This window comes from Streptomyces sp. NBC_01244 (genome assembly GCF_035987325.1).
Taxonomy (GTDB): Bacteria; Actinomycetota; Actinomycetes; order Streptomycetales; family Streptomycetaceae; genus Streptomyces.
The window spans coordinates 4,223,729-4,279,127 of the sequence record NZ_CP108488.1 but is presented as its reverse complement, the minus strand read 5'-3'; the positions used below and the strand labels follow the sequence as shown (position 1 = coordinate 4,279,127).

The window sequence follows — 55,399 nt, the reverse complement described above, 5'->3', positions numbered from 1 at the left end:
GGTCTCTTCTTCATGCGGGTCCACTTCGCGGCCGACGCTCCGGTGACCGTGGAGAAGCTGCGGGCCAGCTTCGCCGCGATCGGCGACTCCTTCCGGATGGACTGGCAGATCCACCGCTCCGACGAGCGCATGCGGATCGTGCTGATGGTGTCGAAGTTCGGGCACTGCCTCAACGACCTGCTCTTCCGCCACCGGATCGGTGCGCTGCCGGTGGAGATCGCGGCGGTGGTGTCGAACCACACCGACTTCGAGGAACTGGTCGGCTCCTACGGGGTCCCGTTCGTGCACATCCCGGTGACGAAGGACACGAAGGCGGCGGCGGAGGCGCGGCTGCTGGAACTGGTGCGGGCCGAGCAGGTCGACCTCGTGGTCCTCGCGCGGTACATGCAGGTGCTGTCGGACACCCTGTGCAAGGAGCTGAGCGGGCGGATCATCAACATCCACCACTCGTTCCTGCCGAGCTTCAAGGGCGCGAAGCCGTACCACCAGGCGCACGCGCGGGGCGTGAAGCTGATCGGTGCGACCGCGCACTACGTGACGGCGGACCTGGACGAGGGCCCGATCATCGAGCAGGAGGTCGAGCGGGTGGGGCACGAGGTCACCCCGGACCAGCTGGTGGCGATCGGGCGGGACGTGGAGTGCCAGGCGCTGGCACGGGCCGTGAAGTGGCACAGCGAGCACCGGGTCCTGCTGAACGGGACCCGGACGGTCGTCTTCACGTAACCGTCGGCAGGGCCCGGTCGGCAGGGCCCGGTCGGCAGGGCGGGCGCCCGGTAGCCGGGCGCCCTACATCCGGCTCAGCGAGGCGGCCGCGAAGAGGACGTCGCGGATGGCCTCGCGGTCGCCGTTCTGGCCGACCGCGGCCTCCTCCGGGGAGATGTGGCCCGCGGCGAGCTGGCAGAATTCGGCGCCGTCCAGGGCGATCCGGGCCACCGTGTGCTCCGGTGAGGGCTTCGCCGCGGGCGAGTCCAGGGCGATGTCCCAGCCGCCGCCTCCCGCACCCTCGATCTCCAGGTGCAGGGTCCGGCCCGGCGCCCCCGCCGCGACCAGCCCGCGCGGCGGCGCCGCCAGCCCCGCCCGCCGGCGCCCGGCCAGGGCAGCCGGCAGGAGCCGGGCCGCCAGGTCGATCATCCGGTTCAGGTGGGGCGCGGACGGCGGCTCGTACGGGTAGTCCACCGCCTCCGCGATGTCCACGGCGTGGACCCAGCACTCGAAGGCCCGCTCCAGGAAGGCGTCCCCGAGGGGCAGGGCGAAGGCGCCGTACTCCACGTCCAGTTCGGCCACGCCGCGGCCCGCGAAGGACACCGTGCGGACCAGGGTGTGGCCCTGCTCCCGCCACGGCTCGCGGACCCGGCGCGTGGTCGGGTACGGGGAGTCCTCCCAGAACCGTTCGGTGCGCTCGGCCGGGGTGCCCGGGGGCGCCTCCCGGCCCAGGGGGTCGTCCAGGCCCAGCGCGGCCGCCACGAGCCCGTCCACCGCCAGCAGGTGCCCGATGACCCCGGCCACCGTGGTCCGGCGCGTCTGGCGGCGCTCCTCCTCGAACCACTTCAGCCGGACCGGGGTGTGCCACTCGGAGTCCCCGAAGTCCCGCAGCAGCGCGTCCAGCCGGGCCGTCTCGGTGTCGTACGGGCTCGCCCACACCGGGACCGGGATGCGGGCCGGGCGCTTGCCGAGGCAGTCCTCGAGCACGCGCGAGCGCAGCAGCGGCTTGAGGTCGAGGCTCTCCTCCGGGTGCAGCAGCCCGACGGCGTCGCGCAGCCGCAGCGCCTCCTCGGCGCAGGGCGCGCACTCGGTGAGGTGGTCCTCGACGGCCTGGGTCTCCTCCGCTGAGCAGGCCGCCAGGGCCCATGCGCCGAGCAGGGACTTCAGTACGGCATGGGTGGGCGGCGGCGCGACCGGGACGGGCTCGGGGCCGGGCTCCGGGTCGGGCTGGGCGGGCGCCGGTACGGCGGGGTGACCGGTGATCTCCGTGTACTCCGGGTATTCCGATTCGTCGAGGGCGTCGAGGGCGTCGAGGGCGTCGAGGGCGTCGAGGTCGTCCGGATCGTCGGGGTCCGGGGCCTCGGGCGCGGCGTCGGTGTGATCCGTGTGATCCGTCGCGTCCGCGGAGCGCGAGTACCCCGGCCCCGTGAGGTCGAGGTCGTCGGCCGCTCCGCGCGGGCCCGGTATGCGCGCCGGGCCGCCGGGGTTCGGGGGTCGCTCGTACTCTTCGCCGTCGTCTTCGCCGAAGGGGTTCGGCGGCATCGTCATCGGTTCGTTCCAAATCCGGAGGGGCCGTACCCGGGCGGGACCGTGTCGTCGCGCGGGACGGCGTTGGCCGTGGAGAGGAGTTGCAGGCCAAGGCGCAGCCGGCGCCGGGCCTCGTCCTCGCTGATCTGCAGGTCGGCGGCGGCCTGCCGGTAGTCGCGGCGCTTGAAGTAGGCGAGTTCGAGCGCGGCCCGCAGGGGTGCGGGCATGGAGGTGACGATGAAGTCGGCGCGGGCCGCCGCGTTGGCGGTGCGCACCTTCTGTTCCAGTTCCTCGCGGGAGCCGTTGCCCAGTTCGGCCTGGCGCAGGCGGGCCACGGCCTGCCCCTGGGTGATGCGGGCGACCCAGGAGCGCATGGAGCCCTGTTTGGGGTCGTAGGCGTCCGGGTTCTCCCAGATGTAGCCGAAGACCTCGCGGGTGACCCGGTCGGCGGCCTTCTCGTCGCCCAGGACCCGGTGGGCGAGGCTGTGCACGAGTGAGGCGAAGCGGTCGTACAGCTCGCCGAGTGCGGCGGCCTCGCCGCGGGCCAGGCGTTGTTGCATGCGCCGGTCCCAGCGCGGTGGTGCGTCCTTCGGCATCGTGCCCCCAGCCGGCTTCCCGGTTTCGCAGCCGTGTGTCGACCACTCGAATGTAGTGGGCATGCAGCGGTTCGCGCCCGTTTTGCCAGAACCTCGCCTCGGAAGTGCGCCCTGCGTGATAGAGACGTCGCTCGGCGTGAACGGGGTGGTGCGGCCCGGCACATGGGTACAGGCGTACGCGCCCCGTCGCGCTCCTCGTGCGCTGGTTCGATGCGGCCACCTGCTTGCCCGCTTCGCTTAACGCGCAGGCCACGTAGGCCTTACGCTCCTGTCCTGTCTTGAACTGACCCCACTGCACACGTGAAGGCGGAACGCCGAACATGGACAGCGCAGAATACGAGCGCAAGATCGCCGCCCGATTCGCCACCTTCGACCAGGACGGGTCCGGGTACATCGACCGGGAGGACTTCAGTACGGCGGCCAAGGCGGTCCTGGCCGAATTCGCCGTGGCGGCCCGGTCCGACAAGGGTCAGGCCGTGTTCGCGGGCGCGGAGGCCTTCTGGCAGGGCATGGCCGGCATCGCGGACGTGGACGGGGACCAGCGGGTGTCCCGCGAGGAGTTCGTCACGGGCGCGGCGAAGCGGCTGCGGGACAACCCGCACCGGTTCGCGGAGATCGCGCGGCCGTTCCTGCGGGCGGTGATCGCGGCGGCGACCCCCGCCGACGACGTCGCCCGCGGCGCGACCCCGGCGGCGACGGCGCGCGTCCTGCGCGTGCTGGGCACCCCGGAGGAGCTGGCGGGTCCGGTCGCGGCGGCGCTGGACGCGGACGGCGACGGCCACATCACCGAGGACGAGATCCTGGCGGCCTTCGCCGGCTACTGCGGGGTGGCGGCGCCGGACGCGTAAGCCCTGGCCGGGCGGGAGCGGGGTGGCGGGGCCGGAGCCCCGCCGTGCCCGTGGGCGCCGCCGTGCCCGCTACGCGAAGCGTTCGCGCAGTTTGTACTTGAGGACCTTGCGCAGGGCGTCGTTGCGGGGCAGGGCCTCGACCAGTTCCAGTTGTTCCGGGAGCTTGTGGGTGGAGAGGCCCTCCGTGCGCAGGTGCGAGGTCACCTCGTCCAGGGTCAGGGGGGCCGCGCCCGGGGGCTGTTCGACGACCGCGCAGACGCGTTCGCCGCGCTCCGGGTCCGGCAGGCCTATGACGGCGACGTCGGCCACGCCGGGGAGCAGGTGGAGGAGGTCCTCGATCTCCTTCGCCGAGATGTTCTCGCCCTTGCGGATGATGACGTCCTTGCTGCGACCCGTCAGGACCAGGTAGCCGTCCTTCGTGAGGTGGCCGAGGTCGCCGGTGATCAGGTAGCCGTCGGAGTCGAAGACCGCCGCGTTCACGTCGTTCCGCTCGCCCCCGAGGTACCCCTGGCAGACCGCCTCCCCGCGCAGCCGGACCTCGCCGTCGGTGTCCGGCGGGAGGAGCGTGCCTTCCGGGGTGGTGATGCGGATGGACATGCCCTGCGGGGGCCGGCCTTCCGTGGTGGCGAGGTTCTCCGGGGTGTCGTCCGGGGCGCCCATCGTGATCATGGGGACCTCGGTCATGCCGTAGCCGTGCGTGAGCTGGCAGCCCAGCTCGCGGACGACCGCGTGGTAGATCTCCGGGGGCTTGGGGGCGCCGCCGCCCGCGAGGAGGCGGAGGGTGGGGATGAGTTGGGTGCCCGGGTCCTTGCGCTGCTCGGTGAGGAACATCGAGTAGAAGGCCGTGGAGCCGCCGGCGACCGTGACCCCGTGGCGGCGGTAGCCGTCCAGGGCGTCGGGCATCGCGAACTTCTCGAACAGGACCGCCGGGAAGCCGTAGAGCAGCAGCATCACCGTGTAGTCGGGGCCTGCGATGTGGGCGAACGGGAAGGCCATCGAGCCGACGTCGTCCGGTGACAGGTGCAGGGCGTGGGCGAGGCAGGAGCCGCCCGCGATGAGGGAGCGGTCCGTGTGCAGGACGCCCTTGGGGTCGGAGGTGGTGCCCGAGGTCCAGTAGATCCACCGGATCGCGACCCCCTCCTCGGGGGGCGGGGGGAGCACCGCCGGGTCGCCGGTGGGGAGGGACTCGTACGCCTCGAAGACGCCGTGCGCGCCGAGGCGGTGCGCCATCGCCGTGTGGTCGAAGCCGCGCCAGACGCCGGGGACGGCGAAGAACTCCGCCTTCGACTCGCGCAGGGCGAAGCCGACCTCGCGGTCCCGGTAGAAGGGGATGACGGGCGTCTGGACGGCGCCGATCCGGGCGAGGGCCATCGAGAGCAGCACGGTCTCGATGCGGGTGGGGAGCTGCCAGGCGACCACCGTGCCGGGGCGCACGCCCATGCCGTAGAGGCCGGCCGCGACCTGCTCGGAGCGGTCGCGCAGCTCCGCGAAGGTCAGCCGCCGGTCGTGGGTGGGGTCCTCGGCGGCTTCGATGAGCACGGGGGCGTCGGGGGTCATGGCGGCCCGGCGGGTGATCAGGTCCCAGAGCGTGCGGGACCGGCTGAGTTCGACTGCGGTGCTGTCCGTCATCCCGGACCGACCTCCCCTGGCCGACATGACCTGACGGATAGTCAGATCAAGGGCAGAGCGTAGGGCGCGGACGCTTGTCGGTCCAGGGGTGGGGGGTTAGCTTGGTTCCAGATTTCTGACGCTCCATCAGATTCGCATCAGGTTCGCATCGGATTCAGCGAGGGGACACCATGGAACTGCCTCGGATCATCAGCGTCGACGACCACGTCATCGAACCGGCCCACCTCTTCGACGTCTGGCTGCCCGCCAAGTACCGCGACCGCGGGCCCAAGGCGCTCACCGCCGGCATCGGCGAGCTCGCCTACACCGGCGGCAAGTACGTGATCACCATGGACCCCGACGGCCCGCCCACCGACTGGTGGATCTACGAGGACCTGAAGTTCCCGTACAAGCGCAACATCGCCGCCGTCGGCTTCGACCGGGACGACATGACCCTGGAGGGCATCACCCGCGAGGAGATGCGGCGCGGCTGCTGGGACCCCAAGGCGCGCCTCCTCGACATGGACCTCAACCACGTCGAGGCCTCCCTGTGCTTCCCGACCTTCCCGCGCTTCTGCGGGCAGACCTTCGCCGAGGCGAAGGACAAGGAAGTCGCCCTGGCCTGCGTGCGCGCCTACAACGACTGGATGGTCGAGGAATGGTGCGGGGACACTGGGGGCCGGCTCATCCCGCTCTGCATCATCCCGCTCTGGGACATCGACCTGGCCGTCGCCGAGATCCGCCGCAACGCCGCGCGCGGGGTGCGCGCCGTGACCTTCTCCGAGATCCCCACCCACCTCGGCCTGCCGTCCATCCACTCCGGCTACTGGGACCCCTTCTTCGCCGTCTGCCAGGAGACCGGCACCGTCGTCAACATGCACATCGGGTCCAGCTCCCAGATGCCCGCCGCCTCCCCCGACGCCCCGCCCGCCGTCCAGGCCGCGCTCAGCTTCAACAACGCCATGGCCTCGATGATGGACTTCCTGTTCAGCGGGGTGCTGGTCAAGTTCCCGACGCTGAAACTGGCGTACAGCGAAGGCCAGATGGGCTGGATCCCGTACGCCCTGGAACGCGCCGACGACGTGTGGCAGGAGCACCGCGCCTGGGGCGGGGTCAAGGACCTGATCCCCGAGCCGCCGTCCACGTACTACTACCGGCAGATGTTCTGCTGCTTCTTCCGCGACAAGCACGGAATCGCCTCGCTGGACGTCGTCGGCCGCGACAACGCCACCTTCGAAACCGACTACCCGCACGTGGACTCGACCTTCCCGCACACCAAGGAGGTCGCCCTCGACCACGTCAAGGGCCTCGACGAGGAGACCGTCTACAAGCTCATGCGCGGAAATGCCATCCGCATGCTCGGTCTCGACTTCGACAAGGACCGGCGGACGGGGCGGTAGGCGCAGTGGACCTCACCTACACGGAGGAGGAGCAGGAGTTCCGGGCCCGGCTACGGGCCTGGCTCGCCAAGGAGCTCCCCGGGCTGCCTCCCAAGCCCTCGCCCGACGACTGGCCGGGCCGCCGCGCCTACGACGCGGGGTGGCAGCGCAGGCTGTACGACGCCGGGTACGCCGGACTGCACTGGCCGGTGGACGCCGGCGGCCGCGGGGCCACCCCCACGCAGCACCTGATCTTCCTGGAGGAGACCGAGCGCGCGGGAGCCCCGTACGTCGGCGCGAACTTCGTCGGTCTGCTGCACGCCGGCCCGACCATCGCCGCCGAGGGCACCGCAGAGCAGCGCGCGCGCTGGCTGCCGCCCGTCCTGCGCGGCGACGAGGTGTGGTGCCAGGGCTTCAGCGAGCCGGACGCCGGCTCCGACCTGGCCTCGCTGCGCACCCGCGCCGTCCGCGACGGCGACGAGTACGTAATCACCGGCTCGAAGATATGGACCTCGCACGCGGAGGTCGCCGACTGGTGCGAGCTGCTCGTGCGGACCGATGGGGACGCCCCCAAGCACCGGGGGATCTCCTGGCTGGCCATGCCGATGGACGCCCGCGGGGTGACGATCCGGCCGCTGCGCACGCTGGCCGGGTCCACGGAGTTCGCGGAGATGTTCCTCGACGAGGTACGGGTACCGGTCGCCAACCGGGTCGGCGCCGAGAACGACGGCTGGCGGGTCACGATGGTGACCCTGTCCTTCGAGCGCGGCACCGCCTTCGTCGGCGAGGTCGTCGCCTGCCGGCGCACCCTGGGTGAGCTGGCGCGCACCGCGAAGGCGAACGGCCGCTGGGACGACCCGGTGCTGCGGCGCAGGCTGGGCCGGCTGTACGGGGAGTTCGGCGCCCTGTGGCGGCTCACCCAGTGGAACGTCAGCGAGTCCGAGCGCTCGGGCGGGGTCCCGGGCATCGGCGGCAGCGTCTTCAAGCTGGCGTACTCGCACGCGCGCCAGGAGCTGTACGACACGGCCGCCGAGGTGCTGGGGGCCGAGGCCCTCTCGCTGGACGAGGAGTGGACCCTGGACCGGCTCTCCTCGCTCTCGTACACGATCGCGGCGGGCACCTCGCAGATCCAGCAGAACATCGTGGCCGAGCGGATCCTCGGCCTTCCGAAGGGCAGGTGAGCGTTCCGTGGACTTCCAGCCGACGCAGGACCAGCGGGACCTGCGGGCAGGCGTACGGGACCTCCTGGCGGGCCGGTACGGACGCGAGGAGCTGCGGGCCTCGGTCGACCGGGCGGCCGCCACCGGCCGGTCCGTGGACCGGGAGCTGTGGCGGGAGCTCGGCGAGGCCGGGTTCTTCTCGCTGCGGCTCCCCGAGGACCAGGGCGGGGTCGGGCTCGGGCTGCCCGAGGCCGTGCTCGTCTTCGAGGAGGCAGGGCGGACGCTGCTGCCGGGACCGCTGGTCGCCACCCACCTGGCCGCCGGGCTGGTCGCGGGGGCCGCGGAGGGCGAGGCGGTGGTGACGGCCTTCGACCTCCAGGGCCCGCTGGTGGCCCACCTCGGCGAGGCGGACGCGGTGCTCGGCGCGGACGGGGAGCCGGTCGAGGTCCGTGCGGGGGACCCGGTGCGCTCCGCGGACCCGCTGACCCCGCTGGCGCGGGTGCTGCTGCCGGGGGAACCGGTGCCGGCCGGCGCGCACCGGGACGCGGGGGCGCTGCTGACGGCGGCGCTGCAGCTCGGCAGCGCGCTGCGCACGGTGGAACTGGCGGTGCGGTACGCGAAGGAGCGCGAGCAGTTCGGGCAGCCGATCGGGGCGTTCCAGGCGGTCAAGCATCTGTGCGCACAGATGCTGGTGCGGGCGGAGGTGGCCCGTACGGCGGTCTACGCGGCCGCCGTGACGGCCGATCCGGCGGAGGTGGCCGGGGCCAAGCTGCTGGCCGACGAGGCCGCCGTGCGCAATGCCCGGGACTGCCTGCAGGTGCACGGCGGGATGGGCTTCACCTGGGAGGCGGACGTACACCTGCACTTGAAGCGGGCGTGGGTGCGGGCGGAGCAGTGGCGGACGGCGGCGCAGGCGGAGGAGGTGCTGGCGGCGGAGCTGCTGGCGGCGGCGGAGTAGGAGGTGGTGCAGCAGACGGTGGTGCAGTAGGCCGGGCGTGTGCTCGCTCGCTGTGACGGAGGGGTGCGGGAGGGGTGCGGGAGGGACGGCGCGGGACGCATGTCCGATTACGTAGAGTTGATATCGGTTTGTGTCCTTCGCCCGACTCATTGCGGCCCGGAGGCGGGGGGCCGCTCCGGTACGCTCCCGGGAATGCGAGCGGTTGAGCGGCGCGAGCGCCGCACAGTATGCACCACGCCTACTCCTTCACGCTGGAATATGCCCGAAGCGCTTGTTGTGGTGACTGTATGTCAACCATGCTGCTCCGCAAGGGGGTCACACTCGGTGACCCCGTCCTGTCGCGAGGCGAAGTGTCCGCCGGTTCGGATGGTGTGAGCGGTGCAGGTGCTTCAGGTTCAGCTGGAGGTAGGAGCGGACCCCGCCGAGGTCGGCCGGGCCCGCCGATGGGCCCGCTCCCGGCTCGCGGGCTGCGGCATAGGGGATGACGAGCCGCTCGCCGAGACGCTGATCCTGCTGATCTCCGAGCTGGTCACCAACGCCGTCGTGCACACCGGCTGTCCGGCCGTGCTGCGCATGCTCTTCGGGGAGCCGGGGGTGCGCGTGGAGGTCGCGGACGCGAGCGACCGGGCGCCGTCCCCGCGGCAGGCCGCCGGCGACGATACGGGCGGCCGCGGACTGGAGCTGGTCGACGGGCTGGCGGACCGCTGGGGCTGGCAGCGCGAGGGCGCCGGGAAGCGGATCTGGTGCGAGATCGACCGCGCCGAGAAGGGCGCGGGGGCCGCTTCGGGCAGGCCGGAAACCCACGGCACGATCCGGGAACCGCACGTGTACCTCTAACGAGGTGTTGACGGTTCGTCAACTGGTGATCACTCTTGTGTTGAACGATTCGTCGCGAGGGGACGCCAAGGGTCAGTCCTGCCTTGACGAGTGCGGGTCGTGGGGTGGCGGCCGCCGTGCCGCGCTCGGGGCGTGCATGCGCGCCGCCGCCACCCGCAGAACCCCTCGTTCTTGACGCGCCGCTCGCGCGGCTCGGCCCTGGCGGGCCTCCCCGGCTTCGCGCCGCTGCGCCGGACTCCGTCCGCCGATAGCGCGGCCCTGGAGTCGGTGCCCCAGCGGTGCAATGCGATGGCACCCCCGGGTCGTCTTGAGGATGAGGGGGTGTTGCCGGGTGGATCCATCCGAGGAAACCTTTGCGGAGTTCGTCGCGATGCAGGGACTCCCGTTGCTCCGCACCGCGCGGCTGCTGACGGGCGACTGGCATCTGGGGCAGGACCTGGTGCAGGTGACCCTGGCCAAGGTGTACGACCGCTGGGCCCGCGCGGGCCGGTACGACGCGCCGGTCGGCTACGCGCACAAGGTCATGGTGACCACGTACTGCACCTGGCGCCGCAGGCGCTGGCACCACGAGCTGCCCCACGCGGCCCTGCCCGATGCCGCAGGCGGCTCCGGCTCCGGCTCCGCGGAGCCCACCGCCGAGGCGGTCGCCGCCTCGGACCTGCTCGAACGCGCCCTGCTCGGCCTGCCGCGGCGCCAGCGGGCCGTCTTGGTGCTGCGCTACTACCACGACCTGACCGTCGAGCAGACGGCGGAAATCCTGGGCTGCCCGAACGGCACGGTGACCAGCCTGACCGCGCGGGCGCTGACCCGTCTGCGGTCCCACCCCGACCTCTGGCCGGGCGACGGCATCGGCACGAGCGCGAGCGCGAGCACGAGTACCCGTACGGGCACGAACACGACGGAGGCGGAGGCGCGATGAACGGGTACCCCGAAGAAGAGCTGCGCCGCGCCCTGCACGCGCTGGCGGACCGGCCGCCGGTGCCGCTCGCGGCGCCCACGCCGCAGGCCGCCGTCCGGGCGGCCGCCCGGATCCGCGGGCGCCGCAGGGCGGCCGCGGCCGGACTGGTGGCCGCCGCAGCGGTACTGGCCGTCCTCGCCCCGCCGTGGTCGTCGGACGACGGGTCCCGGATGCCGGCTCCGCCGGCCGCGACCGCGGGACCGCCGAGCGAGCTGCCCGCGGCGACGGAGCCGGCCGTTCGGACCGACCCGGCGCCCGGGGTCCCGTACGCGCACGACCTGTACGTGCACTGCGGGATCCGGTACACGAAGTTCGACGGCCGCTGGTGGCGCGCCGAGCCGGAAGTGCCCGAGGAGGCCCTGGATCCGGCCCTCAGGATGAACGCGTACACGGCGGGCACGATGGTGCTCGTCTCGGCGGTCGAGGCCCGATTCGTCCGCAGCGCCCCGGACCTCGCGGTCACCTTCCGCCCCTTGGCGGTCGAACCACCGCCCTGCCGCTGAGAGTTGGCGTACGGGCCCCTGGCGGGGCGCTCGCGCTCCGCGTGGAACTATGAGGTGTCCATGACGTGTCTCTGTTCCCGACGCGTCATGGAGACCCGAAGATCCACCCTCACCACAGGAGGAGCACATGGCAAACCCGTACGAGGTGACGCCTCCGCCCGCCCCGAGGCGCCGCGGGAGCGGATTCCCCGGCTTCCTCGTCGTCGTTGTCCTCGTGCTGGTCGCCGCAGGCCTCTACGGAGCCTCCCAGTGGCTCGGCAAGGACGGCGACGGGAGCGACGCCAAGGCCCAGGCCTCCGCCTCGCCCTCGGCCTCCGCCGAGGCGTCCAAGGATCCCGGGAACCCGGAGTCCTCCTCCGACACGTCGAGCACGTGGGCGGTGGGCGACTGTGGCGGCCCCGACCCGGACAACCCGCCGGACGGCTACCGGCCGCGCAAGTGCTCGGCCTCCGGGGCCACCTTCAAGGCGATCGACATCAAGGACGCCAGCATCCTTCCCGGCGCGATCCAGTGCCCGCCCGGCACCGACCTGATGATCCAGGTGAGCATCTCCTACGGCTCCGCGAAGTCGGGCGGCATCCCCACCAACACCGTCTGCGGCCGCAACCTGTCCGGCGACCACCCCGGTGACGCGGGCGCCGGCGGCGGCCAGCTGGTGCAGGGCGACTGCGTGACCGACCAGGCGCGGGAAGTCCCGTGCGCCTCGGGCGGCTCGGGCGCGTACAAGGTGCTCGGCCTGGTCAAGACGAAGGCCGAGTGCCCCTCCGGCACCACCGAGCCGATGCGGCTCACCATGGCGGTGGGCCGCCCGTACGACGTGATCTGCGCCAAGGGCTGACCGTAGGGCGTGAAGGACGCCGGTCCCGGACCTGTACGCAGGTCCGGGACCGCCGCCTTTCACGGTCCCGGACGTCATCCGCGCGCCACCGGCGGACGGGAACGCCCAGAGGATGCCGGGTCGTGGAGGAGCCCATGCGGGAACGCATGGCGTAGGCCGGCGGACGTAGCCCCAGTGCCTGACTACTGCCCCAGGAAGGTCTTTCGCCATTCCAACGGCGACATGGTCAGCGCGGCCTCCGCGAGCGCCTGCGCCGACGCCGTCTTGAGGCTGCTCAAGGAGGTGTCGATCCAGTCCTGTACGAGGGCGTAGCCCTGGGCCCGGTACTCCACCGCCTGCACCAGACACTCCAGCTTGTCCGCGTCCTTCGCCACGATCGCCTCGGGGGTGCCGCCGCTCTCGTACTCGCCCACCACCCGCTGCACCCCGGCCTTGACCGCCGGGTGTGCGGCGGAGACCTGGTCGGCCGTGACGGTCTCGTTCGTGGCCGCGTCGATGTAGCGGCGGCCGATATGCGGGATGTCCCCGATCCGGGTCTCCTGTGTGTCGTGGAAGAGACACATCAGGGCGACCTTGGCGGGGTCCACTCCCTCCATCATGGCCAGCACGGCACCGACGATTCCCACGCGGAACGAATGCTCGGCGATGCTCTCAGGGTTGTTGTTCCCGGTGAACCACCAGCCGGTTCGCTTCGCGTTCTTGAGCACGCCCATCTCGAAGAGGAACCCAGCCGTTCCCTGCGCGTTCGCCGTCTCGTCTGCCATGTGGTGACCTCCGGTCTGTCAGGTTCGATCACGAAGAACGTAATGCACGCCGGTGAGTTCGCGGCGGGACCTTTCGGAGATACCGCCGCCGTCCAGCAGGTGCTCGGTACGCTCCGCCAGGTCCCGGACGAGCAGGCCCGACGCCTGCGGGAGCCATGGGTGGGCCGTTAGCAGGGCCCACATGGTGTGGGCGTACAGGTCGACGTACCCGGGGGCGTGGTGCAGGCCGTTGGTCAGCCCGCGCAGCAGTGTGACGGGGTCCCATCCGGTCAGCTGCCGGTCCCGCATGAACCGGTCGTCGGACTGCGGCAGCGGGGTCCCGCCCAACCAATACGCCCAGTAATTCAGGTTCGCGGCCTCGCCTGCGTCGTCGTCGACAATCGCCCGCTCGATGAAATCAAGTAGCGGTACGGGGTCGCCGAGCCGTGCGAGGGCAGTAGCCGTCGAGCGTGCCTCCGCCCACTGCGGTGTCCACCCCCGCCGGGCGAGCAGACCGCGCCGGGCGTGCAGGGCCTGCGCCGTCCACGCCACAGCTTCCGAGCTCTTATCGTACGAGGTCAGATACAGCGCCTGCCGGTGCAGGAGCACACCCTGAGCGTCGTTCCGGGGCGCTGTTTCCGCCGTGGTCCGCAGCTGCTCGAAGAAGATCGCGCGGTCCTGTGCGGGCAGGAGCGGGGACGCTGGTGCCGGCCCCCTTTGGCGCGGGGTGGGAAACCCGACAAGGGATGGTGGCCGGGTCCCGGTGAGGGCCCAGGCGAGCATGTGGGCGGTGTTCCGGGTGTGGACCCACTCGGCCAGTGGGTGCGACCCTTCGGCACCGGTGAGGGTGGCGCCGATGATCCGGTCCGCGTCCATCGCGGCATCGAACAGGGCGATGATCGCGGCGTCTGCACCGAGACCGGCCAACCGCCGGCGCAGACCGAGAAGATCCACCGCCTTCATGTGCGCGACCGGACGTCGGCCCGACTCCCAGCCCTGCACCGTGGCCAGGTCTACTCCGAGGGCCTCAGCCATAGCCACCTGCGTAAGCGGGACCGACTCCCGCGCCGTGCGCAGCACAAAGCCCGCGATTGTGCCGGTGGTTGGTCTTGCAGCCATCAAGTGCTCCCCGGTGCGGCCCCTGACGTAACCCGTACCCACAGTCAGTCCTACCGCACTCAGCGCGACCGTAGGTTCATGACGCGGAATCAGCCAGGCCTCGTACAGGGGAGGGATGTTGACGCCGTATCCCGGGGCAGCTGATCGCCGCCATCCCGGCCCCCTACTGCTCCCTCCAGTCCGAGGAGTACGCCATGACCGACCTGCCCCGCCGGCATCCGCCGGCCCGTCAGCTCCAGGACCAGCCCGCATACGGCAGCTTGAGCCCGCGCCTGCGGGAGGTCGCCGAAGAGGGGTGGGAGAGGTTCCTGGAGGGACTGGCCGACGGCGACCGGCAACCTGACCGGTGAGCCAGTCATGCGGGTGGCCTCAGCGGCTGGCCGTCCTGGTCTACGTCGGACTTGTCGGCGCCCTGCTCGTCACGCTCGCCCTCGCTGGTGCACCCCGCTGATCCACCACAGCCTCCCCCTGGATGGGCTTGAGGCACCGACTGCTGCGCTCTTGCCGCACTCGAACCTAACGAGAGGCACACACGACATGCTCTCAACCATCCCGCCCGTCGCCGGTACCGACTGGACCGCACTGCACAACTTCGCCGCTCTGCGAGGGCAGTTCCGCGTTTCCATCACGCCCCGGTGCAACGTGGCCTGCTGGTTCTGCCACAACGAGGCCGACGTCCCCCCGCCTCTCACCCGCCGCGACCGGACCCGGCAGCCGCGTACCGGCCACTACGGGGCCGACGAGTTCCTGACCGTCATCAACGCGGCGATCGGTGCCGGGCTGAAGCGCGTGTTCTTCACTGGCGGTGAACCGCTGACCTCACATCTCGCCCGTGACGTCCTGACCGGACTGCGGCCGAGCGGCCCCGACGGCTCGTACACGCTGATCACCAACGGCACCCGGGTCCGCATCCATCAGGCCTGGTTGTCGAAGGTGCCACTCGATACCGTGAAGGTGTCGCTGCACTACTTCTCCGACGAGTCGTTCAAGGCAATCGCCGGCACCCGCATCGGCATCGACTGCGTCCTGGACGGCGTCGAGGCGGCCCGCGAGATCTTCGACAACGTCGAGCTGAACTGTCTTCTCCAGAAGGAGAACGCGCACGAAATCCGCGACATCCTCGCCTTCGCCCTCGACCGGCGCATGCCCGTCCAGTTCATCGAACTGGTGGGCACCGACTTCAACGAGGACCGTGCCGCATCCGCCGTCCCCGCCGACGACATCATCCGCCACCTGCGGACCTTGACCAGCGACGAGCGGACCGAGATCGCCGGAGTCGGGCAGGGCCGCCGCATCTTCCGCGTGGACGGGGTGGAGATCGACGTCATCCACCGCAACCTCGGCCGCCACCACGTCGGCCAGTGCGGCACGTGCCCCGTCCGCCCGAAGTGCGTCGAAGGCTTCTGGGCCCTGCGTGCCGACCACGCCGGAGGCCTACAGCCATGCCTCCTGCGCGACGACCTCCGCTTGGACATCAAGCACCTCTTGGACGACCCTGCCCGCCTCGCCGAGGCCCTTGCCGGACACGTCACGGCGTTTACTGAGGGAGTCTTGTGAACGGCATCGAGGTTCTGCCTTCCGCCTTCCAGCCCGTCCCGTACTACGGGCACCACGACCACCCGTTCTTCGTCGTCGAAGGCGTATCCGGAATCGGGAAGTCCACCCTGGCGGCACTGCTCGCCCGCCGCATCAACGGCACCAGCCTGCACACCCTCGCCCCACCTCACTCCGGCTGGTCGGACGAAGCCCACGGCATGAGCCCGCTGCCCAATCTGGCGTTCTACCTCTCCGGACTCCTGCACGTCTCCGACCGCGTCCGCCGCGCTCTGGTTCTCGGCCCCGTCATCGCCGACCGCTACGCACCCTCGGTGACCGCCTGCCAGGCAGCCGTTCACGGCGTTGACACGACGGACGTGGACCGCCTCCTGGCCCCGTTCTTCACCTACCTGGTGGTGCCCACGCGCACCTTCTACCTGCGGTGCTCCGAGGTCACCTTGCGCGAACGGATGGCCGTCAAGGACGACACGAAGCAGGACGACACCGACCTGTTCGGAGTCCCGGGCCGCCTGAAGCAGCTCATGACGAACTTCGAGACGGTCGCCGCGAACGATCCCGCCGCGATCGTCCTGGACACCGACGGTCTCACTCCCGATGACCTTGCCGACGTCATCACCGCCCGCCTGGAGAACCGGCGTGCTTAGTCCCATCGACACAGACGCGGTCATCCGCGACGGTGGTGCCACCGGCCGCTTCCCCCATGAGATCCATAGCGGTGTCGCCTGGTGGATGGCCGCCGGCTACGTCGTCACCGCCCGCTTGGACGCGCTCGTGGTCGCCTACGACGGGCAGTCGGCCACCGCCGAATTCTTCGACCGCATGTGCCTGGGCGCCATCAACGCCCAGCACTACGCCTGTCTGGTCATCGACCGGGGTGTGGCCGACCGGGAGGACCTCCTGGCCGCGATGAAGGAGCGGGGCCGCGTCCCCGGCATGTACGCCGCCACCAGGAACGGGACCGCCACCCTCACCCTCTTCGACCAAGACGGAGTGCCCCTGACCGAGCGCACCGGCCTCCACCTCATCCGCCGCATGATCGCCGAGGACCGCGTCCCGATCCCGGTCAACGCCGGATCCAAGGGGCGCGTCCAGCGCTACGAGGTGGGGGCCCGGTGATCAACGTCGCCAACGTCATCGACTCGGGCACCGACATCCTCTTCGTCACGCTCGACTCCCTCCGGTACGACGTCGCCCGATCCACCACTCACGCCGGAAGGACCCCGCAGCTCGCCAGGCTCCTACCCGGCGGCATGTGGGAGGAACGCCGTACCCCCGGCACCTTCACCCTCCCCGCGCACATGGCGTTCTTCTCGGGGTTCCTGCCCAAGCTCCCGCAGCCCGAGCAGCCCCCGCGTCTGTGGGAGTGCCGTCCGCCCGCGTTCAAGGAAGTCGACCCCCGCACGTTCGTGTTCGACGCGCCGAACCTTCTCACCGGGCTCGTCCAGCACGGATACCGCACCGTGTGCGTCGGCGGTGTGACCTACTTCTCCCGTGAGACCCCGCTGGGCTCAGTCCTCCCGGACCTGTTCGACGAGGACCACTGGCGCCCGGAATTCTGCTCTCCCGAACCCGACTCCACCCGCCACCAGGTCGATGAAGCCCTCAGCCTCGCCCGGAAGTACGAGGACCGGCCGCTCTTCCTGTTCGTCAACGTCTCCGCCACCCACGTCCCCCACGGTCACTACCTCGGTGACAGTGCCGACAGCTGGGCCTCGCAGAGCGCGGCCCTCGCCTACGCGGACCAGCACCTCGGCCGCCTGATGGCCGGCCTCACCCGTGCGAAGCGCTGGCTCGTCATCATCTGCTCCGACCATGGCGACGCCTTCGGTGAGGACGGCTACCACGGACGCGGCATCGCCCACCCGACGGTGATGAATGTGCCGTTTGCCGCCATGTACATCTAGCGGCTCATTACGCTCAAATCATGGACGCACACCCCGAAGAAACGCGCTCCGCCGCTGTGGTGGTGGCCCGCGACGAGACCGGTCTGGTCGCGCTGCTCACCTCCCGCTTCCCCCGCCACGGCGGCGACTTCCTGTTCCTGCCCGGCGGACGCATGGAGCCCGGCGAAGACCCGGAGACGTGCGCCCGCCGTGAGCTGCGCGAAGAGGCTGGGGTCACCGCCACCCTCTGGCGTCCGCTCGGCGCGTTTGCCATCACCCTTAGCGCCCCCGCCCGCGTTCACCTGTACCTTGCCGAAGGACTGGCCCTTGGTCCGCAGGAGCTGGAGCCCTCCGAAGCCGACTTCAAGCTCACGTGGTGGCCGATGGCCGACGCCATCAACGCGGCCACCGAAGGCCGCTTTCTCCTCCAAGGCGGCCCCCTCGCGCTCCTCCTCGCCGAACGGGCCGCATGGGACCGGCCTCATGGCCCTTTGGCAACCCGTATGCAGACGCCCCGCCCCTGAGCCGTGGGGAGCGGGGCACCCGTGTGTCCGTAGGGCGTGTGTGCAGGTCACGCCCCGGTCCCGGCCTCGCTCAGAGGATGGCGATCGGGGCCACCGGGGTGCCTACCGCGCCGACGAAGGGTTCCGGCATGGCCGAGAGGAGGAAGGAGTAGCGGGATTCTTCCGCACAGGCTGTGGACAACTTTTCGAGGTTCCAGTTCTGACCCTGGTGCATGCCCATCTCGACCAGGTCCAGCGCGTGCACCGGCAGCCACAGGTTGTCTATCTCCGGCGGGAAGATCTCGAAGGTCAGGGTGTCGTTCGCGACGGCCGCCACGTCCCGGGCGTGGAACCACTCGGGCGTGCGGACGGACAGGCCGGGCGACGGGTAGCCGTAGGCGTGCTTGTCGCCCGCCAGGTAGACCTGCACCTGGCCGGTGCGGACCAGGACGATGTCGCCCGCGCGGACGGTGACCCCGGCGAACTCCTCCGCCTGTTCGAGGTCCTCCGGGGTGACCGCGTGGCCGCCGGGGAGGCGGTCCAGGCCCTTGGCGCGGGCCACGTCCAGCAGGACGCCGCGCGAGACGATGTGCCCGGCCTTGTCGATGCCGCTGAACTCGGCGCGGCCGTGCGCCGTGATGGTGCCGGCCGGGCGGCCGTTGTAGATCTTCCCCGAGTGCGAGACGTGGGTGAGCGCGTCCCAGTGGGTGCCGGCCTGGAGGCCGAAGGTCACCGCGTCGTCGCTGCACGCCACCGTGCCCGGGCCGAAGAGCTCCTGGTTGATCTGCACCATCGTGTGCAGCGGGTTGATCCGGCCGGGGATCATGCCGGACTGCACCCCGTCCTCCTTGAGGGGGAGCGCCAGGGGGATGCGGCGCCCGGTGCGGATCTCGGCCGCGGCCGCGCGGACCACCTCGTCGGTGATCAGGTTGAGGGTGCCGATCTCGTCGTCGGCGCCCCACCGGCCCCAGTTGTTGACGCGCTTGGCGATGTCGTGGAACTCGGCGGGCATGGCCATGGATCTCATCAGCTCCTTGAGGGGGAAATGAGCGGTGGTGGCGAACTGGGGCTTGTGCTGGCGCATCGAGGTGCCCATAGAATCTAACGGACCGTCAGAAAACGCGGGAAGGGGCCGGACGTGGGGAACTTCTTGGCAGGCAAAGTCGTCGCCGTCACAGGCGCCGGCCGGGGCATCGGACGGGCCGTGGCACTCGCCGCGGCCGCCGAGGGTGCCAAGGTCGTCGTCAACGACTACGGCGTGGGGATGGAGGGCAACGAGCCCACCAGCGAGATCGCCGAAGCGGTGGTGAAGGAGATCATCGCCGCGGGCGGCGAGGCCGTGGCCGTCGCCGACGACATCTCGACCATGGCGGGCGGCCAGCGCATAGTCGACACCGCGCTCGCCCAGTACGGACGCATCGACGGAGTCGTGTGCGTCGCCGGCATCCTGCGCGAGCGGATGCTGTTCAACATGTCCGAGGAGGAGTGGGACCCCGTGGTCGCCACCCACCTCAAGGGCACGTTCACCGTCTTCCGAGCCGCCTCCGCCGTCATGCGCCGCCAGGGCACCGGCACGCTGATCGGCTTCACCAGCGGCAACCACCAGGGCTCGGTGGCGCAGGCCAACTACAGCGCGGCCAAGGGCGGGATCATCTCGCTCGTACGGTCGGCCGCGCTGGGACTGGCCAAGTACGGGGTCACCTCCAACGCCGTCGCGCCCGTCGCACGGACCCGGATGTCGGCCAACGTCCCGATGGAGCTCAAGGAGATCGGCGAGCCCGAGGACGTCGCGGCGCTCGTGACCTACCTGCTCTCCGACAAGGCCGTGGCCGTCGGCGGCGAGAAGATCACCGGGCAGGTCTACACGATCGCCGGCCCGAAGATCGCCGTCTGGGCCCAGCCCCGCGAACTGCGCGCCGGCTACGCCGAGGGCTCCTGGACCCCCGAGAAGATCGCCGACTTCCTGCCCGGGACCGTAGGCACCGACCCGATGCCGATGCTCGCCCAGCTCGAAGCCATGGCCAAGGCGGCGGCCGCCAAGGACCGCCCGAACGCGTAGGCCCCGGCCGTACGCGAAGTCGCGAGGGACCGGCCGCGGCGGCCGGACAGGAACCGAGGGGGGCACCGACCATGGACTTCCGCTTCGACGAGGAGGACGAGGCGCTGCGCGGCCACGCCCGGGCGTGGCTGGCGGAGCACCTCGTGGGCCCGTACGAGGAGGCCATCGGCCTCGGCGGGCCGGGCAGTGAGCACGAGGGGGTCGAGGTCCGGCGTTCCTGGGAGCGCGAGTTGGGGCGCGCCGGGTGGATCGGCCAGGGCTGGGAGACGGGGGAAGGCGACGCCTACGGCAACCGGCGCCTCTCCCTCACCGGGCAGGTGGTGTGGGCCGAGGAGTACGCGGCCGCGCGCGCCCCGGCCCGGGTCGGCCACATCGGCGAGAACCTCCTCGCGCCGACGCTGATCGCCTACGGCTCCCCGGAGCAGCGGGCCCGCCACCTCCCCGGCATCGCCCGCGGCGAGGAGCTGTGGTGCCAGGGGTACTCCGAACCGGGCGCCGGCTCCGACCTCGCGGGAATCCGTACGACGGCGGTACGGGAGACCGGTCGAGGTGGCGCCGGTCTCCACCGGGTCACCGGGCAGAAGATCTGGACCTCGCTGGCCCAGGACGCCGACTGGTGCTTCGTCCTGGCGCGCACGGAGGCCGGGTCGGTCCGGCACCGCGGGCTGTCCTTCCTCCTGGTCCGCATGGACCAGCCGGGCAAGGTCGAGGTCCGGCCGATCCGGCAGATGTCGGGGACCTCCGAGTTCAACGAGGTCTTCTTCGACGGGGCCGTCGCCGCCGAGATCGTGGGCGGGGAGGGCAACGGCTGGTCCGTGGCCATGGGACTGCTCGCGCTGGAGCGCGGGGTCTCCACGCTCGTCCAGCAGATCGGCTTCGCGGCCGAACTGGAGCGGGTGGTCCGGGCGTACGTGGACGCGGGCGCGGGCGACCCGGTCCTGCGCGAACGCCTCGTACGGCAGTGGGCCGAGCTGCGCACGATGCGGTGGAACGCGCTGCGGACGCTGGGGGCCGCGGGCGGGGCGGGCGGCGCAGGCGGCTCGGGGGGCGACCCCGGCGCGCCCAGCGTGGCCAAACTGCTGTGGGGCGGCTGGCACCGGCGGCTCGGGGAGCTGGCGGTGGAGGTCCGGGGCGCGGTGGCCACGGCCGGGCCGGGGCACTGGTCGCGGGGGACCCCGTACGAACTCGGACTCGACGAGGAGCAGCGGCTGTTCCTGTTCACCCGTGCCGACACCATCTACGGCGGCTCGGACGAGATCCAGCGCAACATCATCGCCGAGCGCGTGCTCGGCCTGCCTAAGGAGTCCAGGTGAGAGGCGTCGTATTCGACGGCAAGCAGGCCCAGGTGGTCGACGATCTGGAGATCCGGGACCCGGGACCGGGGGAGGTGCTGGTCGCGATAGCGGCGGCCGGTCTGTGCCACAGCGATCTGTCGGTGATCGACGGGACGATCCCGTTCCCGCCGCCGGTGGTGCTCGGGCACGAGGGCGCGGGCGTGGTGGAGGCGGTCGGGTCCGGGGTCACGCACGTGGTGCCCGGTGACCACGTCTCGCTGTCCACGCTGGCCAACTGCGGGGCGTGTGCCGACTGCGACCGCGGCAGGCCGACGATGTGCCGCAAGGCGATCGGGATGCCGGGGCAGCCGTTCTCGCGGGGCGGCAAGCCGCTCTTCCAGTTCGCGTCCAACTCGGCCTTCGCGGAGCGGACGATCGTCAAGGCCGTGCAGGCGGTGAAGATCCCCAAGGACATCCCGCTGACCTCGGCCGCGCTGATCGGCTGCGGGGTCCTGACGGGCGTGGGCGCCGTACTGAACCGGGCCAAGGTGGACCGCGGCGAGACGGTGGTCGTCATCGGAACCGGCGGCATCGGGCTGAACGTGCTCCAGGGCGCGCGGATCGCGGGCGCCACCACCATCGTGGCGATCGACGCGAACCCGGCGAAGGAGGCGGTGGCCCGGCAGTTCGGCGCCACGCACTTCATCGACGCCTCGGCGGTCGCCGACTCCTCGGCGGCGGTGAAGGAGATCCTGCCCACGGGCGCGGACCACGCCTTCGAGTGCGTGGGCAACGTCAAGCTGATCCGCCAGGCGATCGACCTGCTGGACCGGCACGGACAGGCTGTCCTGCTCGGCGTGCCCGGCTTCAAGGAGGAGGCCTCGTTCCAGGTCTCGTCCATGTACCTGGACAAGACCATCATGGGCTGCCGGTACGGGTCCTCGCGCCCGCAGCGGGACATCGCGCTCTACGCGGAGCTCTATCGGCAGGGCAAGCTGCTGCTCGACGAGCTGGTGACGGAGGTCTACCCGGTCGAGGACTTCGACAAGGCCGTGGACGACGCCCACCACGGGCGGGTGGCCCGGGGGGTCCTCACGTTCTGAGCCCGGCTGACTTGCTCGGCTCGTTCGGCTCGTTCGACTTGCTCGGGTCGCTCGGGTCGCTCAGGTCGCCCGGGTCGCTGAACTCGTGGCCGGCCCTGCGCACCTGGCGCAGGGCCGGCCACGGGGTGAGCGCCGCCAGTCCGGCCGCGCCCCGGGCGAAACGAGTCGACCCGTGGCGCGGGTCCACCGACTGCGACCCGGCTCGTACGCGTTTCTCATGGCCCCACCCGTTCGAGATCCGCAGGATGGCGGCAGGCGAGGGGGGACCCGTCAGCCGGTGAAGCGGCCGAAGCGGCCCTTGTGGAAGAGGAGGGGTTCGCCCTCGCCGGCCGCGCCCATGGCCTCGACCTTGCCCACCACGATGAGGTGGTCCCCGCCGGTGTGCACGGCGTGGATCCGGCAGTCGATCCAGGCGGGCACCGCGTCGAGCTGCGGCGATCCCGTGGCGGGGGACGGGGTGTGGGCGACGCCGGCGAACTTGTCGGCGCCGCTGACGGCGAAGGCCCGGCACAGCTCGCCCTGTTCGGCGCCGAGGATGTTCACGCAGAACACCCCGGTGCGCGCGATGCGGGGCCAGGTGGTCGACGTACGGGCGACCATGAAGGTGACCAGCGGCGGGTCGAGGGAGAGCGAGGCGAAGGACTGGCAGGCGAAGCCGGCCGGGCCGTCCTCGTCCTCGCCGGGCGGGGAGGTGATGATCGTGACCCCGCTGGCGAAGTTACCCAGTACGGTGCGGAACTCGGCCGGGCTGACGGGCGCGCGCTCGTCCTCGCCGACGGCCCGCAGATCGGGGCGGGGCAGTGCTTCGACGGGCTCGGCCCCGGGCTCCGCCGCGGCGGAGGGGAGGGAGCCGACTGATCTGAGGTATCGGACGACGGTGGCCGCCATCCCTGCGTGTCCCATCACAGCACCGATTGAAGCTGACGGCTCGTCAGATGGGAAGGGGAGCGGACGGCCCGCATCGATTGAACGTGTTCGTGCTGATCGGCGACCCGGACGGCGGGGACGTACGGGTGCTGCGGAAGCGGGCGCGGTAGGCGGTCGGGGCGAGGTTCAGGGTGTGCTGGAACACGCGGCGCATCGTCTCGGCGGAGCCGAAGCCCGACTGCGCGGCCACGGTGTCCACCGGGTCGTCCCCGGCCTCCAGGAGGGCCTGGGCGGCTTCGAGACGGACGGATTCCAGGTACTGCCCGGCGTCATCCCGGTCTCCGAGCGGAACAGCCGGGCCAGGCGGCGGCCGCTGACCCCGGCGTCCCGGGTGACCTCGTCCAGCGTGAGCCGGGGGTCGGCCCCGATGACGTCCATGACGGTGCGCAGGACCGGGTGCTTGGCCTCGCGCGGGGTCAGGCGGGCGCTGTACTGGGACTGGCCGCCGGGCCTGGCCATGAAGACCACCAGCTCCCGCGCGACCTCCCGGGCCACGGCGGGCCCGTGGTCCTCCTCGACCAGCGACAGCGCCAGGTCGATGCCCGAGGTCACCCCGGCCGAGGTGACCACGTGCCCGTCCTGGACGAACACCGGATCCGCCTCCACCCGCACCAGCGGGTACGCCGCCGCGAGCTGCGCCGCGAGCCGCCAGTGCGTGACCGCCCGCCGCCCGTCGAGCACCCCGGTCTCCGCCAGTACGAAGGCCCCGGCGCACACCGAGGTGACCCGGCGCGAACGGCGCACGAGCTCGGCGACCAGGCCCGTCAGGGCGGGATCGGCGACGGCCCGCCGCCAGTCGCTCCGGCCGGGGACGACGAGCGTCCCGGGCCGGGCCGGAAGGCTGCCGGGGCCGCCGTCCGCACCGATGCGTACGCCCGAGGAGGTGCGGACGTCGGTCCCGTCCGGGGAGGCGATCCGGACCTCGTAGCGGGCGCCGTGGAGGTTGGCCGTACTGAACACCTCGGCGGGGCCGGTGACATCGAGCAGCTGCACGCCGTCGAAGGCGACGATGACGACGGGGTGCGGGGTTGCTCGCTTCACCGGTCCTCGGTTCGCCGGGTCACGGGTCGCTGGTCCTCGGTTCACCGGCCCTTGGTTCACCGGCCCTTGGTCCGCGGCTACTCCGCCCACGGGGAGTCCAGGATCAGGCGTACGAAGTCCGTGCGCTCGAAACCGGGCACGTGGTGCGCGAGGACGTCGGCCTTGACGTTGCCGAAGGCCGTGCCGGGCTTGGGTGCCACGCCGTCGGCGAAGGCGCGCAGGATGTGCTCCTTGAACCGCGGCCGCGGGTGCAGGGCCACGACCGCCGCGCGGTCCGCCTCGGTGAGGTCGTGGTAACCGATGCCGAGCACGTCGTACTCCACGCCCGCCGTCACCAGCGCCACCTCGGGCTCCATGTGCTCCGGGATCCCCGGGGTGGTGTGCAGGGCGATCGCCGTCCACACCCTCCCGCCATGACCATCGGGCCACACATCCCACAGATACGGACACGGGCGCGGGAGCGGCGCGGCCGTACGGGTGAATCCACCGCCGTGCGGAGTCCCCTGGAGCGCGGGCCCCGGACGGGCTCGGCATGGTGGCGGGGGACCGGAGACAGGACCCCGCCGCAGCAGCGGCGCACGTACAGGAGGACCTCATGCTCGGCACCGATTTCCGCAAGGGATCGCCCAACTGGCTCGACCTCGGGAGCCCCGACACCGACGGGGCCGTCTCGTTCTACACCGGAGTCTTCGGCTGGGAGTTCCTCTCCCTCGGACCGGAGGCGGGCGGCTACGGCTTCTTCCAGATCGACGGCAAGACCGTCGCCGCACTGGGGCCGCTCACCGAGGAGGGCGCCACCCCGGCGTGGATGCTGCACTTCAACACCCCCGGCATCCAAGAGACGGCGGCGGCCGTCAGGGCGGGCGGCGGAGCGGTGCGCATGGAGCCCGGGGACGTCATGGGCGAGGGCTGGCTGGCGCAGTTCACCGACCCGCAGGGCGCGGAGTTCGCCTGCTGGCAGCCGGGGAAGACCGCCGGGCTGGGGCGGACCTCCGAGGTGAACTCCCTGGTCTGGGCGGAACTGCACGCCCCCGACCCGGTCGCGGCCGTCGAGTTCTACGCCGGCCTCTTCGGGTGGCGCTCCGCCGAGATGGAGGCACCCGGGATGACGTACCGGGTGCTGAGCATCGCCGACGGGGACCAGGAGGACGGCTCCTTCGGCGGAGTCGCACCGCAGGGCGACGGCGCGGGCCAGGGGGCCGGGGCGAACGAAGTCCCGCGCTGGGTGCCGTACTTCAACGTCGCCGACGTGGACGCGACCGTGGCCGCCATCCGGGGTGGCGGGGGCTCGGTGCTGATGCCCGCCGCCGACGTCCCGGAGGTCGGCCGGATGGCGTGGACCGCGGACCCGACGGGAGCGGTGTTCGCCCTGCTCACGCCGGACCCGCAGATGTAGCGCCGTTCGTTCGCCTGGACCCGCCTTGAGCCGCCTCACGCCGTGTTGCGGCGGCTGGCGTCGTCTGGCGTCGTTCGCGCCGCCTACCGGCCGAGGTACTTCGGGGTGCGGCGCTCCACGAAGCTCGCGACGCCCTCGTTCGCGTCGGCCGTGCTCATGTTGAGCTCCTGGGCGGTGGCCTCGGCGGCGAGCGCGGTCGCCCGGTCACCGTCCAGGGAGGCGTTGACCAGCTGCTTCGTCAGGGCCAGGGCGCGGGTGGGGCCCTGCGCGAGGCGCTCCGCCCACTCCCGGGCGGTGTCCTCCAGCGCCTCGGCGGGCACCACCTTGTTCACCAGGCCGAGCCGCTCGGCCTCGGCGGCCGGGACGGCGTCCCCGAAGAACATCAGCTCCTTCGCCTTCTGCGGGCCGACGAGGCGGGGGAGCAGGTACGCGCCCCCGCCGTCGGGGACCAGGCCGCGGCGGACGAACACCTCGATGAAGCGGGCCGGTTCGGCGGCGATGACCAGGTCGCAGGCGAGCGCGAGGTGTGCGCCGATGCCGGCCGCGGTGCCGTTCACGGCGGCGATGACCGGCTTCTCGCAGTCGAGCACGGCCGTGATCAGGCGCTGCGCGCCGAGCCGGATCATGCGGGCCACGTCCCCGACCACCCGCTCCGCCGGGGCGGCCGGAGACCCGCGCAGGTCGGCGCCCGCGCAGAAGCCCTTGCCGGTGGCGGTGATGACGACGGCCCGCACGTCGGGATCGGCGGAGGCTTCGGCGAGCAGTCCGATGACGCGCTCGCGCTGGTCCCAGGTGACGGCGTTCACGGCCTCCGGCCGGTTGAGGGTGATCCAGCTGACGCCGCTCTCGAAGCGGTGGAGGACTTCGTCCTCGGGGGTGGGGGCCATGGCGGAACTCCTGTTCGGGGGTGGGGGTCGGTGCCGGGGGCGGGGTGGGGTGTCGGCTTGGACTGCATGATTTAGGCGCCCTCGGCTCTACTTCGCCAGTTGTGGGGTGTACCTGCGCCACACATCACGCTTTACGTCCCGGCCAACACCCCACCCCGCCCCCGTCCCCGACCCGGGCCGCGAGCCTCCGACCGGGTATTTCAGCCGTCCGGCGTTTGAGGACCGGGGCCTGGGGCGGAGCCCCAGGGGTTCGGGCGCAGCCCGGTGCCCCGGCTTTCAGCCCGTCCGGCGTTTGAGGACCGGGTCAGGGCCGGGCCCTGGGAACGGTGGAAGGGCGGGTAGGGGACTTCGCCCGCGCAGCGGGAGCCGGGGTGCGGGGCCGGGGCAGCCGGCCCGGATCCGGCCCGGCGGCCGCCGCGGCGGCCGGTCGGCGCCGAGCACGGACGGCCGGCCACCGGAGGTCAGTGACAGATGGCGAGCGCGTCCAGCGCCACCGCCCCCTGCCCCCGCGGCAGCACCATCAACGGGTTGATGTCCAGCTCGGACAGCTCGTCGCCGAGTTCCATCGCCATCCGCTGGACCCGCAGGATCACCTCCACCAGCGCGTCGACGTCGGCCGGGGGAGCCCCCCGTACGCCCTCCAGCAGCGCGTGCCCGCGCAGCTCCCCGAGCATCGCCCGCGCCTGGTCCTCGCCGAACGGCGGTACTCGTACGGCGACATCGTGCAGCACCTCCACCAGGACCCCGCCCAGCCCGACCGTCACCGTGGGGCCGAAGAGCTCGTCCTGGGTGACCCCGACGACCATCTCGACGCCGCGTTCCACCATCTGGCAGACGAGGATCCCGTCGAGCGGGACGTTCTCGTAGCGTGCGATGTCCGTCAACTCCCGGTAGGCGTCGCGGATCTGGCTCGCCGAGGTCAGCCCGATCTTCACCAGTCCGAGCTCGGTCTTGTGCGCGAGCTGCGGCCCGGAGGCCTTCATGACCACCGGGTAGCCGACCAGTCCGGCGGCCCGTACGGCCGCTGCCGCGCTGGTCACCAGTTGTTCCCGGGGCACCCGTATCCCGTAGGCGCGCAGGAGTTGCTTCGCCGCGTGTTCGCTGAGCTGCTGGCCGGGACGCATGAGGGCCTGGGCCTTGCGGAAGGACGGCGAGGTGGTGCGCGGGGCGTCTTCGAAGGGGGAGCGGTACGCGGCGGTGAAGCGGTGGTGGCCGAGGTACGCGCGGACGGCGGTGATGCAGTTGCCGAAGGTGCGGAAGGTCGCGACCCGGGAGGAGCCGAGGAGCGTGGTGCGGTAGGCCTCCTCCGTGCCGACGGGGGAGCCCCAGATCACGCAGACGAGCTTGTCGGTCTGCTCGGCCGCGTCGACCAGGTCCTGCGCGAGTTTGTCGCTCATGGGAGGGAAGGGGCCCGTGATCGGGCAGATCAGGACGCCTACGGAGGGGTCCGCGAGGATCGCGTCGATGATCTTGCGGCCGCGCCAGTCGCCGACCGGGTGGCCGCCGTTGTCCACGGGGTTGGAGACGCCCAGGTACTCCGGGATCCACTGGTGCAGCTCGTCCTGCTTGGCCTGGGAGAGGGTGGGGATGCTGAGCCCCGCCTCGGTCGCCAGGTCGGAGAAGTGGGCGCCGGTGCCGCCGGAGATGGAGTACACGACCACCCCGTCGGCCAGTGGCTTGCGTGCCCGGGCCAGCAGTGCGGCGGTGTCCTGGAGTTCGTCGAGGCCGTCGACCCGGATGACGCCGAACTGCCGCATCGCGGCGTCCACGACGGTGTCCGCGCCGGTCAGCTTTCCGGTGTGCGAGGCGGCCATGCGGGCGCCGGTCTCGGTGCGGCCGACCTTCACGGCGACGACGGGCACGCCGTTGCGGGCGGCCCGGTCGGCGGCGAGGAGGAACTGCCGGCCGTCTTTGAGGCCTTCCACGTAGCAGGCGATGGCCCCGACCTCGGGCTGCTCGGCGAAGTAGGAGATGAAGTCGGAGGTCTCGAGGTCGGCCTCGTTGCCGGTGGGCGCCCAGTGGGAGAGGCGGATGCCCAGCTCCTGGAGGGTGTAGACCGGCCGGCCCTGGTGGCCGGACTGGGTGATGAGCGCGATGGCCGGGCCGTCGAGGTCGTCGCGGAACTTCTCGAAGGCGTTGAGGTTCGTGTTGGGGCCCAGGAGGCGCAGGCCGGAGCGCCGTACCGCGGCGCCCAGGCGGGCCTGTGCGGCGGCCCCCTCGTCGCCGGTCTCGGCGAAGCCGGAGGCGAAGGCGACGGCGAACTTCACCTTGGCCTCGGCGAGCTGCTCCACGACGGGAAGCGGATCGGCCACGAGGAGGACGGCGAGGTCCACCTGCTCGGGCAGGTCGGCCACGGAGGCGTGGCACGGCAGCCCGAACACCGTGGTCCGGGTCGGGTGCACGGGGTGCAGCCGGGCACCGACGCGTTCCGCCCAGGCGATGAGCTGGCGGGTGATGCCGGTGTTCGGTCTGCCGTCGGCGTCCGAGGCGCCGATGACCGCCACGGACTCGGGCCGGAAGAACCGGTCCAGGTCGGGGGCGTCGGCGTGCAGGGGCCGACCGCTGACGTCCAGCGCGACCGTGTCCTCGGCGGACGGAGCCGCTGTGGAGTGGACGGCCGTCCTGGGGGTCTCCCCGCAGGCCTCGACACGTGCGCGGAAGTCGGTGGTGAGGGTGCCGTGAGTAGATCCAAGCATCGTTCCGCCCGCTCCTGCTCGATGAACCTCGACGAATCTCAATAACTGACGCGTAGTCAGATTACTGAACTGACGTGCCGTCAGGAACAGGGATGCACAGGAAAGCTGGTGGAGGTGCTGTGTGGAACACGCACGGCCCGGCTCCCGAGCACGCTTCGGGGCGGCCCGGGGGCGGTTCCCGCGATGGTCTCGGGATGGCTTTCGGGGCCGCTCTGGGAACGGTCCCAGATCACCGGGGGCCGGTCCAGACCATTATTCGGCCGAGGTCAGGGCGCCGGGGCGGCCCCGCGGGGGCGCCTGCCCCCACCCGGCCGGCCCCCTCGCTCCCGGAGCTCCTCACCACTCCCGGGGGGCGATGAGCGCCTCGACGTCCGCATCCGTGAATCCGTATGCGGAGGCCACGAACGCGAAGTCCTCGGCTATCTCCTCGCGCGCCACGGTCTCGATTTCGCTCCCCGCGGCCTCGAACTCCGCCTCCAGCAGGTTGAACTCCTCGGTCGCCGCCCCCGTCAGCACGTACAGCGCGGCCAGGCCCGAGGGCTGCTCGGCCTCGATGCGCGCGCACAGGCGCAGCAGGATGCCCCGGCCCTTGTCGAGGACGTGACCCGGGTAGTACGCGTCCCGGTAGAGCGGCTCCAGGAAGGAGCGGGCTGCCACTTGCTGGTTCGTGATCGACATGGTGATCCCCCATGGTTCCGTCGGCGGTGCGACATACCGATGCTGCACCAGGCCGCTGACAACGGTCACGCGGCTGATCCGAACGGGACCGCCTAGGTGCGGACCGTTCGGGCGATGGCCTTGGCGATCTTTTCGGCGTCCAGGGCCAGTTCGCGGATGTTGCCGCTGATGGGGTTGGTGAAGCCGGTGAAGTAGAGGCCCGGGGCGTTCGGCGGGGTGGTCGCGCCGTGGGTGCGGGGGCGGCCGCGGTCGTCCAGGACGTCGAGGTCGCCGAGCAGGCCTTCCAGGGCGCGGCGGTAGCCGGTGGCCGCGATCACGGCGTCCGGGGTGATCCGGGAGCCGTCCGAGAGGACCACCTCGGCTCCGTCGAAGGACTCGACGGCGGCCACGGGCTCAACCCGGCCCGTACGGACCGCGTCGATCAGGCCGACGTCCTGGAGCGGGATCGACCCCTGCTTGACCCTGCTGTACAGGCCGGTGGTGGGGCGCGGGAGGCCGTACGCGGACAGGTCCGGGACCGAGGCCTTGCCGACGATCGCGCCGAGCCGGTCGACGAGCCGGACGGGCAGGTGCCGGACCAGGATCCCGGTCCGCTGCGAGGGCCAGCCGGCGGTGGAGCGGCGCAGAATGTGCGGGGCCGTGCGCACCGCGAGCCGGACCCGGGCGGCGCCGCCCTCGGCGAGGTCGACCGCTATCTCGGCGCCGGTGTTGCCGACGCCGACGACGAGGACGTCCTGGCCGGCGTAGGGGGCGGGGTTGCGGTACTCGGCGGCGTGGGCGAGGGGGCCCGGGTAGGCATCCCGGCCGGGCCAGTCGGGGATCAGGGGGGTGTGGTTGTACCCGGTCGCGACCACCACCGCCCGGGCCGCCATGACGCGGCCGCCGGTGGCGTGCAGGGTCCAGCCGGGGGCTTCGGGGAGGGAGGTCGCGGAGTCCGCGGAGTCCGTGGGGTTCGCTGAGTTCGCGGAGTTCGTGGAGGGCTCGATGCGGGTCACCTCGATGCCGGTGGCTATCTCCAGCTCGTGGAACTCGGCGTACTTCTCCAGGTAGCGCACCACGTTCTCGCGGGCCACCCAGCGGCCGAAGCGGCGCGGCATGGCCAGGCCCGGGAGGGCGGAGAGCCGGCGCGTGGTGTGCAGGTGGAGGCGGTCGTAGTGCCTGCGCCAGGAAGCGCCGACCGACTCCGACTTCTCCACGACCACCGCGCGGATCCCGCGGGCGCGCAGCGCGGCGGCGACGGCGAGGCCGCCGGGGCCGGCGCCGATCACGTAGACCGGGCGGGGCTGGGTGGACAGGTCGGGTGCTGCGGGGACTCCGGGCATGAGGTGTGAGCGTATCGCCGTACGGGGGCGGTGGGTCTCGGACGAGGAGGGAATCGGTTGCGGATCGATTACGGGGAGTGGTGGGGTGGGTGGGCGTCGTGGGTGGGGACTTGTGGGATGGGGTCGGATCCGGTGAACTGACGGTACGTCAGGTTCGGTGTCCCGGAGGAGTGGTGTCGTGAGTACTGGAGTCGGTACGGCTGCGCGGTTCGACCTGCCGGAGATCGACGAGTTCACGCGGCCGTACTGGGACGCGGCGGCGGAGGGACGGCTGTTGCTGCGCCGCTGCGGGGAATGCGGGAAGGCGCACCACTACCCGCGGGAGTTCTGCCCGGCCTGCTGGGCGGGGGAGGATCGGGTGACGTGGGAGACGGCGAGCGGGCGGGCCACGCTCTACACCTGGTCGGTGATCCACCGCAGCGACCTGCCGCCCTTCGGGGAGCGGGTGCCGTACGTGGCGGCGGTGGTGGACCTCGCGGAGGGGCCGCGGATGATGACCGAGGTCGTCGGTGCGGAGGGGGCGGAGCTGCGGGTGGGGATGGACCTGGTGGTGACCTTCCGGGAGGCGGCGGAGGGGGTCTGGGTGGCGGTCTTCTCCGCTTGCGCGGTGGCTTGACCGGCCGGGGTGTCCTGACCAGCCGGTCCGACCTGGCGGGCCTCTCCTGGCCGGCTCGACTGGCCTGACTGGCCTGACTGGCCTGACCGGTTCGACTGGTCTGACCGGCCTGGGTGGGGTGCGGGGGCCGGGTGGTCGGCCCTGCGGGGGCGGAGTCCCCTACCCGCCCTTCGCCCGTTCCCCGGGCGCTGCCCGGAGCCCGGTCCTCAAGCGCCGGACGGGCTGGGAGGGGTGCCGGGCTGCGCCCGGACCCCCTGGGGCTCCGCCCCAGACCCCGGTCCTCAAACGCCGGACGGCTGAAAGGCCCCATGCGCCGGACGGCTGAAGAGCCCCGGCCGCCGGGTGGCTGTAGAGCCCTGGACGCCGGGGGCTGAGATGCCGCATGCGCCGGGCGGTTGAGAAGCCCCGGCCGTCGGGCGGCCGAGGAGCCTCGGGCGTCGGGCGGCCGAGGAGGCCTGGACGCCGGGTGCCCGAGGAGGCCTGGCCGCCGGTTGGCTGTAGAGCCCGGCTGTCGGGACTGAGATGCCGCATGCGCCGGGCAGCTGAGAAGCCCTGGCCGCCGGGCCGCCGAAGAGCCCTGGCCGGCCGGCGGCCGAAGAGCCCTGGCCGGCCGGCGGCCGAAGAGCCCTGGCCGGCCGGCGGCCGAAGAGCCCTGGCCGGCCGGCGGCCGAAGAGCCCCGGCCGGCGGGCGGCCGAAGAGGCTCGATCGGCGGGCGGCCGAAGAGGCTCGATCGGCGGGTGGCCGAAGAGCTCCGGCCGGCGGGCGGCCGTAGAGGCTTGATCGGCGGATGGACGAGGAGGGCAAGCGCCGTTGGGGCTGGATCTGCGGGTATGTGTGTGGGCCGGGGCGGTCAGGGCCACAGGAGGTGGTGGGTCCAGGGGGTGGTGGGGGTGCGGGTGTACTGGAGGCGGGTGTGGAGGCGGGCCGCGTCGCCCTGGAAGAACTCGATCTCCGTGGGGGAGAGGACGTACCGGGTCCACGTCGGCGCCGGGGCGTCCGGCTCCGCGCCCGCCCGTGCCCAGGACTCCGCCGCGACGGCGGCCAGTTCCTCGCGGGATGCCAGGACCTCGCTCTGCCGGCCCGTCAGTGCCGCGGCCAGCGCGCCGCGGGTGCGGGCCGCCAAGTCCGCCCGGCTCTCTGTCGCGTCGCACGCGGTGACCCGTCCCCGGATGCGGATCTGGCGGGCCACCGCCGGCCAGTAGAAGCCCAGCGCGGCCGCCGGCTGCCCGGCCAGCTGCCGGCCCTTCGTGCTGGTGGAGTGCGAGGCGAAGTGCAGGCCGCGCTCGTCGGCGTCGTGCAGCATGAGCGTCCGTACGTCGGGCCGCCCGTCCGCGTCCACCGTCGCCAGGCTCATCGTGTGAGGCTCGGGCTGCCCCGCCTTGGCGGCGTGCGTGAACCAGTCCCGGAACAGCTCGAGCGGGTCGGCCGGCGCGGCGGCCGTGTCGAAGGAGGGCAGCGGGCCGTCCCAGACGCGCAGGGAGTGCAGGGTGGTGTGGAAGTCGGCGTTCACGTCGCTCGTCATGGCTCAATCGAACACCACGCGGCCGCGGCGGCACCACGAGAAAACCGAACGGGGGCGCCCCGGCCGGCCTGTTCGGCCGGGCGGAGCGCCCCCGTGGACGTCTGCGCGTTTCAGCAGGGCGTCAGGGCGTCACGACATCAGTCGAGGACGTCCGGGATGGGCTCGGTGGCGCTGCGCTGCAGCGACGAGGTGGCGGCCGGGCCGGCGGCCCAGTCGATGAGCTTGATCGCGTCCGCGTAGCGCTCCTCGTCCTTCAGCAGGACGCCGATGACGGTCTTGCCGTTGCGGGTGGCGGCGAAGACGATGCACTTGCCCGCGGCCGTGCCGGTGCCGGTCTTGACGCCGATGGCGCCCGGGATCCCGTAGCCGGTGGGGCGGGGCTGGATCAGCAGGTTGGTGTTCTTCCACGTGGCGACGGTGGACGTGCCGCCGCTGCTGTACGCGGTGGTCTTCACGATCGCCTTGAAGTGGGTGTAGCGCATCGCGGTACGAGTGAGCTTCGCGAGGTCGCGCGCGGTGATGTAGTTGTTGCCGCGCGAGATGCCGTCGAAGGTGTCGTAGTGCGTGTTGGTCATGCCAAGGTCTTTCGCCTTGGTGTTCATCTTCGAGATGAAGCTCTGGACGCGTGCCGCCCTGGTGGAGCCCTGTCCGAAGGTGTCGGCGAGCGCGTACGCCGCGTCGCAGCCCGAGGGCAGCATCATCGCGTACAGCAGCTGGCGGACGGTGGGGGTGGCGCCGGCCTTCAGGTAGGCCGAGCTCGCGCCCTCCCGGGCGACGTAGTTCAGGTGCTCCTGCTGGATTGTGACCTTCTTGTCGAGGTCGAGGCTCGACCTGGTGAGGACGACCAGGGCCGTCATGATCTTCGTGGTACTGGCCCCCTCACGCTTGGTGTCGCCCCCCTTGCTGGTGAGCGTGGCACCCGTGGAGGCGTCCATCACGAAGGCGGACGCGGCGGTGGTCGGCGGTGCGGCGACGGCCTCGGCCGGCGAGGCGACCGTCAGGAGCGCGCCGGTGGCGACGGTGATGGCGAGAGCGGCGCGCGAACGCCGCAGCAGGTTCGATATCAAGTCAATTCCCGTGATGGCTGGAAGTTCCCCGAAGGGGCTGTGGACACCTGAGTGCCGGCCCCTCCGGGAGCTTACGCAGCCGGACCGACAAGCTGATCAGTCCCGTCCGGGAATGATGGTGCCCGAGGAGCAGAACAGCCGCCCGCGCCCGGGGCAATGGGACCCTATGGGCGAGTTGCTCCCTGTTTGTGTGCGTGGCCCGCGCCCACCTCGCCGCGGGGGACGACGAACGGGGGCGCCCCGCCCGGCCGGAGAGACCGGGTGGAGCGCCCCCGTGGACGTCACGGCATCAGGGCGGTCATGGCGTCAGGACGTCACTGCATCAGTCGAGGACGTCCGGGATGTGCTCGGTGGTGGTGCGCTTGGTCGTGGCACCGGTGGGCGCGCCGAGGGCCCAGTTGGTGAGCTTGATCGCGTCCGGGTAGCGGTCGTCGGACTTCAGCAGGACACCGATGATCGTCTTGCCGTTGCGGGTCACGGAGAAGACGAGGCACTGGCCTGCGGCCGTACCGGAACCCGTCTTGACGCCGATCGCGCCCGGGGTCTGGGTCTGGTAGGCGTGTCCGGGCTTGATGAGCAGGTTGGTGTTCAGCCACGTGCCGACCGTGGAGGTGCCGTCGCTGCTGTAGGAGGAGGTCTTCACGACCGACTTGAAGGTGGTGCCCTTCATCGCGGCCCGGGTGAGCTTCGCGAGGTCGCGGGCGGTGGAGAGGCCCTTCCCCGTCGGGGAGATGCCGTCGAAGCTGTCGTAGGTGGTGTTGGCCATGCCGAGGGTCTTCGCCTTGGCGTTCATCTTCGCGATGAAGTCCTTGACGCGGTCCGCCCGGGTCGTGCCCGAGCCGAAGGTGTCTGCGAGCGCGTAGGCGGCGTCGCAGCCCGAGGGCAGCATCATCCCGTACAGCAGGCGGCGGACGGTGGGGGTGGCGCCTGCCTTCAGGCCGGCCGAACTCCCGCCCTCCCGGTATACGTAGTCCAGGTACTCCTGCTGGACGGTGACCCGCTTGTTGAGGTCGAGGCCCGGCGTGGTGAGGACGACGTAGGCCGTCATGATCTTCGTGGTGCTGGCGACCTCGCGCTTGGTGTCGCCGAGCTTGCTGGAGAGCGTGGCACCCGTGGTGCCGTCCATCAGGAAGGCCGAGGCGGCGAGGGTCGGCGGCCCGGAGACGGCCTGGGCCGGAGCGGCGACCGTCAGCAGGGCGCCGGTGGCGACGGTGATGGCGAGAGCGGCGCGCGAACGCCGCAGCAGGTTCGATATCAAGTCAGTTCCCGTGATGGCTGGAGATTCCCCGTAGGGGCCGGGACACCGAGGTGTCCGGCCCCTCCGGGAGCTTAAAAAGCCGCAACGACAAGAGGGTCAGTCCCGTCCGAGAATGATGGTGCCCGACGAGCAGAACCATCCGCCCGTGCCCGAGGCGATGGCCACCTGTGGGAGGGATCCACCGCGTCTGCGCACTTGGCCCTCGCCCGCCTCGCCACGGAGTTGGCGTACCGCCTCGACCAACAGGAACAGGCCGCGCATGCCGGGATGGCAGGCGGAGAGTCCGCCGCCGTCCGTATTGACCGGGAATTCGCCGTCCCGCAGGAGGCGGCCTTTCTCCACGAATGCGCCGCCCTCGCCCTTTGCGCAGAAGCCCAGGTCCTCCAGCGTGACCAGCGTCATATAGGTGAAGGCGTCGTAGATTTCGGCGAGGTCGACATCCGCCGGGGTGAGCCCGGCGCGGGCGAAGGCCCGGCGGCCCGAGACGGCCGCGGGGGAGACGGTGAAGTCCTCCCACTCCGACATCGTGGTGTGCGAGACGGCGGTTCCGGAGCCCAGGATCCACACGGGCTCCTTGGCCGTGTCCGGTACGTAGTCCTCCGCGGCCAGCAGCACCGCGCAGCCGCCGTCCGAGCGGATGCAGCAGTTCAGCTTGGTGAAGGGGTCCGCGATCATCCCGGAGGACAGGACGTCGTCGACGGTGATGGGGTCGCGGAACATCGCGTCCGGGTTGGTGGCGGCGTTCGCCCGTGCCTGCACCGCCACTTCGGCGAGCTGCTCCAGCGTCGTGCCGTACTCGTGCATGTGGCGGCGCGCGGCCATCGCGTACTTGGAGACCAGCGTGTGCCCGTACGGGACCTCGAACTGCAGCGGTCCGCGCGCCCCGAAGGAGAGGTTCGAGGTCCGGCGGCGGGCCTTGATGTCGGCGCGCGCGGTGGATCCGTAGACGAGGAGGACCGCGTTGGCGTGGCCGGCGGCGATGGCGTCGGCGGCGTGGGCGGCCATGACCTCCCAGGTGGAGCCGCCGACCGACGTGGAGTCGACCCAGGTGGGGCGCAGGCCCAGGTACTCGGCGACCTCCACGGGCGCCAGGATGCCGAGCCCGGCCGAGGCGAAGCCGTCGATCACCGACCGGTCCAGACCGGAGTCGGCCAGGGCCCGGCGGGCGGCCTGCGCGTGCAGGGCGTACGGGGTGGGGCCGTCCACCCGGCCGCAGTCCGAGAGGGCGACGCCGACGACGGCGACCCGGCGGGGCCGGGCCTGAGGGCCGGCGGTGGCGGAGGCGGAGGTGGTGGCGGAGGCGGAGGCGGAGGCGGAGAGGGGTCCAGGCGTGGCAGGCATGGAGCCGACGGTACAACTGACGTACCGTCAGATGCTAGAGGTGCCCCACCTCCGCCCTCTTCGGAGGGTCCGCCCCCTGTGCTTATGGCGCCGCTCGCCCTAACATGACGGCCCGTCAGATACGGGGAGGAGCCCGACGATGGATGCCGCCTTCACCGCGGAGCAGGACGAGATGCGACGTACCCTGCGCGAGATCCTGGGCAAACGCTGCGGCCCGGACGAGGTCAAGGCCGCCGTCCGCACCGACGCCGGACACGGCCGGGAGCTCTGGCAGCAGCTCGCCCGGCAGATCGGACTGCCGGGCATCGCCGTGGCCGAGGAGTACGGGGGCGTCGGCTGCGCCCCCGCCGACCTGGTCCTGGCCTGCGAGGAGACCGGGCGGGTGCTGCTGCCCTCGCCGCTGCTGGCCACCGCCGTGCTCGCCGTGCCGCTGGTCACCGCCCTGGGGGCCGGCGCCCAGCGCTCCGCCCTGCTCCCGCCGCTCGCGGCGGGCGGGCTCACCGCCGCCCTCGCCGTACCCGGCCCCGCCCTGGCCACCGCCCTCGCGCTGACCGGGGACAACGCCCCGGGCGAATGGGCCGGCGGCGGTCGCGCCGGCGGGGTGCAGGCCCGCGCCGTGGACGGCGGCTGGCGGCTGTACGGGGAGGTCGCCCAGGTGCTCGACGGGCACAGCGCCTCGCTGCTGCTGGTCGCCGCGCACACGGGAGGCTTCGCCCGCAGCCGGACCCTGCTGTTCCTCGTACGGGAGGACGCGGCCGGCCTCGTACGGACGCGGCAGGCCACCCTGGACGAGACCCGCCCGCAGGGGCGCATCCAACTCCGCGACGTCGAAGCCGAGTTGCTGGGAGGTGAAGACGCCGACGTGGCCGGAGCGCTCGCCGCCACCGGGCGCGGCGCCGCGGCCGTCCTGGCCGCCGAGGCGGTCGGCGCGGCCGGGCAGGCGCTCGCCCGGACCGTGGAGTACGTACGGCAGCGCGAGCAGTTCGGCCGGGCCATCGGCTCGTTCCAGGCGGTCAAGCACCGCCTCGCCGACCTCTACGTACAGGTCCAGGCGGCCCGCTCGGCCGCCTACTACGCCGCCTGGGACCCGGAGCAGGGCGGACTCGCCCTGGCCCAGGCCCTGGAAGCGCTGCGGATCACCGCCGGCGAGGCCATCCAGCTGCACGGCGGCATCGGCTTCACCTGGGAGCACGACGCGCACCTCTACTTCAAGCGGGCGGCCGCCGACGAACTGCTCTTCGGCCCCGTCCACCGGCTGCGCGCCCATGCCGCGGAAGCCGCCGGGCTGTTCGCCCCCGCGGCCTCCGCCTCCGCCCCCGTATCCGCACCAGCCCCCGCCCCTGCCCCTGCCCCACGGAACGAGAAGGTGGCCGTCTGATGGCGCCCGGAGTCAAGCTGATGCAGAAGGTCTCCTCGACCATGCTGTTCGCCAAGATCGCACCGCACTTCATCCCCGCCATGGACAAGGCGGTGCACAAGCTGACCCGCGGCAAGGTCATCCTCAGCGCCCAGATGCTCCCCGGCGTGATCCTCACCGCCAAGGGAGCCAAGACCGGCGAACCGCGCACCACCCCGCTCGCGTGCATGCCGGAGCAGGACGGGGCGAGCTGGATCCTGATCGGCTCGAACTTCGGCCGCCCCGGACACCCGGCATGGACCGGGAACCTGCTCAAGAACCCTGACGCGGACGTGAGTTGGAAAGGCCAGGACATCGCCGTACGCGCCCGCCTGCTGGCGGGTGAGGAACGTGCGGCGGCGTGGCAGGCGGTGCTGAAGTTCTGGCCGCCGTACGCGGCCTACCAGGCGCGGATCGAGCGCGAGATCCGGTTGTTCCGCCTGGAGCGTCGCTGATCGAGGCGGACGTCCCGTGGTGGGCGTCCCGCAGTGGTCATCCCATAGCGGGCGGAAGTCCCGTAGCGGAGATCCCGTAGCGGGGGTTCCGTAAGGGGTGAGAGTGGCGGCGCGAGCGGCCGCCGAAGGCGCGGCGGACCCCGTGGGGGTCCGCCGCTTACTTCGTGGGCTTCTTGCCCGTGATGCCCAGGTGGACGAGGAGCGCCAGGTTCGGCTTCAGTTCCGCCTGCTTGACGCCCCAGGTCTGGAAGCCCTTCTGGTGCGAGGCGACCGCCGCGAGCATGGCGACCAGCGAACCGGCCATCGCCGCCGGGCTCACGTCCTTGTCGACCTTGCCCTTGGCCTGGAGCTCCTTCATCGATTCCGTGAGGGAGTTGGTGACGGAGTTGAGGATCTTCATGCGGATCTTGTAGAACCGCTTGTCGCCCTCGGCCGCGCCGAGGTCGACGACCCGCAGGATCGCGTCGTTGCGCCGCCAGAACTCCAGGAAGCCGTCCACGAGTTCCTCGGCCGCCGCCCAACCCGCCTTGCCGACCCACGCGCGCCCCTCGACCAGCGAGGTCAGTTGCGCACCCTCGTTGGCCATGCGCTCCGCGATCTCCAGGACGGCACCTTCGACGTCCGGGAAGTACTGGTAGAAGGTCGCGGGGGAGGTACCGGCCTTGCGGGCGACGTCGATCACTTTGACGTCGCGGTACGGCGAGGAGCTGAGCATCTCGCTGAGGCAGTCGAGCAGCTTCTGCCTCGTCGCCTGACCGCGCCGGCCGGCAACGCGGCCGTCGACGGTGCGTACTTGTCCTGTCATGCCGTCAGCTTACCGAGGGGTGATCGGCGCGCGATTCGGCCGCCTGCAAATGGGGTTACGGGACGCCTGGCCTGGGCGTAAGCCCCTCCCGACCCGTCACCGCGACGGATTCCGGCCGGGCGGGCGCCGCGGGCGCGCCGTCCCGGTTGGTGCCCTATCCCCCGAATAGTCTTATCAACAGGCTGTGGACAAGTTTTCGGGCACATCATGATCCGGAGGACATGGCTGGGCGAGCGAGGCAGAACGTGCGCGGAGGGTGCACACCCTTGCACACCCCCGCACAACGGAAGGAACCGGGCTCATGGCAGCATTCGCGGAAGGCTCACCCTGCTGGGTCGACGCCTCCCTGCCGGACGTGGAAGCCGGCAAGCGCTTCTACGGTGAGCTCTTCGGGTGGACCTTCGCCGACAGCGCGGGAGCCGAGTACGGCCACTACACCCAGGCCTACAGCCGCGGCCGCAACGTCGCCGCCCTCGCCCCCAAGCCCGACGGCCGGATGCCGACCGTCTGGGGGATCTACCTCTACACCACCGACGCGTACGCCTGCGCCCAGCGCATCCGTGCCGCCGGCGGCCAGCTGGTGATGGACCCGATGCCGGTCGGCCCCTACGGGACCGCCGCGATGGCCGCCGACCCGGGAGGGGCCGTCTTCGGGCTGTGGCAGCCCGGCACCCACCACGGCTTCGACGCCCAGAACGAGCCCTACACGTACTGCTGGTCCGAGGTCTACACGCGGGCCCGCGACGCCGTGGACGTCTTCTACGCCAAGGTCTTCGGCTACGTCCCCGAGGACCAGAACGACGCCGAGACCGGCATCGAGTACCGCGTCTGGTCCCCGCCGGGCAAGGCGCCCGGCTCGGAGACCGCCGTCCTGGGGCGCAGCCTCATCACCGACGCCTTCCCGGAGATCATGCCCGCGCACTTCCTCGCGTACTTCGCCGTCCCGGACTGCGACCAGTCCGTGGCGATGGTGCAGCGCCTCGGCGGCCGGGTCACCGCAGACCCCTTCGACACCCCGTACGGGCGCATCGCGGTGGTCGCGGACAACCAGGGCGCGGTCTTCGGGCTGCTCTCGGAGCCGCGGACGAGGACGGGCGGCTAGGGCTGCGAGCGGGCGGTGAGCGGGCGGTGAGCGGGCTGCCCGCTGGCTGCCAGCGGGCAGCCAGCGGGCTGAGGGCGGGCTACGGGTTCACCGTGACCTGCTCCCGCCGGCTCTTGGCGTTGAAGTGCTTGCCGTCGACGTCGCTGAAGCGGGCGATCCAGGTACCGGTCCCGGCAGCGGTGAAGGTGTGGGCGAAGGTGCCGTCCGCGGCGGTCTTCGCGTAGCCCTGGTAGACGTAGTCCCGGCTGCCGGCGGGCTGGAAGTAGAAGAGCACCATCCGGTCGCCGTAGGCCCTCGCCGGGCTCTCGTGCCGCAGGGTGCCCGTGAGGGTGAAGGGCCGGCCCTTGCGCACCGGCTCCGGCTCCGCGCCGAACCCCGTGAACTCCGTCTCCGTCCGGGTCAACCGCACCGGCTCGGTGACGGAGCCCTCGATGCGCGGCGCGGCGGCGTACCGGAGCCGCCAGTAGCCGTCCGTCTCGCCCGGCAGGGTCCGGTCGAACCGGTCTGAGCCGGATTCGACGGTGAAGGCCGTGCGCGTCGTCCAGTCCGTCTTGCCGTCGGCCGAGTACTGCACCTCGACACCGGTGACGGTCCGGCTGAGGGGCTTGTGGGCGAGGGCCCCGGTGAACGTCACGCGCCGGGCGGAGTCGATCGTGGCCTTGACGTCCGTGAAGTAGCCGCCCTCGACGACCTCGGCCTCCGTGTCGGCGATCGCGTACTGCAGCCACGGGGACCTGCCGCCCGCCCAGGTGGTTTTCACCGGGCGGTCATGGACCATCCGCAGCTGCCGCTCGAACCGGCCGTCCGCATCCGTCCTGGGCTCACCGGTGAGGTCCGCGAGCATCGGCGTGCCCTCGGGGACGGGCTTGCGCGTGCCGTCCGCGGCGATCCTGACGGCCTGCCCCGTGATCTTGGCCGTCGATCCGTAGCGGGCCTTGATCTTCCGGGACCCGGGGTCGAGGACGATCTCGGCCTTCCGGCGGACCGAGCGCGCGGTTTCGCCGCCGCCGCCGGCGCTCAGGTCCGGGGTGTCCAGGACGTCGACGCGCACCTCGGTGTGGTTCTCCGTACCGCGGAAGGTGAACGGGGAGGACAGGTGGCCCTGCGCGTCCGTGGTCGCCTCCTGCGAGGTGCGCTCACCGGAGAGGCGGACCTTGGTGTTCTTCAGCGGGGCGCTCGCCCCGGTCCGCGGGTCGAAGGTGGTGACGTCCGCCGACACGGTGGTCTCGAGATCGTCGAGGGACACCCCGTCCGCCGCGTCGACCTTGGTGACCACCGCCCGCAGCCGGTAGTCGAAGTCCCCGCAGACGACGGGACCGGCTTCGGGGCCGACTTCGAGCGTGTAGATCCCGAGGCCGGCCGGCTTGAGCGGCTCCGAGACCAGCTGGAAGCCGGGGAGGATGCCGTCCGGGTCGGTCACCTTGCGGAACGTGCCGACGGAGGCGACGCGCAGTCCCGTCTTCCCGTCCCGCAGGTGGACGACGAGGCCGTCGGGGACGCCCGTCCCGTCCGACTCGCTGGAGACGACGAGGGAGCCGTCCTGCCGGGCGGACATCTCCGGCGGGCAGGGAGCGGACGCGGCCTGCGCCGGTACGCCCTGCACCGGCCCCGTCACGGACGCGGCCTGCGCGGTTCCCCGTATGACGGCGGCCTGCGCCGCCCCCGGTATGGCCTGCGCCGCCTCCGCAACGGCCAGGCCCCCGAGCACGGTTGTGGTGACGACGATGGCTGAAGTCAAACGGTGACGCACGGATCCCCCCGGACAACGACGAGCTGAACGGCTACTAGACCCGCGACACCCCCCATGGGTTGTACGCCTTCCCCCGCGGGCGGTGGCCGGACGGCCGGCACGCACCGGCCGGACCCCGCCCGCAAGGGCGTCCGTCCGCACGGCGTACGGGCTCCGCCCGCCGTGCCGGGGCCGGACCGGGCGCGGGCCTGACAGAATCGGGGTGCGCGACCCGGGCGGCCCCCGGGGGTGAGACGCTGCTCGGGGCAGGGACCCGCGGCGGCTCGCGCGCATCCGGTGACGTGACGGCGATGACGGCGCTGCCACCGGCGATGGCTGGAAGAGCGGGGACCGCGAGGGACCCCGTACGGGGATGGGTGTGGAGGCGAGTGGTGGAGCAGCTGACGCAGCACGACCCGAGACGGATCGGCCCCTTCGAGGTGCTGGGACGGCTCGGCGCCGGCGGCATGGGGCTGGTCTATCTCGCCCGGTCGGCGTCCGGACGCCGGGTGGCGATCAAGACGGTGCGCACGGAGCTCGCCGAGGACCAGCTGTTCCGCGTCCGCTTCACCCGTGAGGTGGAGGCGGCCCGCGCCGTCTCCGGCTTCTACACCGCGGCCGTCGTCGACGCCGACCCGCGCGCGGCCGTGCCGTGGCTGGCGACCGCGTACGTACCGGCGCCCTCCCTGGAGGAGATCGTCCACGAGTGCGGGCCCATGCCCGCCCAGGCCGTACGGTGGCTCGCCGCGGGCATCGCCGAGGCGCTGCAGTCCATCCACGGGGCGGGCCTGGTCCACCGCGACCTGAAGCCCTCCAACGTGCTCGTCGTCGAGGACGGCCCGCGCGTGATCGACTTCGGCATCGCCAGCGGGGTCTCCAACACCCGCCTGACCATGACGAACGTCGCCGTCGGCACCCCCGCGTACATGTCGCCGGAGCAGGCCAAGGACTCGCGCAGCGTCAAGGGCGCCAGCGACGTGTTCTCGCTCGGCTCCACGCTGGTCTTCGCCGCCACCGGGCACCCGCCGTACCACGGGGCGAACCCGGTGGAGACGGTCTTCATGCTGCTGCGCGAGGGCCCCAACCTGGAGGGGCTCCCCGACGAGCTCCGCCCGCTGATCGACTCCTGCATGCAGATGGACGCCACGCAGCGGCCGACCCCGGCCGACCTGCAGGCGCAGCTCGCCCCGCACCTCTTCGAGGGCGGCGACGAGAGCGGGACCGCCTCGGCGTGGCTGCCCGAGCGGGCCGTCGCGATGATCGAGGCCCGGCGGGCCGGCCACCGCAACGCCGCCGCGGCTGCCGCCGCGGCCGCGGCCGCCGTGCCGAAGCCGGCGATTCCCCGGGCCGGGATCTCCGCGCCCATCGAGAGCGCCGGTCCCGCGTCCGGTCGAGCCTCCGGTCCCGCGTCCGGTCCCGCCACGCACCGCCGCCAGCGCGGCGGAGCCGACCCGTGGACCGACCCGCGGACCGGCCAGGCCGTCCCGCAGCGGCCCGAGCACCCCCCGATGGCGCCCTCCGGCGAGCCCGTGCGGCTCGGCGGCTCCCCGGTGCCGATCGGCCCGGGCCCGCAGGCCTCCGCCTCGGCGCCGGCCTCCCACGCGGCCGCCGCGGACTCGGCGACCGGCTGGATCCGGCCGCCCGCGGGCACCCCGGCGGCGGGCCCCGCGCCCTCCGTCCTGGTACCGAACCCCGGCCCGGCCCCCGACAGCGGCCGCTGGCGGCCCTGGCGGTTCCGGATGTCGAACGAGGTCTGGGGCACCCCGACCGTCGCCGGCGAGCTGCTCTACGTCACCTCCTTCGAGGTGCACGCCCTGGACGTGGCCAGTGGCCGCCGCCAGTTCAAGACCCGCGACGTGGCCTGGTCCATGGCCGTCTCCGACGGGCGCATCCACGCCTCCGACGGCCCTTCCCTCTACGCCCTGGACGCCGGCGACGGCTCCGAGCGCTGGCGGCTGTCCGCCGATGCCTGGGTGTACGCCCTGCGCGCCGACCGGGGCACCGTCGTCACCGCCACGCGCGGAGGCGGCGTACAGGCCTGGGAGTCGTCCAGCGGGCACAAGCTGTGGGAGCTGACCGGCGCGCAGAGCGAGTTCGAGACCGCCGAGGCGGCCCCCGTCCTGCACGACGGCACGGTCTACGTGTGGCAGGACGCCCGGCTGCGCGCCCTGGACGCGCGCTCCGGCCGCGAGTCCTGGTCGTACCCGGTCGGCGACGCCGCCTCCTGCGGGAACGTGCCCGTACGGGTCGCTCCCGCCCCCGACGGCAACGTCTACGTCGCCGCGGGCACCCGGGTGATCTCCATCGACCGGGCCTCGGGCCGGGTCCGCTGGCACTTCGAGGCGCCCGCCGTGTTCCTCGCGCCCCCCGCCTTCGCCCCCGGATCGGCCGTCACGGGCGGCGGGGTCTACCTCGCGGACTACCTGGGCACCGTCTACGCCCTGGACGCGGCCAACGGCAAGGACCGCTGGCGCATCGCCACCGAGCCCCGGCAGTCCGCCGACCCGGTCCTGGTCGCCGCGGGCAACGTCCACCTGGCCGCGGGCAGCGCCGTGTACACGCTCGACGCGGTCACCGGCACCCCGAAGTGGCGGTTCGCGGCGGGCGGCGAGATCACCGGTTCCCCGGCGGTCGCGGACGGCCGGGTCCACTTCGGATCGGCGGACCACTGCCTCTACACCCTCGACGCGGCGGGCGGCCAGCTCCGCTGGAAGCTGGCCACGGGCGGGGAGATCACCGGAGCCCCGGTGGCCGAGGCGGGCGTGGTCTACGCGTGCAGCAAGGACCGCTGCGTCTACGCGCTGGACGCCGCCAAGGGCACGGGGACGCGTACGGGCGGCTGACCCGGCTCAGCCGCCTCCTGAGCTGGGGCTGAGCCGTTCGGGGGCCCGGTCGCGGCCCCCTCGGGGTCGCGCACCGCACCGGGAGTGACAGGATGGACCCCATGAGCAACGTATTCTTCGACATCAACATCGACGGCAAGCCCGCCGGTCGCATCGTCTTCAGCCTCTTCGACGAGGTCGTCCCGAAGACCGCCCAGAACTTCCGCGAGCTGTGCACGGGCCAGAACGGCTTCGGCTACGCCGGCTCCGGCTTCCACCGCGTCATCCCGCAGTTCATGCTGCAGGGCGGTGACTTCACCAACCACAACGGCACGGGCGGCAAGAGCATCTACGGCGAGAAGTTCGCCGACGAGAACTTCACCCTGAAGCACGACCGTCCGTACCTGCTCTCGATGGCGAACGCCGGCCGCAACACCAACGGCTCGCAGTTCTTCGTCACCACCGTCGTCACCTCCTGGCTGGACGGCAAGCACGTCGTCTTCGGCGAGGTCGTCGAGGGCAAGGAGATCGTCGACACGATCGAGAAGCTCGGCTCCCCCTCGGGCTCCACGAAGGGCAAGATCGAGATCGCGGCGTCCGGCGTCGTCGAGGCCTGATCCCCACCCCGCCCGCAACGGCTGGCCGGCCCCGCCCCCTCAGGGGGACGGGGCCGCCGTCATGTCAGGGGGCGGGAGCGATGGCACGGCCTAGGAGTGGTCCTGCGGCGGGGGCGGCCAGGGCGACGGGGCCGGGGGATGGGCCGGGTCCTCGACCGGTGGCGGGGCCGGCTCCGGAGCGACCCGGTCGCGGCGGCGGGGGCGGCCGCTCATCACGGCCGCCGCGAGGATGAGCAGGGCGCCCGCGCCGAAGGCGTTGGCGAGGCCCTCGCCGAGCCCCGCGCCGTCAGCGTCGCCGCCGACGGAGAGGCTGCCCGCGGCCTGGCCCTGGCGGACCATCCAGAGCACGGCGAAGCCGAGCACGACGACCCCGGAGAAGGCCATGAGCAGCCGGGAGCGCAGCACGATCGCGACCAGCGCGAGCACGGCGGCGAAGAGGAACGGCAGCAGCAGCGAGCCCAGCAGGGCGGACTTGTCATCGGTGATCCCGGCGGAGGAGAAGAGCTCCTCGATCCGGTAGTCGCGTCCGTGACGGCCGTCGTACCAGGCACGGAAGGGGCTCCAGACGGCGGCCGTCGCTCCGATCAGACCCAAGATCGAGCCGAGTACGTTGCGGATCATGCCCGGCCCTCCGGGGGAGTGGGTCTGGATCTCGATCCCGACGCTACGCCCGCCCCCGGAGCCCCGCACGCGGAGGCTACGAGGGCAGAGCCGGGGGGAACACCCGCAGCACCGGTGCCCCGGCCAGCAGGGCCGCCGTGCGGGACAGGGCCTCCGTCAGGTGCGGGGAGGCCAGGTGGGCCTCCCAGGACGCGGCGTCCGCCCACTCCTCCAGGACGACCCAGGCACCCGGAGCGGTCGGGTCCTCGTACGCGCGGTAGGAGACGTTGCCCGCCTCGGCCCGGGTCGGCGCGACCAGGGACAGGGCCTGTGCGCGGACCTCCGCCTCGAGGCCGGGCCGCGCCTGGAGGCGGGCGATCGCCGTGATGACGCCGGGGCCGGCGGCGTCGGTGGTGGTGGCCGTGGCGGCCGTGTCGGCCGTGGTGTCGTCGGTCATGGTGGGTCCCCCCGGGGAGTGGCCCGGTCGTGGTCCAGGCGCTTGGCGGCCACCGTACCCGCGCGTCTCGTGGCGCCTGGTAGCGTGCCGCCGGTTGTTCGAGGGGGAGGAATTCGGTCATGGTGGTCACGGGGCGACGGGTCAGGCTCACGGCGGTACTGGTGGGCGTGGTACTCGCGTTGACGGGGTTCTCGTCGACGGGCGGCAGCGGAAAGAGCAAGAGCAAGAGCAGCGGGGGCGGGTGCTCCAGCTCCAAGAGCAAGTCGAAGACGAAGACGAAGACGAAGAGTTACGGCAGCACGGGCGGCAGCGGCAGTGGCTCCTCGGCCACGGCCACGCCCACCCAGTCCCGGCCGCTCGCGCACGCCGAGGTCGTCACCTGCGCCGGCCCGTCCGTCGCGAAGGCCACCGTCAAGGTCACCTCCGACGCGACGACCGGGTACACCTTCCGCGTCCCGCTGGTCTTCGAAGGGGCGTCCGGCCGGGTCGACTCCGGCTCCGTGGACCTCGCCCTCAAGGCGGGCGAGAGCCGTACGGTCGACCTGCCGATGACGAGCGCGGCCAAGGCGGGCGACGTCCGGCGCTGCACGGTGGGCGCGATCCAGACCCTCTCCACCGCGTCCTCCTCCCCGACCTCGGCCTCCACCTCCGGCACCACGGGGTCCGTCACCGGCGGCAGCACGGGCGGCAAGACCACGAGCAAGCCGAAGCCCAGGTCCACGCGGAAGACCCGCTAGCGGCGGGGCGGCCGGCGAGGGGCACAGAGGCCTGCTCCGAAGCGGCTCCCGCCCGCCCTCCCGGACCTCAGCGGATCCGCGGCTCCGGTCCCGCCCCGCGCCGGCCGGCGAACAGCTCCGCCTGCCGCTCGGGCGGCAGGTTCCCCAGTGCCACCAGCCCCGGCGCCTGCGCCAGTGCCTGCTGGAGGGTGGCCTGCTTCGCCGCCCACAGGGACCGTACGGTGCCCTGCACGGCCTCCGTCGGGAAGCCGGCCAGCGTCTCGGCCGCCCGCAGGGCCGCCGGGAGGAGCTCCTCGGGCTCCGCGAGCTCCGAGACCAGGCCGATCTCGTACGCCCGCCGCGCGGAGAGCCGTTCCGCCGTGCCCATCAGGGACATCCGGGCGGCCTCGCCGAAGGGCATGCGCTGCGCCATGTAGATCGCCTCGTAGGCGCTGACCATCCCGTAGCTGGTGTGCGGGTCGAAGTAGGTCGCGGACGTGGAGGAGATGATGAACTCCGACTCGCCCAGCAGGTAGAACGCCCCGCCGCAGGCCATGCCGTTGACGGCGGCGACCACCGGCTTCCACAGGTCGTTCGCCTTGGGCCCGATGGCGACGAGCGGGTCGTCCACCGAGTACGGCGAGGAGGGCTGCGGCACCTCAACGCCCCGGTCGATGCCCGTGCAGAAGGCCGCCTGCCCGGCGCCCGTCAGCACGATCGCCCGTACCTCGTCCTCGTAGCGCAACTCCCGCCACACCCTGGCCAGTTCCGCTGCCGTGGCCAGGCCGATCGCGTTGTGCTTGCGCTCCCGGTCCAGGGTGACGACCGCGACCCCGGTGACGCCCTCGACGTACCGCTCCACCCGCAGTCCCGGTGCCCGGTCGGCCGTCACCGGATCTCTCCCAGGACGCCCCGGGCTTCAGCCTGGGGAGGAATGGGTCCTTGGGGCGGAGCCGCGTAGCGTCGGAGTTCGTTGCTCATCTGCTCTGACCTGCACTCTCTTTCGTTGTCAGTGGGGGCGGTTAGGTTGGGGGCATGCCGACTGCAGCGATGGAGGATGGGGATTCCGCGCATGCCCGGTACACTTTCCGGCTGCGCGTGTCGTCTACCGCGCTTGCCCGGCTTGAGGCGGAGTGGGCGCGGTGCCGGTGGGTGTGGAACGAGTGCGTGGCGATGTCCCGCAAGGTCCACGCCCACAAGAAGACAGTCGGCGAGAAGGTGACGTGTGGTCCGTCGCAGCTCGACAAGCTGCCGACCGGGGCACGATGCTCGATGGCGTGGCTGCGTGAGGGCAGCAGCGTTCCGCAGCAGCAGATCATCCGCGACTTCGCCAAGTCCCGGACGAAGGCCCTCAAGGACATCAAGGCCCGGCTGCCGATGCGGCAGCGCGCAGGGATGCCGAAGTACAAGAAGAAGCACGTGACGGAGCCCACGCTCAACTACACGCAGCGCGGTTTCCGGTTGAAGGACGGGCGTCTCTACCTCGCCGGTGGCGTCGCCGTGACTGTGGTGTGGTCGCGGGACCTGCCCGGGCCGCCGTCGTCGGTGCGCGTGTACCGGGACGGCCTCGGACGCTGGTACGCCAGTTTCGTCGTCGCCACGACCACCGAGCCGCTGCCCGCCACAGGCTCGGTGATCGGCATCGACTGGGGGGTGAGGGAGATCGCGACCACGACGTCCGACGACCACGACCTGCCACACGCCCAGTACGGCCGGAAAGCCGCCGGCCGCCTCGCGCGCTACCAGCGCATGATGGCCCGACGCCGCGCACCGAGGGGCAAGGCCCAGTCGAAGGGCTACCGTGAAGCGCGGCGGCAGGCCGCGAAGGTGCAGAAGAAGATCGCCCGGCAGCGTCAGGACACCGCCCGCAAGTGGGCCAAGAAGGTGGTCCGCGACCATGACGCCCTCGCCGTCGAGGACTTCAAGGCGAAGTTCCTCGCCAAGTCCACCATGGCCCGCAAAGCGGCGGACGCAGCGATCGGCGCCACGAAGACGGCCCTGATCCAGATGGGCCGCAAGCACGGCCGTGCCGTGCACCTTGTCCACCCCGCGCACACCACCATGGACTGCGCGCTGTGCGGAGCGAGAACCAAGCACGCACTACCCCTCTCGGAACGAACCTACTCGTGCACCGCGTGCGGAGCGGTGTCCCCCAGGGACAAGAACTCCGCACACGTGATGCTCGTCCGGGCTGGTCTCAACCCGGCTGGTGCTGATCGTGTAAGAGCTGACGGACCGCCGGTCCGCCGCCAACGTGAGCCAGGAATCCCCTCCCTTTAGGGAGGGGAGGATTCAAGACTTCTCCAGCACCCAGCGCGGCACCGGCGTCCCGCCCGTCTCGGTGAACACCACCTGGACCCGTGCGCCGATGCGCAGCCGAGCCGGGTCCACGGAGTCCAGCGGGGCGTCGGGGGAGGTGACGAGGTTGCCGACGAGGCGGATCTGCGGGGCGTCGGCCAGTTCCACGAGGATCACGTTGTACGGGGCCTGCGCGGCGTACGCGGGCAGCAGCGGCGGGTGCGGCCGTACGTACGACCAGATCCGGCCGCGGCCGCTCATCAGGCGCCATTCGGAGTCGAAGGACCGGCAGTGCGGGCAGCAGGGGCGGGGCGGGAAGCGCAGTTTCCCGCAGGCGGGCGCCGCGCAGGCCTGGACGCGGAGTTCGCCCTGGGCGGCGTACTCCCAGAAGGGGGCGCCGTCCTCGTCGGGGACGGGGAGGAGGAGCTCGTCCGGCGTGGTCCCGGGGGCCGCGGGTGTCGCGGGCGTGCTGGTGGTCTGCATCGTCATGGTTTCGTCGGCTCCTCAGGCTCGCAGCAGGATGGCGGACGTCGGGACACCCTCGCCGGCGGTCACCAGGCAGGTCGCGGCGTCGGGCACCTGGGCGGTGGAGATGCCGCGGAGCTGCTTGACGCCCTCGTTGATCAGGTTGAAGCCGTGCACGTAGGCCTCGCTGAGGCCGCCGCCGCCGGTGTTGATGGGGAGCCGGCCGCCGATCTCGAGGGCGCCGCCCTCGGTGAAGGAGGCGCCTTCGCCGCGCCCGCAGAAGCCGTAGCCCTCCAGGGAGAGCGGGATCAGGGGGGTGAAGGCGTCGTAGATCTGGGCGACGTCCACGTCCTGGGGGCCGAAGTCGGCCTGCTTCCACAGGTGTCGGGCGGCGGTCCAGGCGGGGCCGGACAGCGGGTCGTCGTTCCAGTAGTTGACCATGCCGTGGTGCTGGGAGGGCAGGCCCTGGGCGACGGAGTGGACGTAGACGGGCTTCTGCCGGCAGTCGCGGGCGCGCTCGGCGCTCACGATGACGCAGGCCAGCGCGCCGTCGGTCTCCAGGCAGTTGTCGAAGAGGCAGAGCGGGTCGCTGATCATGCGGGCGGTCATGTACATCTCGCGGGTCAGCGGGCGTTCGTACATCATCGCGGCCGGGTTCTCGTTGGCCCGGTTGCGGCAGGCCATCGCGACGTTGAAGAGGTGGTCGCGGGTGGCGCCGTACTCGTGCATGTAGCGGCGGGCCAGCATGCCGATCTCGTCGGCGGGGCGCAGCAGGCCGAAGGGGCGCGTCCACTGGCCGGGGGTGGGGAGCTGGACGGCCGTGTTCTTCCACGGCCGCGGCCCCGAGCCGCGCTTGCGCGAACGCCAGGCCACGCCGACGCTCGCCTGGCCGGTGGCGACGGCGGCGGCCAGATGGCCGACGGTGGCGCAGGAGCCGCCGCCGCCGTAGCCGATCTTGGAGAAGAAGGTGACGTCGCCGGCGCCGATGGCTTTGGCGACCTCGACCTCGTCGGTCTCCTCCATGGTGTAGGAGGAGAACGCGTCGACCTCGGACGGGTCTATGCCCGCGTCGTCGAGCGCCGCGAGAATGGCCCGGCAGGCCAGTTCCTTTTCGGACTGCGGCAGTTGTTTGGCAAAGGCGGTCTGCCCGATGCCGACTATCGCCGTAGCGTCCTTGAGCGTTGCCGCCATCGCCACCTCCGGGGTGCACCAGTACTGACAGCCGCGAAGGCTACAGCTAATCTGACGGATAGTCAGCTACTGGTGTCGCAGTGAGGGGCGGACGATGACCGAGGACACACGCGGGGTCGCTGGCGCGACGGAGAACGGACCGGCACCCGGGCCGCGCCCGGGACCGCCCCGGCCCGCCGTCGGCGAGGCCGCCGGGGGTGAGGCCGCCGTCGGTGACGGTGGGGCCGTCGGAGGTGAGGCCGCCGTCGGTGACGGTGGGGCCGTCGGAGGTGACGGCGAGGCCGTCGGCGATGAGGCCGTGCGGCGCGGGGATCTGGCGTGGGTCAGCATCGGGGGGCTCGTCCGGGACGCCGCCGCGCGCTACGCCGACCGCGAGGCCGTCGTCGACGGGCGGGTCCGGATCGACTACGCGCAGCTCGGGGAGCGCGTCGAACGGGCCGCCGCCGCCTGCATGGCCGCCGGTGTGGAACCGGGGGACCGGGTCGCCGTCTGGGCGCCCAACACCCTCGAGTGGATCGTCTCCGCCCTCGGCGCGGTCTCCGCCGGAGCCGTCCTCGTCCCCCTCAACACCCGTTTCAAGGGCTCCGAAGCCGCCTACGTCCTCCACCGCAGCCGTGCCCGGCTGCTCTTCGTCACCGGCACCTTCCTCGGTACCTCCTACGTCGCCTCCCTGCGCCGAGCCACCGCCGAGGGCGAGGGCTCCGGGCCGCTGCCGGGCCTGCCGCACCTGGAGCAGGTCGTCGTCCTGTCGGACGACGCCCCGGACTCCTTCCGCACCTGGAAGGAGTTCCTGACCGGCGGCGACTCCGTATCCGCCGAGGCCGTCCGCGCCCGGACGGACGCGATCCCCGCCAGCGCCCCGTCGGACATCATCTTCACCTCGGGCACCACCGGCAGCCCCAAGGGCGCGGTCATCTCCCACGCCCAGTCCCTGCGCTGCTACGAGATCTGGAGCGAGCTCGCCGGACTGCGCGAGGGCGACCGCTACCTGATCGTGAACCCCTTCTTCCACACCTTCGGCTACAAGGCCGGGGTCATCGCCTGCCTGATGCGCGGGGCCACGATGGTCCCCCAGCCCGTCTTCAACGTGGACACCGTCCTCGCCAACATCGCCGCCGAGCGGATCTCCGTACTCCCCGGCCCGCCCACCCTCCACCAGTCCCTCCTCGACCACCCCCAGCGCGACCACCACGACCTCTCCGCCCTGCGCCTGGTCGTCACCGGCGCGGCCGTGGTCCCGCTCCAGCTCGTGGAACGGCTCCGCGGCGAGCTGCACATCGGCACGGTCCTCACCGCGTACGGGCTCTCCGAGGCCAGCGGCATCGTCACCATGTGCCGTCGCGGCGACCCGGCGGAGATCATCGCGTCGACTTCGGGCCGGGCCATCCCCGGGACGGAGGTCAGGATCGTGGACCCGGACGGCGCTGCCCAGCCCACGGGCCGGGCCGGCGAGGTGTGGGTCCGCGGCCACAACGTCATGCGCGGCTACTTCGAGGACCCGGCCGAAACCGCCGAGGCCATCACCCCCGAGGGCTGGCTCCGCACCGGGGACGTCGGCGTGCTCGACGCCGCCGGGAACCTGCGCATCACCGACCGGATCAAGGACATGTTCATCGTCGGCGGCTTCAACGCCTACCCCGCCGAGATCGAGCAACTCCTCGGCCTGCACCCGGACATCGCCGATGTGGCCGTGGTCGGCATCCCCGACCCGCGCCTGGGCGAGGTCGGCAAGGCGTACGCGGTCCGCCGCCCCGGGGCGGTCCTCACCTCCGACGACCTGATCGCCTGGTCCCGCCGGGAGATGGCCAACTACAAGGTGCCGCGCGAGGTGGAGTTCGTCTCCGAACTCCCGCGCAACGCGAGCGGAAAGGTCCTCAAACGCGAACTCCGCACCCGCTGAGGCCGATGGCGAGCCCCGGCCACTGCGGATGGCCGCGCCGTTCTGCGTGTTCCAGTCCGCCACCTCGAGACACTGGTTGGAGTGCTGCGCGCGGACCTCGACGACGCCCAGGTAGTAGAGGTTCGGCACGGCCTGGGAGGGTCACGCCGCATCCCCGGCACGGGTGGCGATCCGGCCCGCTGCTTCGCGCTTCGACAGGCGGGCGTGCTCCCGGTCCGCCCAGCGCCGGACCCGGTCGGGGTCCAGGGGGGCGCCGTGGCCGACGTGGAGGCTGGTGGGGTTGAGGGCGAGCATTTCGCGGAGGCTGGTGAGGTTGCGCCGCGGGTCGTCGTGGAAAGGGGGATTGGCCGGCTTGCCCGGGATGAGACCCATGAAGGAGTTCGCCACCAGGTCGCCGGCGACGAGGTCACCGTCGTCGGTGAGGACGGAGACCGACCCGGCGGTGTGTCCCGGGGTGGGCATGATGCGGGCGGAGACCCCGAAGTCCTCCAGGGGGGTCTCGCCGCGGATCAGGACATCGGGGTCGAGGGGTTCGGCCTGGGCGTGCAGGTCTTTGCTCCGGTCCATGACGCGGCCCATCGGGCCGGTGGGCAGATACGGTTCGCGGACCCGGCCGCTGCGGTACGGGCCGAGGTCGGCGATGTGGCCGGCGACGGGCGCGCCGGTGAGCCGGTGCAGTTCGGCGGCGGAGCCGAAGTGGTCGATGTGGCCGTGGGTGATGATGATCAGGGAGACCTCGCGGGGGTCCACTCCGTGCTCGGTGATCCGGTCGTAGATCTTGCGGCCGCTGCCGGGCGTCCCGGCGTCGACGATCACGGGCCGTCGGCCCAGGAGCAGGTAGGCGTTGATGGCCGTTCGGCCCATGACGGGGATGGGGATGACCTTCGTACGGGACATGGCGTCTCCATGAGGTGACAGGTGACAGGTGACAGGTGACTGCGGGCATGCCGGGGATCCGCCGGGCTGCCGGCGGATGGTGCGGGGCGGATGGTGGTGATGCGGGGCGGATGGTGGTGATGCGGAACGCGGGGGTGGGCCGGGCGCCGGGGCTACCGGAACCGGCGCCGGTATTCGGCGGGAGTGGTCCCCAGCCGGCGCTGGAAGGAGCGGTGCAAGGTCTCCACCGAGCCGAGGCCGCTGGCCGCGGCGACCTCCGGCAGGCTGCCGTCGCTCTCCTCCAACAGCCGCCGGGCGGCTTCCAGGCGGGCGGATTCCACGTAGGCGGCGGGAGTGCCGTTCGTACGCAGCCGGAACAGCCGGGAGAAGTGCCGCACGCTCAGGTGCAGCCGTGCGGCCAGGGCCTCCGCGGTGAGGTCCTCGGTGAGGTGGTCGGCGATCCACACGCGCAGGTCGTCGATCCGGTCCCCCGAAGTGACCGGGGCGGACAGCGGAACACTGAACTGGCTCTGCCCGCCGGAGCGTTTGACGTACATGACCATCATGCGTGCGGTGGCCAGGGCAAGGGCCTGGCCGTGGTCCTCGGCGACCATCGCCAGCGCCATGTCCAGCCCCGAGGTGACACCGGCGCAGGTCCACACGCTCCCGGACCGGATGAAGATCGGGTCCGGATCCACGGCGACCCGGGGATGGTCGGCGGCCAGCCGTGCGGCGGTGAGCCAGTGGGTCGTGGCGGACAGCCCGTCGAGCAGGCCCGCCGCGGCCAGCACGTGCGCTCCCGCGCAGATCGACCCGGTCCTGCGCGCCGGCGGGGCCGCTTCGCGCAGCCAGGCGGTGACCTCGCCGTCGATCACCGGCTCCACCCCGTCGCCCACCAGCTCGACCGCACCGGCCACGAGCAGGGTGTCGACCCGGCCGTGCACCTCGTCGAGGGACAGGTCCGCCAGCAGCCGGACACCGCTGGAGGTGGTCACCGGTCCGCCGTCGGCCGTGGCGATCCGGACGAGATAGCCGGGGCGGGTGGCGCCGGCGACGCGTGTGG

General features: G+C 72.1%; 55 protein-coding genes and 1 pseudogene (2 of these 56 cut by a window edge). 28 read left to right on the top strand and 28 right to left on the bottom strand.

The window, feature by feature from the left end:
• On the top strand, positions 1-723 hold the 3' portion of the coding sequence (gene purU, locus OG247_RS19080) for a formyltetrahydrofolate deformylase (protein ID WP_327253392.1). The gene continues 153 nt to the left of window position 1, outside the view; the window shows 723 of its 876 coding nt (coding positions 154-876); its start codon lies beyond the left edge, outside the window; its stop codon occupies positions 721-723.
• 63 nt (positions 724-786) lie between these two features.
• Here purU and OG247_RS19075 read toward each other — a convergent pair whose 3' ends face one another.
• Positions 787-2,250 carry a maleylpyruvate isomerase N-terminal domain-containing protein gene (locus tag OG247_RS19075; RefSeq protein ID WP_327253391.1) on the bottom strand — a complete coding sequence of 488 codons (1,464 nt, stop codon included), beginning with the start codon at positions 2,248-2,250 and terminating at the stop codon, positions 787-789.
• Positions 2,247-2,825, bottom strand: coding sequence for a sigma-70 family RNA polymerase sigma factor (locus OG247_RS19070; RefSeq protein ID WP_327253390.1), 579 nt, complete (start codon positions 2,823-2,825; stop codon positions 2,247-2,249). Before OG247_RS19070 ends, OG247_RS19075 begins: the two co-directional genes overlap by 4 nt.
• A gap of 320 nt (positions 2,826-3,145) precedes the next feature.
• Between OG247_RS19070 and OG247_RS19065 the strand changes: the two genes are divergently transcribed.
• On the top strand, positions 3,146-3,673 hold the full coding sequence (locus tag OG247_RS19065; RefSeq protein WP_327253389.1) for an EF-hand domain-containing protein: 528 nt from the start codon (positions 3,146-3,148) through the stop codon (positions 3,671-3,673).
• 69 nt (positions 3,674-3,742) lie between these two features.
• Here the strand turns inward: OG247_RS19065 and OG247_RS19060 are convergent, their stop codons facing one another.
• Positions 3,743-5,302: a class I adenylate-forming enzyme family protein gene (locus OG247_RS19060; RefSeq protein WP_327253388.1), complete on the bottom strand. Its 1,560-nt coding sequence runs from the start codon at positions 5,300-5,302 to the stop codon at positions 3,743-3,745.
• A 170-nt stretch (positions 5,303-5,472) separates the two neighbouring features.
• On the opposite strand from OG247_RS19060, the gene OG247_RS19055 reads away from it, so the two are divergent.
• The 7 genes from OG247_RS19055 (at position 5,473) to OG247_RS19025 (ending at position 11,914) form a co-directional block, all read left to right on the top strand.
• Positions 5,473-6,681 (top strand): amidohydrolase family protein, encoded by a 1,209-nt coding sequence (locus OG247_RS19055; protein ID WP_327253387.1) that lies wholly within the window; start codon positions 5,473-5,475, stop codon positions 6,679-6,681.
• A gap of 5 nt (positions 6,682-6,686) precedes the next feature.
• Positions 6,687-7,841: an acyl-CoA dehydrogenase gene (locus OG247_RS19050; RefSeq protein ID WP_327253386.1), complete on the top strand. Its 1,155-nt coding sequence runs from the start codon at positions 6,687-6,689 to the stop codon at positions 7,839-7,841.
• A gap of 7 nt (positions 7,842-7,848) precedes the next feature.
• On the top strand, positions 7,849-8,778 hold the full coding sequence (locus OG247_RS19045; RefSeq protein ID WP_327253385.1) for an acyl-CoA dehydrogenase family protein: 930 nt from the start codon (positions 7,849-7,851) through the stop codon (positions 8,776-8,778).
• 378 nt (positions 8,779-9,156) lie between these two features.
• Positions 9,157-9,615, top strand: coding sequence for an ATP-binding protein (locus OG247_RS19040; protein WP_327253384.1), 459 nt, complete (start codon positions 9,157-9,159; stop codon positions 9,613-9,615).
• Between the two features lie 331 nt (positions 9,616-9,946).
• The gene (locus tag OG247_RS19035) at positions 9,947-10,534 is read left to right on the top strand and encodes a SigE family RNA polymerase sigma factor (RefSeq protein ID WP_327253383.1); all 588 of its coding nucleotides are present in this window, start codon (positions 9,947-9,949) and stop codon (positions 10,532-10,534) included.
• Complete coding sequence (locus OG247_RS19030; RefSeq protein ID WP_327253382.1) at positions 10,531-11,076, top strand: hypothetical protein; 546 nt, start codon at positions 10,531-10,533, stop codon at positions 11,074-11,076. Before OG247_RS19035 ends, OG247_RS19030 begins: the two co-directional genes overlap by 4 nt.
• Before the next feature lie 127 nt (positions 11,077-11,203).
• Positions 11,204-11,914 carry a hypothetical protein gene (locus OG247_RS19025; RefSeq protein ID WP_327253381.1) on the top strand — a complete coding sequence of 237 codons (711 nt, stop codon included), beginning with the start codon at positions 11,204-11,206 and terminating at the stop codon, positions 11,912-11,914.
• A gap of 182 nt (positions 11,915-12,096) precedes the next feature.
• On the opposite strand, the gene OG247_RS19020 is transcribed toward OG247_RS19025, so the two are convergent.
• Positions 12,097-12,678 (bottom strand): HD domain-containing protein, encoded by a 582-nt coding sequence (locus tag OG247_RS19020; RefSeq protein ID WP_327253380.1) that lies wholly within the window; start codon positions 12,676-12,678, stop codon positions 12,097-12,099.
• Positions 12,679-12,696: 18 nt separating this feature from the next.
• The gene (locus tag OG247_RS19015; RefSeq protein WP_327253379.1) at positions 12,697-13,692 is read right to left on the bottom strand and encodes an XRE family transcriptional regulator; all 996 of its coding nucleotides are present in this window, start codon (positions 13,690-13,692) and stop codon (positions 12,697-12,699) included.
• A 278-nt stretch (positions 13,693-13,970) separates the two neighbouring features.
• Here OG247_RS19015 and OG247_RS19010 point away from each other — a divergent pair, with 278 nt between their 5' ends.
• The 6 genes from OG247_RS19010 (at position 13,971) to OG247_RS18985 (ending at position 17,740) form a co-directional block, all read left to right on the top strand.
• Positions 13,971-14,126 carry a hypothetical protein gene (locus tag OG247_RS19010; RefSeq protein WP_327253378.1) on the top strand — a complete coding sequence of 52 codons (156 nt, stop codon included), beginning with the start codon at positions 13,971-13,973 and terminating at the stop codon, positions 14,124-14,126.
• 187 nt (positions 14,127-14,313) lie between these two features.
• Positions 14,314-15,333: a radical SAM protein gene (locus tag OG247_RS19005; protein ID WP_327253377.1), complete on the top strand. Its 1,020-nt coding sequence runs from the start codon at positions 14,314-14,316 to the stop codon at positions 15,331-15,333.
• Entirely contained in the window at positions 15,330-15,977 is a 648-nt protein-coding gene (locus tag OG247_RS19000; RefSeq protein ID WP_327253376.1) for a dTMP kinase, read from the top strand. Before OG247_RS19005 ends, OG247_RS19000 begins: the two co-directional genes overlap by 4 nt.
• A complete protein-coding gene (locus tag OG247_RS18995) occupies positions 15,970-16,449 on the top strand; it encodes a hypothetical protein (RefSeq protein ID WP_327253375.1) in 480 nt (159 codons plus the stop codon). The genes OG247_RS19000 and OG247_RS18995 overlap by 8 nt, the downstream gene beginning before the upstream one ends.
• Positions 16,446-17,237: an STM4013/SEN3800 family hydrolase gene (locus OG247_RS18990; protein ID WP_327253374.1), complete on the top strand. Its 792-nt coding sequence runs from the start codon at positions 16,446-16,448 to the stop codon at positions 17,235-17,237. The genes OG247_RS18995 and OG247_RS18990 overlap by 4 nt, the downstream gene beginning before the upstream one ends.
• 20 nt (positions 17,238-17,257) lie before the next feature.
• Positions 17,258-17,740: an NUDIX hydrolase gene (locus tag OG247_RS18985; RefSeq protein WP_327253373.1), complete on the top strand. Its 483-nt coding sequence runs from the start codon at positions 17,258-17,260 to the stop codon at positions 17,738-17,740.
• A gap of 70 nt (positions 17,741-17,810) precedes the next feature.
• Here the strand turns inward: OG247_RS18985 and OG247_RS18980 are convergent, their stop codons facing one another.
• Complete coding sequence (locus OG247_RS18980) at positions 17,811-18,737, bottom strand: cyclase family protein (RefSeq protein ID WP_327257537.1); 927 nt, start codon at positions 18,735-18,737, stop codon at positions 17,811-17,813.
• Positions 18,738-18,857: 120 nt separating this feature from the next.
• Here OG247_RS18980 and OG247_RS18975 point away from each other — a divergent pair, with 120 nt between their 5' ends.
• The 3 genes from OG247_RS18975 to OG247_RS18965 all read left to right on the top strand — a co-directional run bounded on the left by OG247_RS18975 (position 18,858) and on the right by OG247_RS18965 (position 22,155).
• On the top strand, positions 18,858-19,778 hold the full coding sequence (locus OG247_RS18975) for an SDR family oxidoreductase (protein WP_327253372.1): 921 nt from the start codon (positions 18,858-18,860) through the stop codon (positions 19,776-19,778).
• Positions 19,779-19,849: 71 nt separating this feature from the next.
• Positions 19,850-21,091: an acyl-CoA dehydrogenase family protein gene (locus OG247_RS18970; protein WP_327253371.1), complete on the top strand. Its 1,242-nt coding sequence runs from the start codon at positions 19,850-19,852 to the stop codon at positions 21,089-21,091.
• Positions 21,088-22,155 carry a Zn-dependent alcohol dehydrogenase gene (locus OG247_RS18965; RefSeq protein WP_327253370.1) on the top strand — a complete coding sequence of 356 codons (1,068 nt, stop codon included), beginning with the start codon at positions 21,088-21,090 and terminating at the stop codon, positions 22,153-22,155. The genes OG247_RS18970 and OG247_RS18965 overlap by 4 nt, the downstream gene beginning before the upstream one ends.
• Here the strand turns inward: OG247_RS18965 and OG247_RS18960 are convergent.
• From OG247_RS18960 to OG247_RS18940, 5 genes and pseudogenes are all read right to left on the bottom strand, one after another.
• A complete protein-coding gene (locus OG247_RS18960; RefSeq protein WP_327253369.1) occupies positions 22,145-22,342 on the bottom strand; it encodes a hypothetical protein in 198 nt (65 codons plus the stop codon). The two genes, OG247_RS18965 and OG247_RS18960, sit on opposite strands and share 11 nt — an antisense overlap.
• 83 nt (positions 22,343-22,425) lie before the next feature.
• Positions 22,426-23,043, bottom strand: coding sequence for a flavin reductase family protein (locus OG247_RS18955; RefSeq protein WP_327257536.1), 618 nt, complete (start codon positions 23,041-23,043; stop codon positions 22,426-22,428).
• A gap of 43 nt (positions 23,044-23,086) precedes the next feature.
• Positions 23,087-23,302, bottom strand: coding sequence for an AraC family transcriptional regulator (locus OG247_RS18950; protein WP_327257535.1), 216 nt, complete (start codon positions 23,300-23,302; stop codon positions 23,087-23,089).
• Complete coding sequence (locus tag OG247_RS18945; RefSeq protein ID WP_327253368.1) at positions 23,209-24,123, bottom strand: GlxA family transcriptional regulator; 915 nt, start codon at positions 24,121-24,123, stop codon at positions 23,209-23,211. The genes OG247_RS18950 and OG247_RS18945 overlap by 94 nt, the downstream gene beginning before the upstream one ends.
• Positions 24,124-24,200: 77 nt before the next feature.
• Positions 24,201-24,533: pseudogene (locus OG247_RS18940) on the bottom strand (diguanylate cyclase); the annotation flags it as partial.
• Between the two features lie 185 nt (positions 24,534-24,718).
• Here OG247_RS18940 and OG247_RS18935 point away from each other — a divergent pair.
• Positions 24,719-25,519 carry a VOC family protein gene (locus tag OG247_RS18935; RefSeq protein WP_327253367.1) on the top strand — a complete coding sequence of 267 codons (801 nt, stop codon included), beginning with the start codon at positions 24,719-24,721 and terminating at the stop codon, positions 25,517-25,519.
• Between the two features lie 83 nt (positions 25,520-25,602).
• Here the strand turns inward: OG247_RS18935 and OG247_RS18930 are convergent, their stop codons facing one another.
• The 4 genes from OG247_RS18930 to OG247_RS18915 form a co-directional block, all read right to left on the bottom strand.
• A complete protein-coding gene (locus OG247_RS18930; RefSeq protein ID WP_327253366.1) occupies positions 25,603-26,406 on the bottom strand; it encodes an enoyl-CoA hydratase/isomerase family protein in 804 nt (267 codons plus the stop codon).
• A gap of 461 nt (positions 26,407-26,867) precedes the next feature.
• Positions 26,868-29,102 (bottom strand): acetate--CoA ligase family protein, encoded by a 2,235-nt coding sequence (locus tag OG247_RS18925; RefSeq protein WP_327253365.1) that lies wholly within the window; start codon positions 29,100-29,102, stop codon positions 26,868-26,870.
• Positions 29,103-29,438: 336 nt separating this feature from the next.
• Positions 29,439-29,780 carry a DUF5713 family protein gene (locus tag OG247_RS18920; RefSeq protein WP_327253364.1) on the bottom strand — a complete coding sequence of 114 codons (342 nt, stop codon included), beginning with the start codon at positions 29,778-29,780 and terminating at the stop codon, positions 29,439-29,441.
• A 92-nt stretch (positions 29,781-29,872) separates the two neighbouring features.
• Positions 29,873-31,102 (bottom strand): flavin-containing monooxygenase, encoded by a 1,230-nt coding sequence (locus tag OG247_RS18915; protein ID WP_327253363.1) that lies wholly within the window; start codon positions 31,100-31,102, stop codon positions 29,873-29,875.
• A gap of 178 nt (positions 31,103-31,280) precedes the next feature.
• On the opposite strand from OG247_RS18915, the gene OG247_RS18910 reads away from it, so the two are divergent.
• Positions 31,281-31,718 (top strand): Zn-ribbon domain-containing OB-fold protein, encoded by a 438-nt coding sequence (locus OG247_RS18910; RefSeq protein WP_327253362.1) that lies wholly within the window; start codon positions 31,281-31,283, stop codon positions 31,716-31,718.
• 851 nt (positions 31,719-32,569) lie between these two features.
• On the opposite strand, the gene OG247_RS18905 is transcribed toward OG247_RS18910, so the two are convergent.
• The 4 genes from OG247_RS18905 to OG247_RS18890 form a co-directional block, all read right to left on the bottom strand.
• On the bottom strand, positions 32,570-33,241 hold the full coding sequence (locus OG247_RS18905) for a pyridoxine/pyridoxamine 5'-phosphate oxidase (protein ID WP_327253361.1): 672 nt from the start codon (positions 33,239-33,241) through the stop codon (positions 32,570-32,572).
• Between the two features lie 137 nt (positions 33,242-33,378).
• Positions 33,379-34,308 (bottom strand): D-alanyl-D-alanine carboxypeptidase family protein, encoded by a 930-nt coding sequence (locus tag OG247_RS18900; RefSeq protein WP_327253360.1) that lies wholly within the window; start codon positions 34,306-34,308, stop codon positions 33,379-33,381.
• A 322-nt stretch (positions 34,309-34,630) separates the two neighbouring features.
• On the bottom strand, positions 34,631-35,566 hold the full coding sequence (locus OG247_RS18895) for a D-alanyl-D-alanine carboxypeptidase family protein (protein ID WP_327253359.1): 936 nt from the start codon (positions 35,564-35,566) through the stop codon (positions 34,631-34,633).
• Between the two features lie 96 nt (positions 35,567-35,662).
• The gene (locus OG247_RS18890; RefSeq protein WP_327253358.1) at positions 35,663-36,907 is read right to left on the bottom strand and encodes an acetyl-CoA acetyltransferase; all 1,245 of its coding nucleotides are present in this window, start codon (positions 36,905-36,907) and stop codon (positions 35,663-35,665) included.
• A gap of 139 nt (positions 36,908-37,046) precedes the next feature.
• Between OG247_RS18890 and OG247_RS18885 the strand changes: the two genes are divergently transcribed.
• A complete protein-coding gene (locus tag OG247_RS18885; protein WP_327253357.1) occupies positions 37,047-38,285 on the top strand; it encodes an acyl-CoA dehydrogenase family protein in 1,239 nt (412 codons plus the stop codon).
• Entirely contained in the window at positions 38,285-38,758 is a 474-nt protein-coding gene (locus OG247_RS18880; RefSeq protein WP_327253356.1) for a nitroreductase family deazaflavin-dependent oxidoreductase, read from the top strand. The genes OG247_RS18885 and OG247_RS18880 overlap by 1 nt, the downstream gene beginning before the upstream one ends.
• Before the next feature lie 157 nt (positions 38,759-38,915).
• On the opposite strand, the gene OG247_RS18875 is transcribed toward OG247_RS18880, so the two are convergent.
• Entirely contained in the window at positions 38,916-39,563 is a 648-nt protein-coding gene (locus OG247_RS18875; RefSeq protein ID WP_250742709.1) for a TetR family transcriptional regulator, read from the bottom strand.
• Between the two features lie 301 nt (positions 39,564-39,864).
• Between OG247_RS18875 and OG247_RS18870 the strand changes: the two genes are divergently transcribed.
• Positions 39,865-40,665: a VOC family protein gene (locus OG247_RS18870; protein ID WP_327253355.1), complete on the top strand. Its 801-nt coding sequence runs from the start codon at positions 39,865-39,867 to the stop codon at positions 40,663-40,665.
• A gap of 79 nt (positions 40,666-40,744) precedes the next feature.
• Here OG247_RS18870 and OG247_RS18865 read toward each other — a convergent pair whose 3' ends face one another.
• Positions 40,745-42,403 (bottom strand): hypothetical protein, encoded by a 1,659-nt coding sequence (locus tag OG247_RS18865; protein ID WP_327253354.1) that lies wholly within the window; start codon positions 42,401-42,403, stop codon positions 40,745-40,747.
• Positions 42,404-42,786: 383 nt separating this feature from the next.
• Here OG247_RS18865 and OG247_RS18860 point away from each other — a divergent pair, with 383 nt between their 5' ends.
• Positions 42,787-45,237 (top strand): outer membrane protein assembly factor BamB family protein, encoded by a 2,451-nt coding sequence (locus tag OG247_RS18860; RefSeq protein WP_327253353.1) that lies wholly within the window; start codon positions 42,787-42,789, stop codon positions 45,235-45,237.
• 101 nt (positions 45,238-45,338) lie between these two features.
• Positions 45,339-45,833 carry a peptidylprolyl isomerase gene (locus OG247_RS18855; protein ID WP_327253352.1) on the top strand — a complete coding sequence of 165 codons (495 nt, stop codon included), beginning with the start codon at positions 45,339-45,341 and terminating at the stop codon, positions 45,831-45,833.
• 90 nt (positions 45,834-45,923) lie between these two features.
• Here OG247_RS18855 and OG247_RS18850 read toward each other — a convergent pair whose 3' ends face one another.
• Entirely contained in the window at positions 45,924-46,454 is a 531-nt protein-coding gene (locus tag OG247_RS18850) for a hypothetical protein (RefSeq protein ID WP_327253351.1), read from the bottom strand.
• Between the two features lie 76 nt (positions 46,455-46,530).
• Positions 46,531-46,890, bottom strand: coding sequence for a putative quinol monooxygenase (locus OG247_RS18845; protein WP_327253350.1), 360 nt, complete (start codon positions 46,888-46,890; stop codon positions 46,531-46,533).
• Positions 46,891-47,009: 119 nt separating this feature from the next.
• Between OG247_RS18845 and OG247_RS18840 the strand changes: the two genes are divergently transcribed.
• Entirely contained in the window at positions 47,010-47,627 is a 618-nt protein-coding gene (locus OG247_RS18840) for a hypothetical protein (RefSeq protein ID WP_327253349.1), read from the top strand.
• A 67-nt stretch (positions 47,628-47,694) separates the two neighbouring features.
• Here OG247_RS18840 and OG247_RS18835 read toward each other — a convergent pair whose 3' ends face one another.
• Positions 47,695-48,498: an enoyl-CoA hydratase/isomerase family protein gene (locus tag OG247_RS18835; RefSeq protein WP_327253348.1), complete on the bottom strand. Its 804-nt coding sequence runs from the start codon at positions 48,496-48,498 to the stop codon at positions 47,695-47,697.
• Between the two features lie 143 nt (positions 48,499-48,641).
• Here OG247_RS18835 and OG247_RS18830 point away from each other — a divergent pair, with 143 nt between their 5' ends.
• The gene (locus OG247_RS18830) at positions 48,642-49,886 is read left to right on the top strand and encodes an RNA-guided endonuclease InsQ/TnpB family protein (protein ID WP_327253347.1); all 1,245 of its coding nucleotides are present in this window, start codon (positions 48,642-48,644) and stop codon (positions 49,884-49,886) included.
• A 12-nt stretch (positions 49,887-49,898) separates the two neighbouring features.
• Here the strand turns inward: OG247_RS18830 and OG247_RS18825 are convergent, their stop codons facing one another.
• Positions 49,899-50,387 carry a Zn-ribbon domain-containing OB-fold protein gene (locus OG247_RS18825; RefSeq protein ID WP_327257534.1) on the bottom strand — a complete coding sequence of 163 codons (489 nt, stop codon included), beginning with the start codon at positions 50,385-50,387 and terminating at the stop codon, positions 49,899-49,901.
• Positions 50,388-50,408: 21 nt separating this feature from the next.
• Positions 50,409-51,560, bottom strand: coding sequence for a lipid-transfer protein (locus tag OG247_RS18820; protein ID WP_243339290.1), 1,152 nt, complete (start codon positions 51,558-51,560; stop codon positions 50,409-50,411).
• Between the two features lie 94 nt (positions 51,561-51,654).
• Between OG247_RS18820 and OG247_RS18815 the strand changes: the two genes are divergently transcribed.
• Positions 51,655-53,460, top strand: coding sequence for a FadD3 family acyl-CoA ligase (locus tag OG247_RS18815; protein ID WP_327253346.1), 1,806 nt, complete (start codon positions 51,655-51,657; stop codon positions 53,458-53,460).
• Between the two features lie 141 nt (positions 53,461-53,601).
• On the opposite strand, the gene OG247_RS18810 is transcribed toward OG247_RS18815, so the two are convergent.
• On the bottom strand, positions 53,602-54,357 hold the full coding sequence (locus OG247_RS18810; RefSeq protein ID WP_327253345.1) for an MBL fold metallo-hydrolase: 756 nt from the start codon (positions 54,355-54,357) through the stop codon (positions 53,602-53,604).
• A 152-nt stretch (positions 54,358-54,509) separates the two neighbouring features.
• A protein-coding gene (locus tag OG247_RS18805; RefSeq protein WP_327253344.1) for a GlxA family transcriptional regulator crosses the window boundary here: on the bottom strand, positions 54,510-55,399 show its 3' portion. Its footprint extends 106 nt past the window's final position; 890 of the gene's 996 nt are visible here — the last part of the coding sequence; the start codon falls outside the window, past its right edge — the gene reads right to left on this strand; it ends in the stop codon at positions 54,510-54,512.

Coding starts and splice junctions, on each gene's coding strand:
- OG247_RS18880 (WP_327253356.1), top strand. CDS start 38,285: ATGGCGCCCGGAGTCAAGCTGATGCAGAAGGTCTCCTCGACCATGCTG.
- OG247_RS18955 (WP_327257536.1), bottom strand. CDS start 23,043: ATGGCGGCCACCGTCGTCCGATACCTCAGATCAGTCGGCTCCCTCCCC.
- OG247_RS19015 (WP_327253379.1), bottom strand. CDS start 13,692: ATGGCTGAGGCCCTCGGAGTAGACCTGGCCACGGTGCAGGGCTGGGAG.
- OG247_RS19020 (WP_327253380.1), bottom strand. CDS start 12,678: ATGGCAGACGAGACGGCGAACGCGCAGGGAACGGCTGGGTTCCTCTTC.
- OG247_RS19070 (WP_327253390.1), bottom strand. CDS start 2,825: ATGCCGAAGGACGCACCACCGCGCTGGGACCGGCGCATGCAACAACGC.
- OG247_RS18915 (WP_327253363.1), bottom strand. CDS start 31,102: ATGCCCGGAGTCCCCGCAGCACCCGACCTGTCCACCCAGCCCCGCCCG.
- OG247_RS18930 (WP_327253366.1), bottom strand. CDS start 26,406: ATGGCCCCCACCCCCGAGGACGAAGTCCTCCACCGCTTCGAGAGCGGC.
- OG247_RS18985 (WP_327253373.1), top strand. CDS start 17,258: ATGGACGCACACCCCGAAGAAACGCGCTCCGCCGCTGTGGTGGTGGCC.
- OG247_RS18935 (WP_327253367.1), top strand. CDS start 24,719: ATGCTCGGCACCGATTTCCGCAAGGGATCGCCCAACTGGCTCGACCTC.
- OG247_RS18840 (WP_327253349.1), top strand. CDS start 47,010: ATGGTGGTCACGGGGCGACGGGTCAGGCTCACGGCGGTACTGGTGGGC.
- OG247_RS18970 (WP_327253371.1), top strand. CDS start 19,850: ATGGACTTCCGCTTCGACGAGGAGGACGAGGCGCTGCGCGGCCACGCC.
- OG247_RS19075 (WP_327253391.1), bottom strand. CDS start 2,250: ATGACGATGCCGCCGAACCCCTTCGGCGAAGACGACGGCGAAGAGTAC.
- OG247_RS18875 (WP_250742709.1), bottom strand. CDS start 39,563: ATGACAGGACAAGTACGCACCGTCGACGGCCGCGTTGCCGGCCGGCGC.
- OG247_RS18920 (WP_327253364.1), bottom strand. CDS start 29,780: ATGTCGATCACGAACCAGCAAGTGGCAGCCCGCTCCTTCCTGGAGCCG.
- OG247_RS19055 (WP_327253387.1), top strand. CDS start 5,473: ATGGAACTGCCTCGGATCATCAGCGTCGACGACCACGTCATCGAACCG.
- OG247_RS18825 (WP_327257534.1), bottom strand. CDS start 50,387: ATGCAGACCACCAGCACGCCCGCGACACCCGCGGCCCCCGGGACCACG.
- OG247_RS19010 (WP_327253378.1), top strand. CDS start 13,971: ATGACCGACCTGCCCCGCCGGCATCCGCCGGCCCGTCAGCTCCAGGAC.
- OG247_RS18925 (WP_327253365.1), bottom strand. CDS start 29,102: ATGCTTGGATCTACTCACGGCACCCTCACCACCGACTTCCGCGCACGT.
- OG247_RS18980 (WP_327257537.1), bottom strand. CDS start 18,737: ATGGCCATGCCCGCCGAGTTCCACGACATCGCCAAGCGCGTCAACAAC.
- OG247_RS19005 (WP_327253377.1), top strand. CDS start 14,314: ATGCTCTCAACCATCCCGCCCGTCGCCGGTACCGACTGGACCGCACTG.
- OG247_RS18870 (WP_327253355.1), top strand. CDS start 39,865: ATGGCAGCATTCGCGGAAGGCTCACCCTGCTGGGTCGACGCCTCCCTG.
- OG247_RS19025 (WP_327253381.1), top strand. CDS start 11,204: ATGGCAAACCCGTACGAGGTGACGCCTCCGCCCGCCCCGAGGCGCCGC.
- OG247_RS18905 (WP_327253361.1), bottom strand. CDS start 33,241: ATGACGAGCGACGTGAACGCCGACTTCCACACCACCCTGCACTCCCTG.
- OG247_RS19030 (WP_327253382.1), top strand. CDS start 10,531: ATGAACGGGTACCCCGAAGAAGAGCTGCGCCGCGCCCTGCACGCGCTG.
- OG247_RS19065 (WP_327253389.1), top strand. CDS start 3,146: ATGGACAGCGCAGAATACGAGCGCAAGATCGCCGCCCGATTCGCCACC.
- OG247_RS18830 (WP_327253347.1), top strand. CDS start 48,642: ATGCCGACTGCAGCGATGGAGGATGGGGATTCCGCGCATGCCCGGTAC.
- OG247_RS18845 (WP_327253350.1), bottom strand. CDS start 46,890: ATGACCGACGACACCACGGCCGACACGGCCGCCACGGCCACCACCACC.
- OG247_RS19060 (WP_327253388.1), bottom strand. CDS start 5,302: ATGACGGACAGCACCGCAGTCGAACTCAGCCGGTCCCGCACGCTCTGG.
- OG247_RS18820 (WP_243339290.1), bottom strand. CDS start 51,560: ATGGCGGCAACGCTCAAGGACGCTACGGCGATAGTCGGCATCGGGCAG.
- OG247_RS18885 (WP_327253357.1), top strand. CDS start 37,047: ATGGATGCCGCCTTCACCGCGGAGCAGGACGAGATGCGACGTACCCTG.
- OG247_RS18890 (WP_327253358.1), bottom strand. CDS start 36,907: ATGCCTGCCACGCCTGGACCCCTCTCCGCCTCCGCCTCCGCCTCCGCC.
- OG247_RS18850 (WP_327253351.1), bottom strand. CDS start 46,454: ATGATCCGCAACGTACTCGGCTCGATCTTGGGTCTGATCGGAGCGACG.
- OG247_RS18810 (WP_327253345.1), bottom strand. CDS start 54,357: ATGTCCCGTACGAAGGTCATCCCCATCCCCGTCATGGGCCGAACGGCC.
- OG247_RS18815 (WP_327253346.1), top strand. CDS start 51,655: ATGACCGAGGACACACGCGGGGTCGCTGGCGCGACGGAGAACGGACCG.
- OG247_RS18855 (WP_327253352.1), top strand. CDS start 45,339: ATGAGCAACGTATTCTTCGACATCAACATCGACGGCAAGCCCGCCGGT.